Origin of the sequence: Helicobacter mehlei (assembly GCF_003660265.1) — a bacterium.
In the GTDB taxonomy this organism is placed as follows: Bacteria; Campylobacterota; Campylobacteria; order Campylobacterales; family Helicobacteraceae; genus Helicobacter; species Helicobacter mehlei.
The window spans coordinates 1-49,727 of record NZ_QXQP01000011.1 but is presented as its reverse complement, the minus strand read 5'-3'; the positions used below and the strand labels follow the sequence as shown (position 1 = coordinate 49,727).

Sequence of the window (49,727 nt, the reverse complement as noted above, 5' to 3'; positions counted from 1 at the left end):
CCCCTCCCCCTCCCAAACCCAAAAATGAGGATGAGGAATAAAAACCAATCAAGGGGGATTGCCAAAGCTCCCCAGATCAACACAAAGATTATCAAAGGCACGACAAGATAACCAGGAGGGGACAAAAGGCATCTCAGATATAGACTCTGCTATTAGGTCCAACTTAGCGGTGTTTCTTAATGGTTTTTGGGTGCAAACTTCATTATAATGGAGCATTTAAGCCAAAGGTTTTGATTTGTCGGTACCAGAGCTTTATCAAAGCGTTTTGCATTTTTTTATGGACCCCACCCACGCTTTGATCCAGCATATTGGCTTGCAAATGCTCCAAGTGGTCAAGTTCCAACTTCTGGCAAACGCTTTAGTGGTCTTGGCTATGATGATCTGGGCTTACCAAAGGGTGCAACATGCCGATATGTTCAGGTGGCGGACTCTCTTTAGTCTAGCTAGTTTTGCCGGCTTTTTTGTGCTTTTTAATTATGCCATGCAACACCCCCAAGCCTTTTATACGTGGCTAAAAACAACCATCTTTTATGCCTCTGATAGTCTCATGGAATTGGTACAAGAAAGCTTAAAGGCTTCTGGCCAAACACTGGGCTTAGACGCCCAGCAACTTAGCCTAGAGTTTCTCATCAACCAAACTTTCCACACTTTGGTTTGGATTTTATCCGAGATCACCCACCAACAGACTAATGCCAATCCATCTATGCTTTTAATGGGCGCACTCATTTTGTCTCAAGGCGCGCTTTTAACCTTGATTTTGGTCCTTGTCTTGATCGTTTCTATTGAGATTTATCTTTGGCTGGCATTTGGGGCGTTAATGTTGCCCCTCGGCTTTTTTGTTGCCACCAGATCGATGTTATGGCTCTACCTTAAAAAATGCACCGCCTTGAGCCTTTACCAACCCATTGTCTTTTTAGTTGCCTTTTATAATGCCCACGTGGTGCAAACCCTAATCAGCACCATCCCCACGCATTTAGACAATGCCCATGCCCCAATTGGATCATCTGTGATCTTAGTGGTGAGTTCGTTATTGGTGTTATTTCTGGTCTGCAGAGTCCCCCATTTTATCCATTCCCTCTTCCACACACAAGGAACACTCCAAGACATGATCTCTATGGCCACTTTGAGCAAGAGTGCGCTATTGCAGAGTGTAGGGTGTGTGGAGCATACAAGTTTAGTGGATTCTAACAACACAGAAACCCAAGAGAGCCGCCATTGGAGTCAAAAACCCTCTTTTAAGATTCAGACCCTATCAGAACCCAGTATAGACATCAGACAAACACACCAAGGATGAGTATGCCAATAAAAATAGGATATTGTTTGGGGACTCTTGTGCTGGTTTTTGGCCTAGAGGCTTGCACGGGTAAAATACATGAGATGCAAAAAAGTCCCTGTGCATGTGCGCAAAACCTAGTTAGTTTAAAAAAACTATAAGAATTTTGTGCTAGAATGAATCCCTTTAGGTTATTTATGGCTAAATGGGGCTGACTAGGATTTCGACAGAGATTGCGTTGCGTGGGTTGCATGCCAAGTGTCTCTTGTTAAACGACACAAACAATAAGCGTAAATAATCCTAATTACGCTCCTAACTACGCTAAAGTAGCGTAAGGAGCTGGAAGCTTGGCGAATCGACTGGTGTTGGCTGGGCGTTCCATCATTTTTAGCCAGTTGCCTTTAAAAAGTGCCCGTTTTTAAAGTAAGCTTAGGGCTAGGGTTTTTCTTAAGTTCTTGAGGAGTTGGGCTAGAAAGACCAGAAAATCCAAAACTTCTCTAAGCATGTAGATGCCCACGGATGGATGTAGTTTTTGGACTGGGGTTCGATTCCCCACAGCTCCACCATTTTACCAACGATCACAATCTAGAAGGATAAAAAGCGATGAGACTTCAGTATTGCAAACATCTAGTAGGCTCTGTGTTTTGGATCGTGTTGGTTTTTTGGGCTCTTTCCCCTTTGCGCGCCATTGATATCCAAGCACTTTCCAACGAACAAGCCAAGAGTGCGGAATTAGCGACAAAATTGGTTACTGTGAGCCATGCAATGCTAGAAAAGGCGATCGATAGGGGAGCGACCTACCCACAAGTTAAGGAACTCAATGGAATCTACCAAGACTTGCAAACAATCCAAGCACTTCTGTCCGCCAATAATCCTAACCCAAACAACACTCCCAGTAACACTGCTGGTGGCAAGACGGACACCAAGGACAAAATAGAGTCGGTCTTTAAAAAAGCGATCCAAGCCCCTATTGATTTTGATCAAGCTATCCAGCTCACCACCGCCTTGCAAAAACGGATCAAGGATACGCCACAAGGGAGTGTTGATTTTACCCCCATCACGAGTATTTTAACCCAACTAGAAGCCTCGTTACAAACAGCCCTTGATCTCAAATCCCAGTGGTTAAACACCAGAAAAGCTAACTAGTCCATCCAATTGCGCACATCGCCTCTATAGCGCACGGGTGTATTATCCTCCCCCTCGATTTGTTTGACGATCTCTTGGAGTTCTTGGGCTTGGGGGTCATCTTCAGAGTAGCTATAATGCATATGGGCACTAATCACCCCCGGAGTGGCTTCAATCTGTCTATTGGCTCCCAATTCTTCCTGTACGCTCTGCGCTTCAATCAAAGCGATCGCAATCCCCTTTTTTGATCAAAATAGGCACTTCCACATGTGGAATCAGCCTAAGTGCCTCTAAAACATCCTCAAAGTGCTCCAAATCCACTTTGATAATCACGCTAGAAATATTCATCTAAACCTCCATGAAATGGAATGAGTGAAATAGCACTGCTTGGGCACACACCCACACACATGCCACAGCCCACACATGACTCTTGGACATGCGGATCGAACATCCCTCTAAGATGGATCGCATCTATGGGGCATGCATCTTTGCACGCAAAACAAACCACGCGTTGGTAACTCAAACACGCCTGGCGATCCAAATAAGCAAATGCCTCGATTCGATCGCCCCTTGTCTCCTGCAACACACCTCCACACGACTGGCATGCTTGTTGGCAAGCCCGGCAAAAGGTACAACCCGTTTGTTGGGTGTCCAAGTAAGGTATGTGTTGCTCAGGCTTGATCACGATTTTTTCCGGACAAGCAGGTACGCACGCCCCCACACAATCCAAACAAAGAGAAGACTTAGCGTGATCAAAATAGGGCAAGGGGACTGGGGGTATTTTTTGTTTGGAGTTAAAAATCTCTCTAAAGGGTTTTCTTGCTTTCATGCCCATCTCTGTAATCTATCAGCTTGCCAATTTCCATCTCTGCAGTAACCATCTTTAAAATATTTCAAGCCCTACTGGACAATGATCGCTCCCCAAGATGTGTGGGTAAATCAAGGCATCTTTGAGCTGTTCTTGGAGTGTGTGAGAAACTAAAAAATAGTCGATACGCCAGCCGATATTCCTAGCCCTAGCCTCATTCATATAGCTCCACCAAGTGTAAATTCCTTGTTGGTTGGGGTAAAAATGGCGGTAGGTGTCAATCAAGCCCAAGTCTAAAAGCCGGTCGAAAGCATGGCGTTCCTCAGGACTAAAGCCGGCGTTATGGTGGTTGCGCTCTGGGTTTTTTAAATCAATCTCCTTATGGGCGACATTCAAATCCCCACACACCACCACCGCCTTATGCCCCATCAAATCTGCCAAAAATTGCCTAAAAGCCTCCTCCCATTCTAAGCGGTAATCAAGGCGCAACAAGCCCCTTTGGGAGTTGGGCACATACACATTCACCAAATAAAAATCCGCATATTCGCAAGTTACAACCCGCCCTTCTAGATCATGTGTGGCAACACCAATCCCATAAGTGGTGCTAATCGGTGCGTTTTTGCTCAAGGTCAAGACCCCACTATAGCCCTTTTTCTGTGCGCTATTCCAAAAAGAGGTGTAATCTTGAAAGATAAAATTAGCTTGCTCGGGGTGCATCTTGGTTTCTTGCACGCAGAAAATATCCGCCCCGCTCTGTTCCAAAAACTCTCTAAAACCCTTTTGCATGCATGCACGCAAACCATTGACATTCCAAGAAATTAAATACACCATCGCCTCTTGCATTTTGGGATTTATTATAACGATTTTAAGTAAATTTTAGAGACCCTTGTAGTATAATTGGCTCTTGTTTTCAAGGCTTGATAGCTCAGTCGGTAGAGCAGAAGACTGAAAATCTTCGTGTCGGTGGTTCGATTCCGCCTCAAGCCACCATCCTTTTACCTAGTTACTAACAATCCAAGTTGCTTGTTGCATAACCAAAAACCCTTCTCTCATTTTGATTCCACCAAAATACAAGCAAGAACTCCAATGGTGCTGAATCTGGACTTTAGAGGAATAATATAGGGGGAATCAAAGTGGCGGACAGGGAGGGATTCGAACCCTCGGTAACCTTGCAGCTACGCATCCTTAGCAGGGATGTGGTTTCAGCCAACTCACCCACCTGTCCCTTTTGACACACAAAGTACAATTCTAGTCGTTTGCCACTAAGAGAAAGCTTAATATGCTAGAATAAACAGAGAATAAATCATTAAGGATAAACATGTTTAAAACAATCGGCGTAATGGGGGCGATGCGTGAGGAGATCGAACCTTTTTTAGAGATGTTCCCCGCCCACACAACAGAACAAGTCGGGGGGAATACTTTTTATACCATCCCTTTCCAAAATTCCCAAATTATCTTGGCTTACAGCAAGATTGGCAAGGTGCATGCCAGCTTGACAGCGAGTACGATGATTTTGCGCTATGGCATTGAGGCCTTGATTTTTAGTGGCGTGGCTGGTGGGTTAGCACCGCATTTGAATATCAATGACCTGCTTTTGGCTACCCAGCTTTGCCAAGCCGATGTGGATTTGAGCGCATTTGGGCATCCTTTGGGTTTTATCCCCGAGAGTGCGGTATTTATTACCAGCGACCCTACATTAAATGATTTGGCTAGACAGACAGCCCAAAATTTGGGTATCCCACTCCAAGAGGGCGTGATCGCCACTTGCGATCAATTTGTGAGCGATCCGGGGCGCAAACAAGAATGGGCGCAAAACTTTGGCGCGGCGGTGGTGGAAATGGAGGGTGCAGCGGTCGCTTTTGTTTGCCATGCCTTCCATGTCCCCTTTTGTGTCTTAAGGAGCGTGAGCGACAAGGCTAACGGGGAAGCCCCGGGCGATTTTGATCAATTCTTGCACCAAAGCGCACAGATCAGTGCGCAATTTGTCTTTAACATGTTGGGCAGACTTGCTGATTAATGATTTGGCTAGACATCATTGATCCCAAATATGTTTTATTTTTTAAAGAACTCATCCCCCTTTTGCCCGGCGAGATTTTAATCACCACTAGGAGCAGTCCCAATTATCAAGAGACACGCGCGCTTTTAGATCTCTATGGCTTGCCCTATGTGTGCTTTGGTGGGCGGGGGGAGAGCTTGGAGGAAAAATACCACGAGCGTTTAAAACGCAGCCAATGGTTTTTGACTCTTTTTAAAGATCAACGCCCCGATCTCTTGGTGGTGGGCGCAAGTGTGGAAGCCGTGCAAAGTGCTTTTGCCTTGCAAATCCCTATCGCTTATTTTTTAGATACGCCTAGCTTAGGGCTTGATCCTAAAGAGCCTAACCTTGCATCACTAGCACCGACCAAATTAGCCAAACTCAGTGCCCCTTTAGCTGATGTGATCTTTGCCCCCTTTGTTGTGCCCAAGAGTGCCTACCAGCAAGCTGGCGCACACAATGTCCTAACCTATCCCTTTATCGATCCAGTGCTTTGGATCAACACAGAAGAATCGCCCCCCGATTTTAGGCAGGTTTGTGGGCTTAAAACCACCCGCCCGACTATTTTGGTGCGTGAGGAGGAACAAGCCCACTATGTGCGTGTGCGATCTAATCTCATCTATGAAAGTGTGCGGGCACTCAATGCCCTAGATGTGAATATTGCCCTGATTACGCGTTACAATCCTGCCCCACTCCAACAAGCCTTTCAGGGTTTGGAGAATGTTTATGTCTTGGAGCAAAAATTTAGTGCACTGAGTTTGTATGCTCATAGCGATGTGATGGTCGGGGGCGGGGGGACGATGAATTTAGAGAGTTGTTATTTTGGCTTGCCCACCATCTCCACCCGTTCGCTTTGGCTTTATCACGATTGCTATTTGCTCCAACATGGCTTGATGGCGCATGCCAGCACCTCCCTAGAGGTGCTAGATTTTGTCCAGAAAATCCTAGCCCTCTATGGCAAGAATGCGCATGCTAATCGCCTCTCTATCCAAGCCCAAAGACGTAAAAAAGCAAGGGCATTCTTCATCAAGGGCAAACCCAACTTTGATTTCTTTTTTGAGGCAATGGGTAATATGGGCAGTATTGGGGCTGTATTTGGCGGTCTGTAACCACGAAAATAGGTGTATCTTTGAGAAGTTGCTATAGATTTTTTTCATTGCCATTTTATTATTTTTAAAAGTGTAATATTTTAGTCAAGGAATGGGAAATCTAGTCCATAAAGGAGTTTTCATGGATTTATTAGTCCAAAATCTTAAACAAGAACAGGTTTTAGCATTTCAAGAGTTGGCACGCTCCTTGGGGGTAGGTGTTGTGGCACTCCCTCCAAAAAACAAGACGACAGGTAAAGCCCCTAGTTCTTTGCTCATGGATTCTCTCTCCAAAGAACCCGTTGAGGTCAATATGAGTTGCTCTAAGGGTAGCACGCCCCTTGCCCACTTGCACAAAAAAGAGGCTATCAGCTACTACAGGCAGTCTTATTTGTGCAATTCCTACCATAATCCACTCAACACCCATAAAAAGGACCATTGTGCCCCCATCTCAGATGGGGGGAGTGCGCGCCACCCTCATAAAGCTGGGCACCGCCACACTGATGATCCCAATTCAGGCTTTGGGTTTGATATTTAGGGGTTTGGTGTTTTAAGCCAAAGTGCGTTATACTCGCAAGCTTAATCCATTATAAAGGGGTCAAATGGAGTTGCGCTTGGCTAGATCGGATCGCAAGCAGAGCAAGAGCCACACCATTAGCTTAGAGGATTTACACCAAAAATACCTCAAACACAAAGAGCATATCTTTTACTTCGCCCCGAGCAACACCCATAGGGACATGTTGGAGGCGGTCGATTTCTTGGCCCAAAAGGGGTGCAAGGCTTATTTGTCTGAGGTGCAGATTAGCACCGATGACAAGGATTTTATCTACCAGCTCCACGTTATCTAGGGTGCGCATGCCAGAAGTTGCCACTAAAAAGCTTTACATTGAGACGATGGGTTGTGCGATGAACACGCGCGACAGCGAGCATTTGGCTAGCGAGTTGCACAAGGTGGGCTATGTGGGCGTGAATCGGCCCCAAGAGGCAGACTTAATCTTAATCAACACTTGTAGTGTACGTGAAAAGCCCGAACGCAAGTTGTTTTCAGAGATCGGGCATTTTGCCAAGATCAAAAAACCCGGGGCCAAAATTGGCGTGTGTGGGTGCAGTGCGAGCCACATGGGAGCAAAGATTTTAAAAAAAGCCCCGAGTGTGGATTTTGTGCTAGGTGCGCGCCAAACTTCTAAGATCACCCAGATCATCCACCAGCCTAAAGCCGTTGAAGTGGGTTTGGATCACGATGATAGCACCTATGTTTTTGCCACCCCCCAAAAAAGCCAACTCAAGGCACTCATTAATATTTCTGTAGGTTGTGATAAACATTGCACTTATTGCATTGTACCCCACACCAGAGGTAAAGAGATTTCAGTGCCCATGGATTTGATCCTCAAAGAGGCCCAAAGGCGTGTGCAACTGGGTGCTAAAGAGATTATGCTCTTAGGGCAGAATGTGAATAATTATGGCGTGCGCTTTAGCAATGCCCACCCCAAGGTCAATTTTAATCATTTGCTAGACGCTTTGAGTCAAATTGAGGGTTTGGAGCGGATTCGCTTCACATCCCCCCACCCCCTACACATGGATAATGCCTTTTTGGAATGCTTTGCACGCAATCCCAAGGTGTGTAAAAGTATCCATATCCCCTTGCAAAGTGGCTCAAATGCCATTTTAAAAGCGATGAAAAGAGGCTATAGCCGTGAATGGTATTTAGATCGCATCGCAAGATTACAGGCTTTAGTCCCTGATGTGGGGATCAGCACGGATATTATCATAGGCTTTCCCGGGGAGAGCCAAGCTGATTTTGAAGACACACTGGACATTTTAGAACGGGTGCGTTTTGATACACTCTATAGTTTTGTCTATTCCCCCCGCCCGCTGACCCCTGCGGGTAGCTGGGAAAACCAAGTCTCCAAAGAGATTGCCCAACGCAATTTAGAAACCCTGCAAGCCAGACACAAGGAGATTTTAGAGCAAAAAGCCACCCAAGAGATGGGTAAGGTCCATCAGGTCTTGGTGGAAAATACCGCTGAGGGTGTGGCTGAGGGGCGTAGCGATAATGGGCGTTTGTTGCGTTTTGAGGCTTTGGGCGTGCAGTTGGGCGATTTGGTCGCTGTGAAGGTGGTCGATCAACACAAAGGGAGTTTGAGAGGAGCTTTGTGTTTAGGAGCATAGGGCTTGTTAAAGCGGTTTAGAAGTGGGCTTGTGTTGTGGGCTGTGCCCGTGTTGCTCTATTGGATTTTAAGGCTTTTGTTTAAGACTTGCCGTAACCGCTTCCATTTGGCTAGCAGTTTGCAAAACACTTCTTTTATTGCTAGTTTTTGGCATGGTGAGATTGCCATGTTGCCTTTTGCCTACTTGCGTCTTAAAAAAAAGCCCAATTTGTATGTGGTGGCCAGCCAACATTTTGATGGTACGCTGGCTGCTAGACTGTATGCATGTTTTGGGTTTAACGCGATTCGCGGGTCGAGTAAAAAAGGTGGTGTGCGTGTGTTGGTCGAGGGGATTAGGCTTTTGAAGGCGGGCGCAGATGTAGGCTTGACTCCCGATGGCCCTAAAGGTCCTTATCATAGCATTGCTGATGGCGTGGTGGCGTTGGCCCAAAAAAGCGGGGTGGGTGTTGTAGTGTGCCGTGTGATCTTCCAAAATGCCTTTACCTTCAAGACTTGGGATCGCTTCCAACTCCCCAAACCCTTTTCGCAAGTCAATTATTATATGCTAGAGCCCTTTTTTATCCCCAAAGAGATGGAGTTAAGCGAGGCTAAGGCGTTGATCGCACAACGCATGGAGCTTTCTTAATGGGTTTGTGGAGTTTTTTTAGGGGTATCTTTTATGATAGAATCCGTTTTTTTTTCTTCTCCAATGTGTTTATCTGCCTCAATTTGGATCACGAGACCTTGCAAGTCTATATCGAACGACTCAAACGCAAGAAAGTTTTGGATGTAACCAATAAGGCTTATCCGGTTAAAGATGGTTTGATTCCCATCAAAGTCTTAAAGAATGCCCGCGAATATCTCCAACTCTATCCTTTTTGTTATCTGTGTGGCATGTCCAAGAGCACAGATCAGGGCATGTGCAAAAAAGAGGAGCTAGAGAAACATTTAGCAGGCGTGCGTAAAAAAGATGTGCTCTTGTTAGAGGTGGATCAATATTATTTTTTCATTCTAAAACAATCATTCAAGCAGGATTTAGAGCGTTTTAATAGCGTGATGCCCTACATTGACTATATCTTTTCGCCCTTTTTAATACTCTATGCGTGCATTAAGCCTATTTTAGAGGACAATGTAGCCATTTATGGGCTATTGGAACACTCTAGGCTTTGTGTCATGGTGAGTAACCACAAGGAGATTTGTTATAGCAAATGGTATGCCCTAGAGGTTATTAAAGAACATCTAGAGGTACAGGGCAAGGAAAAAGAGGAAGAATATGAAAAAGAAGAGGCGTTGCTCAAGTCTTTTTTGAGTTCCATTGAGGCTAATTTGATGCACATCGATCCCAATTTTCAAGATGGCTCCCAAAAAGAATCCGCAACTCCAGACATGCAAGACCCTAAAAGTTTGGTGGATAGCATGGTGCATGTTGCAGATATTGTCAAATTCTTGCAAGAATCGATGAAAGTTGTCTATGAGCACCACTTGGTTCAGGATTTTATTGAGAAGGTTTGGATTCTCAACACCTATCAAATCTCGCCTAAGATGTTAGAAATTCTCCAAGATGAGCTTATGCTAGACATTGTGCAAATGCCCATCTCTCTTGTCGAGCAGATGAGCATTTTGGCTAAAAAAGAATATTACAATGAAGTTCAGTTATAGCAAACCCACGCCCAAGCACATGATGGATTTACTCACCAAAGTTTGGGTTTTTTACATGTGTTTGTCCTTGTGTCTGATTTGGGGACTAGCCTATTTTTTACGCCACTACACTAAGGCCACCAACCGTGCGACCGATGTTTATCAAATCGAGAGTAATATTTACAACCACCGCGATAAACGCCTCAAGCAAGAAATCTTGCAGGTGGCACAGGCTGTCCAAAATGTTAAGGATAAATCCGCTTACACGATCAATGTCAAAGAATCCATCAAGGGTATTTTGAGCATTATCCCCGATGTGATCACTATCCAATCCATCACCATTGACTATGCTAGTCTCACCATTACGGGCATTGTCCCCTCTAAAGACACCTTTAAAACCACGCTCCAGCAACGCCTCGATGCGATCTTTGAAAATAGCCATACAGAATTTACGCCCCTTAAAAATGGTTGGTTGCACTTTGTTTCGACCAATTCATCTGTGTTGCCCTTTATCGAGCAAAAAGGAGATTGATGGATCAAAGCGATAGCTTGACCTATGAGAGTAAATACCGCAAGGATATTTTATTCCAACGACTCCTCAAAAATTTTATTTTAACTCTCGTTTTTACCTTAGTAACTCTGGTGGGCATCCGTATTTGGCTTTGGCCTAAAATGGAGAATTACCGCACGCAAAACACCGAATCTAGGCAAAAACAAGCGATTTCCAGCTATAAACAAAAGAGCTTTCTTGCTACTTTGCAAGCTTACCGCAATATTAAGCAAAAAAACACCGCTATTCTGCAAGATCCAAGCTACCAAGTGGTATCCGGTGCGCTCAACAAGATTTTAAACCAGTATTTTAGCCATATCACGATTCAAGAACAAGCTAGAAGAGTGGATCCCATCAAGCATGTCATCTATGATAGTTTGGACGTGGGCGTGCATGCCCAATCTCTAAAAGATTTTTATGCTTTTTTAGATCATTTGGTGAATCTTAGCTATACCAAGATTGAGTTACCTGTTAGCATCACCAAACAAGGCAACTATTTTAAAATGGGTTTTGTCATTCACATTGAATATCAAGTGGATCGTCCTTAAGGTAGAACATGGAACAAGGATTTAATTTTAGCTTTGATTCTAAGGCATGCGATTCTTGTGGGGCACGCTGTTGTTTGGGGGCAGAAGGGTATGTTTTTGCTAGTATTGCCGAACTAAAAGCGATCAGTCTTTTTTTAAACATGCCCTTTGAAACTTTTACCCTACGCTATGTCAGACGAGTGGGCAATGCCTATAGCTTATTAGAAAAAAGGGCGTTGCTCTCCTCTGGTTATGCATGTGTATTCTTAGATGAGCCAACCAAACGTTGCGCCATTTACCCCGTGCGCCCCAAGCAGTGCCAAACTTTTCCCTTTTGGGAATGCTTTAAAACTAACCGTGAAAAGCTTCTAGCCCTATGCCCGGGCGTGCGCATGGATTAGTCCAAAAAAGATGGATTTTATGATATAGTCTAGGGATTTTTAAAAAAAACTAAAGAGGTTGGATGAAACAGCAGAGATTTTATCAAAAATGGTGCTTGGCATTGGGGGCAGTGTTTTGTAGCACGGCTTTGATGGCACAAGGCTTAACAGAGGATCAACAAATCCTCATCACTTCAGATGCCTTCCAACGCGGGGATTTTGCCACAGCCAAAAAGGGTTATTTGCGTCTTTACAAAGAAACCAACAATATTCTATATGCCAAAGAGGCAGCCATCTCGGCGGCTAGCTTGGGCGACATCAACACAGCCGTAGAGCTTGCGATGCTCTACAAAAAGGTTACCAAAAACGATAAGGATATTTACATCAATAAAATCCTAGTAGATGGTTATATTAAAACTGGGCAGATTGATAAGGCGATTAGCTTGCTAGAAAAAATCCGCAAAGAAGATAAATCTTTGATGTTGGATAGTGTCTTGGGCTCGCTCTATTTGGGGCAGAAAAATTACAGCAAAGCTTTTGAGATTTTCAACAAGATTTACAACCAAGCCCATGACGAAGATAGCCTAGAAAAACTCATTACAATTTTTTTTGTGCAAAACAGCCAACAAGAGGCGATCGATTTGCTCTCCTCACATTTAGAAAAATACGGCTGTTCGCCCGATTTGTGCCAAAGGAGTTTTAATACACTTATCCAGCTCAATGAGTTACAAGTTGCTAAAAGGGTATTTGGCGAACTCTACGAGAAAGAACCCGTTGTGCGCAATGCCCAGCTTTATATCGGCGTCTTGGTTTTGCTCAAAGAATTTGACAAAGCCCAGCAAATTGCCCAAAGCTACCCCTTCGATCGCCGTTTGCTCCTAGACCTCTACACCGCCCAGAAAAAATTTGCCCTAGCTGCCAAACAAGCGGGCCTGATCTACAACGAACAGAAAGACCCGAAGTTTTTAGCCCTAGAGGCTATTTACACCTATGAGGATTTGAGTGCCAATAACGCCCTCCAAAAATCTGATGTGATCCAAATCACCAAAAAATTAGAACAGGCGATTATGCAACGCAAGCAAGCCTTGATCAAAACCAAGGGCGATTTAGATGGGCAAGATGCCTTCTTTTATAACTTTTTGGGCTATTCCCTCATCGAATACGATTTAGACATTAAAAAAGGCATTGATTATGTCAAGGTGGCTTTAAAAATCGAGCCCGATTCGATTTTCTACATCGACTCGCTGGCATGGGGGTATTACAAGCTGGGTAGTTGCTCTGAAGCCAAAAAACTCTTTTTTAGCATTTCTGAAGAGGAGATCAACTCCCAACCCGAGCTAAAAGCCCATTCTAAATCCATTGCCGCGTGCCAATAAAGACCCTTCAAGCTTACCTAGAGATCAAGGAATCCCTAACCCCCTTTGAACTCTTGGGCAGGAGTTTGGCCTATAACCCATATGTCCCCAGACTCGCATTAGAAGACTTGAAACGCCCTCCCTCTCAAGAGATTGCCCACTCTATTTTATATCTTAATGCTAACTGGGATTTGGAATTTTTATTAGAAAAACTCGAACAAGCAGACAATGCACGTGCTCTTTTGCTGGATTTTACTCCCCTCTACACGCAGGGCATGCCTGCCCTAGAAGTGCTAGACTTACTGGGCTATATACGCCGCTTGAGCCCTAAACCCTTGATTCACAAAGATTATTTTATGAGCCAGTATCAAATCTTAGAGTCCTTGGTACATGGGGCTGATGCGCTCTTACTCAACGCCTCTTTATTGGCAAAAAACCTCAAGGAGATATTAGAGTATAGCGTGCGCTTGGGGTTGCTTGGCATTGTGGAGGTGGCCACCCCTAAAGAACTCAAGACAAGCATTTTAGCCAAAGCCCCAGCCCTCTACTTCCCCCAAAACTTTAAAACCCTCCTAGAACTCACACCCCAAAGACCCCTGATTTTCAAAGACTCAGAAGACCTAGTCCCTAATGCTCAAAACTCCTATGGTGTGGATGCACTGGTGATCAAAACTTCAGAACAGGCTCAAAAATAAGAATAAGGCAGTGGTATTAAGAGATCTAGAGGCTATGATTATTATTTGGCATCGAGTTGGTGCGTTTTAAGGCCTTAAGGTGATCTAGAGTGTACCCGCTATTGAGAATACCTACAAAAACTAGAAGGATGCATGCTTGACTAGCACAATAGGCTCTAGGCACCATCTCTTGTGTCTTTTATGGAAGCACTCATGTTATTCTAACTTCTTGTCAGCACAACATGGGTGTCAGAAATTTTCTTGAGATCATACCCTCTCAATTTATTCAGCACCCCCACCCCGCCGGCTGCAAAGGCAATGGCGACCGCCGAAGTGGTGGCAGGAAACCCAAGCACCGCCACAGCACCCCCAGCAACTACACCACTAGCCGGGGCTACTGTGCCTCCAGTTACCAGCAATGCAGTGACAGCCACACCAATAGCCCCGATCACCACAGCCAAAGCCACCTTGCCACTTGAACCCCACTAATCTCCCCCATCTGTGCCTTTAGGGCTTTGCACCACACCCCTTGTTATTTTCTTTTTTCTAGTTTGGGCGTTTTGTAAAAGGCGGGCGTGGGTGTCTTTAGCCTCACTGGGCCAATCCTTGCCCTGCTCTTGGACATTCCACTCAGGGTAACACCCCATCACTTTTTGGTAATCTAATAGACACGCATTTTCTAAAAATTTATAGCTAAGAGAAGGCTCAGGCACTTCGTGTAGCCCCAATAAGCCTTTAACATGCGCCTTAAAATTATCTTGATAAATCATGTAAAATTCTATCTTTTTGCCCGATAAAATGGTGTGGTAGAGAAAATACCAAATCCCAAAACTGCGGATGCTCGGTCTCCCTTTCACACCCCCATCTCTATAAATTTCCAGGGTGTTTTTAATCCCCCCTTGTGCTTGAGAGCCCCCGATCTTTTTAATCATCCCATCCACAACAATTAAATACACCCGGGCGATATTTTTAGTCAGAATGCTTTGGGGTAGGGGATTGTGGTCTTCATCTTTCAATTCTTTAAGATAATTGAAGTTAAGTTTTGTACTACCGGGCACAAACTCCACATCTGCGATTTTAAAGGCTGTTTTGACTTCTAAAATGCGCATTTTCACTCCTTAATAATTAAAAGTTCATGAGACTTTTTCACATACCCCACATCGCCCCGCTCAAGGCGGTTTTTGCCCATTCTGGTTTCTCCCTGCCCCATCGTGTATTGCCATGCCAATTCAACAATGTTAAAATCTTGATACGCCTCCCGTACAAAGGCGCAATCATTATAACTCAAAATAAAGGGTCCGGGGCGATTTTTAAGCATTTGGGCTAATTGCTCATGGGCAAAACCATTATGGTGTATGGGAAAATTGCGCATGGGATAAATCCCTTTAAACATCTTAGAATCTCCCTCTAAAAAGTAAGGTGGGTCTAAATAGGCAAAGTCATTAGGGTAGGCTAAAAGCACTTCCTTAAAGTCTGCACATTGCACGCTTAAAGTGGGGGCATCAAAGTTTTTTAACTTAGCTAGGGCGTTATAGTAGCGTTTTTCATCGGTATAAATCTTACTCATCCAGCCCAAAAACCCGGGGCCATAACTCAAGTTGAAGTTAAAATAATAATCCCGCGCCAAAGTGAGCGGGTCTAACACGCGCTCTTTTTGATAATGCGCTTTGAGCTCGGTTTTAATGGTGTTATAAGTGTCTTGCGTGGGTTTTAGCGCAAGCAGGGCTTCATAAAGACGCGCTTTATCTTTTAAGAGCACCTGCCAAAAATTCACCAAAATATCAAAAATGTCAAAAGCCAACACCTCTAAGCCCAGTTCTCTAGCACAGGCGATTTCCACACTCCCTCCGCCCATAAAAGGGCTAATAACCCTTGTGAGGCGAGCGGGCATGTGTTCTAAGATAAAGCCCACCGCCAAAGATTTACCCCCGCCATAGCGCAAAGGGCTTTTAGTGTAGCGTTTATAGTGCCGTTTTTGCGATCGCAAATGATCTAAGAAAAGAGATTTTTTGGCTGAATACATAGCAGAAATTCCCCCTCCTTGTCCCCCTCCAAAAAGCAAAGGCAAGGCTACATCATACCGCCCATGCCACCCATACCGCCCATGCCACCCATATCAGGCATAGCCGGAGCTGGTTTGTCTTCTTTAACTTCATGCACAGTGGCCTCAGTGGTTAAGAGCAAGCTAGAGACAGACACCGCGTTTTGCAAAGCGATGCGCGCTACTTTGAGGGGGTCAATAATGCCCGCTTTAAACATGTCCACATATTCGCCATTGCTCGCGTTGAAACCAAAATGGGCTTCTTTGTGCTTTTCTACCTCATTGACCACCACACCGCGATCGTAACCCGCATTGGCCGCGATTTGGGCTAGAGGGGCTTTAATAGCGCGTTTGATGATCTCATAGCCCACTTTTTCATCTTCATGCAATTCCAAATGCACTTTTTGGGCGGCACGAATGAGAGCCGCGCCCCCACCAATCACAATCCCTTCTTCAACCGCAGCTTTGGTGGCAGAAAGCGCGTCATCTACGCGATCTTTCTTTTCTTTCATTTCCACTTCAGAAGCCGCACCCACTTTAATCACCGCCACGCCACCGCTAAGTTTTGCCAAGCGTTCTTGGAGCTTTTCTTTATCGTAGTCGCTGGTGGTGGATTCAATTTGGGTTTTGATTTGGGCGATGCGATCTTTAACGGCATGCGCTTGACCCTTGCCATCCACGATGGTGGTGTTGTCTTTGTCAATCACAATGCGCGCCGCCACGCCTAGATCGCTCACATCGGCGTTTTCTAGGGTTTTGCCTAGCTCTTCAGAGATCACTTGCCCGCCTGTAAGGATTGCGATGTCTTTGAGCATTTCTTTACGGCGATCGCCAAAGCCGGGGGCTTTGACCGCTGCCACATTGAGTACACCCCTAAGTTTATTGACCACTAGAGTTGTGAGCGCTTCGCCCTCAATGTCTTCAGCGATGATCAAAAGGGGTTTGCCCTCTTTCATGGTGCGCTCCAACAAGGGCAAAATGTCTTTCATGCTAGAGATTTTCTTATCGGTGAGCAAAATGTAAGCGTTTTCTAGCTGGGTGGTCATTTTTTCGGCGTTGGTAACAAAGTAGGGAGAAAGATAGCCACGATCAAATTGCATGCCCTCCACCACATCTAGTTCGTCTTCAATTCCCTTAGCTTCTTCAACGGTGATCACGCCGTCTTTGCCCACTTTTTCCATCGCATCGGCGATTAATTTGCCGATTTTTTCATCGGAGTTAGCCGAAATGGTGGCAACTTGGGTGATTTCTTCTTTGCCACCCACTTTTTTGCTAGATTTTTTCAGCTCGGCAATGATGGCTTCGCTGGCTTTATCCATCCCGCGTTTGACTTCAATAGGGTTAGCCCCAGCGGTAATGTTGCGTAGTCCCTCTTTAAAAATGCTGTAAGCTAAAACGGTGGCGGTGGTGGTGCCATCCCCAGCCGCATCGGCGGTTTTGCTCGCCACTTCTTTAACCAGTTGCGCGCCCATGTTGGCTACAGGGCAGGCGAGCTCAATTTCTTTAGCCACGCTCACGCCATCTTTAGTAATGCTAGGCGCGCCATAGCTTTTTTGAATGAGCACATTGCGCCCCCTTGGTCCCATGGTAACCTTAACCGCGTCATTGAGTTGTTTCACGCCTTCAAAAAGTTTATTGCGTGCGTTGTCTGAAAATTTGATCTCTTTAGTTGCCATTGTTTGTCCTTTTTTTGTTGTATGAATGGGAGGGGCGCGCTAAAACGCCCCAAAGTCTAGCTTAGTGGCTATGACAGCAGTCGCCCTCGTGTTTGTGATCGCCTTTTTTATGCCCGTGCTCATGCCCATGGCAGCAAGAATCCACCACGCCTAGCACATCCTCAAGCTCTAAAACCATAAATTCTTTCCCGCCTAGTACGATTTCTGTGCCTTTGTACTTGCCAAACGCCACCACATCGCCCTCTTTAAGGCATTTGCACCCTTCGCTGATTTTGTGGCTGACGGCTTTGACCACGCCCATTTGGGGTTTTTCTTTGGCGTTGTCAGGGATGATAATCCCAGAAGCGGTTTTCTTTTCTTCTTCTAGTCTTTCAACTAGCACTCTTTCGCCTAATGGCTTGAACATATCGTCTCCTTAGTCCTAAAAATTAGCACTTAAAAATTTAAGTGCCAAATAATAACAAAAATTTTTGGATAAGTCAAGAGTTATTCCAATATTAAAATATTTTTTTCAATATATATTAGCCACTTAGACTAAAGATAATTATTGTTAGTTATATAAATATTGATAGAGGGCAGAAAAAGCCAAATACAAGCTCTCTTATGCTAAATACCAAATATGATTAGCGCACAATCCTTAGAGCAACTCAAGCAAGTCATTGACATTGTGGAAGTCGTGCAAGGTTATATCGAGCTCAAGAGAACAGGGATCAACTACCAAGCAATCTGCCCTTTCCACAACGAAAGAACCCCCAGTTTCATTGTCAATCCCCAAAAAAACTCCTTTAGATGTTATGGGTGCTCCAAATCGGGCAATGCAATCACCTTTGTGATGGAGTATGAAAAATTGGATTTTGCGGGGGCGGTGCAGAAGTTAGCCGACAAGTTCCGTGTGCCCTTAGAATATACCCACAAAACCCAGCAAAGCACCCAAGGATGGGATTTGTTGGAACAAATTACGCATTGCTACCAAACCCAACTCGCCACAAACTCAGCCGCTCAAAAGTATTTGGAAAAAAGGGGGGTTAGTCTCTCCAGTGTGCAAGAATTCAGACTAGGGTTTTGCCACCCTAGAGCCCTAGAGAATTTTATTGTTAAATACCGCCTTGATCGTTCCATGCTCGTCCAATTAGGCGTGCTCACCCAATATGAGGGCAAGAGTTATGCCCGCTTTTCCAACCGCTTGATTTTCCCCATCCATAACCCCAATGGCAAGATCGTGGGTTTTGGGGGGCGGATTTTGGATACCGATTCACACGCGGCTAAAGTAGCAAAATACATCAACTCGCCCCAAACCCCCCTTTTCAATAAATCCAAGCTTTTATATGGCTATTTCTTAGCCCGTGAGGCGATCTTAAAACAAAAACAGATTTTGGTAACAGAGGGGTATTTAGATGTGATCTTATTGCACCAAGCGGGGATCAAGCATGCCGTAGCCACTTTGGGGACGGCTTTAACCGAACAACATTTGCCTATTTTAAACCGAGGTATGCCCTCTGTTGTGATGGGTTATGATGGCGATCGTGCTGGTCATAATGCCGCTTTAAAAGCAAGCCAACTGCTAGCCAAAGAACTTAAAAGCGGGGGGGTAGTGGTTTTTGAAAACAATCTGGACCCCGCTGAGATGATTGCTAGTGGGCAAACTGAACGCCTCCAAGAACTTCTAGCCCAGCCAATGAAATTTATTGAGTTTGTGCTTAGAGGCATTAGAGAACGGCATAACCTAAATGATCCCTTGCAAAAAGAGCAAGCCCTCCAAGCCGCCCAAAATTTTTTGCACGATCTCCCCTTAGTGGTGCAAGAGGATTACCAACAAATGACAGCCCATTTACTAGAAATCCCCCAAAGTGGTTTAATTGGGCTTAAAAAACAAAAGCTCCCCACTCCTAGCCCCTCGGGTGAGCGTGCCATTTTAGACCCTTTAGAGGAGGTCTTGATCAAATACATGGCTTTAGATCATGCCTTGATTAAGAATGCCTTAGACTTTGTTAATGTGGAAAGTTTCAAGCATTGCCAAGAGGAGTTTAAGGCGTTGTGTCTAGGGCAATTCGATCAGGTGTGCCTAGTGGCGATCATGCTAGATGATCGCCTACCCATTGAACCCCATGGCTTTAAGGACAATTTAGTTAAATTCATTAAACGCCATTGTGAATGGCAGATAACCCAAATCCACACGCTCTATACCCATTTAGACCTTTCAGAACGCATTGCTATGATGAATGAATGGAAAAAGAAGCGTTATCTATGCGAACAAGGAGAATTAGTCAAAATATGAAAGCCCTAGCTCTTTTTAGTGGTGGGTTAGACAGCCTACTATCCATGTATTTAGTTGCCTCTCAGGGGATCGAAGTTACCGCCCTGCATTTTAATATCGGGTTTGGTGGGAACAAAGATAAATTAGAGTATTTGCAAAATGCCACCCAACAAATTGACGTGGGCTTGCTGGTGTGCGACATCCAAGAGCAATTTTTTAATGAAGTGCTTTTTAAGCCTAAATACGGCTATGGCAAGTATTTTAATCCCTGCATTGATTGCCATGCCAATATGTTCAGGCAGGCTTTTTACAAACTCTTAGAGTTACAGGCAGATTTTGTGATCAGTGGGGAGGTATTAGGGCAACGCCCCAAGAGTCAGCGCAAGGAAGCCCTAGGGCAGGTTAGAAAATTGGTGCGCGCCTTTGGGCAAGAAAGTTGCTTTGATAGCTTGCTGGATCGTCAGGGCAATAACCCCAATAAACCCCAATTTTTAGATCAACTCTTGCTAAGGCCTATGAGTGCCCAACTCTTAGAGCCTAGCTTTATGGAAAAACAGGGTTGGGTGGATCGCACGCGGTTGTGGGATGTGCAGGGGCGTAGCCGTGTGCGGCAACTCTCTAAGGTGCAAGAATTGGGTTTAAAATATTATGAAAAGCCCGGGGGTGGGTGTTTGCTGACAGACTTGAGTGTGAGTGCTAAACTCAAAGACCTCCAAGCCCACCGCCAAAACACCCAACAACAAATGGTGGTGCAGGATAATTTAATCGTCAAGGTGGGGCGCTATCTGGTCGTGGGCAATACCCGCGTGATCGTGGCGCGCAATGAGCTAGAAAATGCCAAATTGCAAGCCCCACACCCTTTGATGGATAAAATCGAATTACTGGATTGCAAGGGACCTTTGGGGCTTGTAGAAAAATGCGCTAGCCTAGAGGAGAAAAAACTAGCCGCCCAAATTGTGTTGAGTTATGCTAAAAGTGAGTGCGCACGCGCTTATGGGGTGCAGGTGGGGGCTGAGGTGTTGCATCTAAACCCTTTGCAAAGAGAAGAGGCACAAAAGTATCTTTTCATGGGTTGAGAGGCTGTATAATAGTGCAATGAGGAGCTAGACATGGAAAAATTTATTGGATTAGGGGTTGTGGGTAATTTTGCCAGACATTTAGAGCAAGCGGGCGAAGCCCATAGCTTTATCAACATGAAACACATTGAAAAAGACGCACCCAAGGGTCTTTTCCCTTTTTACCTGCCCAATGATAGCGGGTATTTGGGGCGTTATTGTATGGATAATGAGTTTGTGATCTTGCCTGATAATGCAAGTTTGCGCGCCCAAGCCGAGCCAGAGATCGCCCTAGAATGTGAAATTATCTATAATGATAAGCACTTGGTGGAGAACATCACACCCCATTATTTTATGGCTTTCAATGATGCTTCGATCCGCAATCTCAAGGCAAAAAAACTCTCTGAGAAAAAGAACTTTTCCAAAGCCTCTAAGGGCATGGGCGAGAAATTGCTGATCGATCGCTTTGTCTATGGCGGGGTGTGCAATGATTATTCGATCGCCTCTTTTTTAACTAGAGATGGGGAAACCCACATTTATGGCGAAAACTCTAAGCTTGTCAAATACGAATACTTCTATGATAAGCTGTTAAGCTGGATTGTGGAGATGTTAAACACCCAAGAAGATACGGGGAGTTTGGAAAATCTCAAGGAAGTGTTTAGGGTGCATGGCTACCCTTCTAAATGCATTATTGCTATTGGTGCTACACCCTACCTGCCCTTTGCCCAAGAAAATTTTTTAAAACAAGATGATTGTATCACTATCATTGCCTACAACCACCGCCGTTATAGCTTTGATAAGATTTTCGACATTGTTGCCTCCAACCAACTCCAGCAAACCCCCCTTAAGAGTGTATCTTTTATCCAACAAAAGGTGGTGGTGGATAAAAATTTGGTTGTTACAACTTGTTAGCTTGCCAAGCCCGTTATGCCAGATAGTCCGGGCACGCCCACACCTCAAGACTTAGAGCTTTTGCTCGCCAAGATTGAGGTTTCTCAAGCCCAATTTGAGCAGGAGATCAATAGCAAGATCGAGAGTTTGGCATTGCAACGCTTGGATTTAAATAGCGTCTTTAGAGTGGAGCGTAAAAACACCGCAATCGCTTACAAATTAATCGCCCTATTAGCCTTTGTGAGTCTGAGCCAAGCCATCGCCCTTGTAATCCTCTTGCCTTTAAAAGAAACCCAGCACCACTTTGTAGATTTTGCCAATCAAGACAAGCATTATGCCATTATCCAGCGTGCCGATGAGAGCATCACCAGCAACCAAGCCCTTGTGCGTTCTTTGGTGGGCACTTATGTGCTCAATCGCGAATCCATTAACCACATTGATGATCAAATCCGTTACGAGGCAGTGCGCTTGCAGAGTAGCCAAAAGGTTTGGGAAGTGTTTGAAAATTTGGTCGCGTCCAAGCATAGCATTTACACCAATGCCAAAATGGATCGCGACATTAAGATTATTAATATCGCCCTGCTCAAAGATAGTAACGCCCAAAATATCGCCAGCGTGCAGATTGTGGCTAGACTCTTTCATGAGGGTAAGCTGACCTATGAAAAACGCTACCACATCACGCTAAGCTATGCCTTTGTAACCCCCAAACTTGATTATGAACCCATGCCCAAAAACCCGACCGGCTTTGAGGTTAATGCTTATAGCATCGTGGAGTTAAACTCACTGAAAAACCCTTAAAAAAGTTTGTAAATAGAAACCAAAATCGAGAGAGCATAGACTCCCAAGAGGCAACGCCGGTGCCACGCATTGGAAACAAGTGGCATTAAACGCACCCCGCCCATCACGCCTAAAATACTGCCAATCCCCACAATAACCCCCCCTTGTAAGTTTGCTGGTCCTAAGAAATCTTGTTGCATTAAGGACAATACCCCACTAAAGGAGGAAAACACCACAAAAAATAGCCCTAAAGGCACGCTTTGCTTAGGGCTTAAACCAAAATAGTAAGAGAGCATGGAAACCATCAACACCCCGCCCCCAATGCCCAAACTAATGGCAAAAATCCCAGTGAGCACGCCAATGCCTATTAAAATCCCTTTATCTTTGGAATTGGGTTCTAGCGTTTTAAAAGAGACTTGAGAGCTAGGCTTGATGAATAAAAAACGCCAAAAAGAATAAATGGTGATGGCGATGAAAATCCCTAAGAGCACCTTGTGGGGCACTACGCTTAAAATGAGTCCACTAAAGCTAGCCCCAATGAGTCCGCCCAGCCCAACATAAATCCCCACCTTCCAATCTAACAAGCCCTTTTTAAAATTGCTCCAACTCCCCACAACAGAGGAACAAGCCATCTGCACGACTGAAATCCCTACTGCCCCATCATAGGAATACCCGGCTAAAAGCAAGGTGGGCACAATCACCATGCCCCCCCCAATGCCAAAAAAGCCTGCCATTACACCTGTCAGTAAGCCTAGTAGCAAAAACAAGCCTAATTGTACCATCTCCATAGCGTAGCCTTTTGACTCCATTATAATGAAGTTGTGCTAAAATCCCCGCCATGATTGATCGCCGGATTTTGACCCACTTTGATTTTCTATTGTTCTTTTTTCTCCTGCCCCTCATGGGTCTCTCTTTCTTTTTAGTCCATGAAGCCAATACGACTTTAAGCCTCAAACAAGGCTTTTATTTCGCAATAGGCTTTATCGTATTTTGGGTTGTGTTTTTGATCCCCTTTAGAAAGTTTGATTACTTGTTCCATTTGCTCTACTGGGGCTGTATTTTTCTGCTCTTGCTTGTTAATTTTATGGGCACTTCCAAACTAGGGGCGCAACGCTGGCTAGTGATCCCGGGCACTTCTTGGACCTTCCAGCCTAGCGAGCCGGTCAAAATCGCAATCTTGTTGCTCTTGGCCCACTTGATCAGCACGCACCCCATCCCCCCGGGGGGCTATGGCTGGAAAGTCTTTGGAAAATTGAGTATTTACATCATTATCCCGGCTGGGCTGATTTTAAAACAACCCGATTTGGGCACGGCCTTAGTGATTTTGATCATGGGTTTTGGTGTGTTGTTTTTGGTGGGTGTGCATCCCAAGGTGTGGATGACGCTGGGCATTGTCTTTGCCATTGCCTCCCCACTCATTTATGGCTCCTTGCACGCCTATCAAAAAAAGCGTATCCACGATTTTATTGCCGAAAAACCTAATTACCATGTCCGCCAATCCATTATTGCCATCGGCTCAGGCGGGCTCTTGGGCAAGTCCCAAGAAGAATCCACCCAAGCTAAATTAAAATTCTTGCCCATTGCCACCAGTGATTTTATCTTTGCCTATTTTGTGGAACGCTTTGGCTTTTTAGGGGCATTTGCGCTTTTAATCTTTTATCTGCTCTTTGTCTTGCATTTTTTCTCCTATTTTATAAGCGATCCCAAAGATCGCTTTTTGCAGACGATCACGGGTGGGATCGCAATTTTGATCTTTATTTATACCAGCGTGAACATTGCCATGACTCTAGGATTAGCCCCTGTGGTGGGCTTGCCCCTGCCTCTTTTAAGTTATGGAGGCAGTAGTTTCATCACTTTTATTATCCTCTTTGCCATTTTTGAAAACTTACTTGCATTTAAATTTGGATTTGGTTATAATCCCCCTTCTTATCGAAAAAAAGGATTCTTAGCTCAGCTGGTTAGAGCATTCGGCTCATAACCGATTGGTCGTAGGTTCAAGTCCTACAGAATCCACCAAGGTCTCCATGCAAGTAGCAGCTAGTATTTTGAGTGCGGATTTTTTAGATTTAAGACGGAGTATTACGCGCGTACATGGGGTAGATTTTTTGCACGTGGATGTAATGGATGGGCATTTTGTGCCTAATCTAACTTTTGGTCCTTGCGTACTCAAAAATCTCCCTAAGTTGCAAATCCCCCTAGATGTCCATTTGATGGTAACCGATCCCCTCTTTGGTATTGCGCTTTATCAGGATTTAAAGCCTGCCTTTTTGAGCGTGCATGCCGAAAGCACGCCTCATCTGCACAAGGTGGTGCATCATATTAAAGATTTAGGGATTAAAGCCGGGGTGAGTCTCAACCCTGCAACCCCCTTAAGCGTATTGGACTATGTGATCCAAGATTTAGATTTAGTCTTGCTCATGAGTGTGAATCCGGGTTTTGGGGGACAGAGCTTTTTACCCCTCACTCTCCAAAAACTTCACGATTTCAAACAACGCTTCCCCCACTATGCCGGGGTGCTGGAAGTCGATGGGGGGATCAACGATCAAAATGCGCGCCTATTGAGCCAAGCTGGGGCTAATTTATTGGTGGTGGGCAGTTTCTTATTTAACCATAACAACCCCGCACAGGCCCTCCAAGTCCTCCAAGCCATTGATGCCTAAAAGTTACCGCGATTCATTGTATTGCTTTGTGGATATTGAAACCACTGGTTCTAAACCAGAGACTTCCAGCATCATAGAAATTGCCGCCTTGCTCTATGCCCCCCACCCACCCCACTAGGCAAGGGGCGGCTGGTAAAAAGTTATGCCAGTTTGGTTTTTTGTGAGGATATCCCGCCCAAGATCAGCGAGCTAACCGGCATTGAACCTGAAGACCTACAAGGCGCGCCCTCTTTAATCCCCGTTTTGCGTGTGTTTAAAGACCTCTTGCAGGATCATATTTTTGTTGCCCACAATGTGGCTTTTGATTTTAATTTTATCCATTGCACCAGCCAGCAAGTCTTGGGCGAGGGGCTTTTTAACCCCCAACTCTGCACCTTGAATCTAAGCCGTCTGTGCATCCCTAGTCCCAAGCATGGCTTAAAGTTTCTCAACACCCACTTGGGGATCAAAATCCCCATTACCCACCGTGCCTATGCTGATGCCCTAATCGCTCTTAAGGTTTTTGAGCATTGCTTGAATGCTTTGCCCGCAGAGATCACCACCACCCAAGACTTACTGGATTACAGCATGGGCAAATTAAACTGAGCAAAATAGGGTTTGGATTGGGCAAGAATAACTCCCCAGCAAGTCCAAAATAACAAATATAAGATAAAATAGGGTAGAATGCACACGGTAAGATTTTAGGTAATTAGGGATCGCTCTTGACAGAACAAAGTTTAGACACGGCTTTAAATCTAGGTGAAATCGAGCTCGTGGATTTTCGGATCTTTGGGTTGCAAAATGGCAAGCCCTACGAGGGGATTTATGGGATCAATGTTTCTAAGGTGCAAGAGATCATCATGATGCCTGAGATTTTCGAGTTCCCCACGCACCTAAAATATGTGGTGGGAGTCTTTGATTTGCGCTCCACGATTATCCCCCTAATCGATCTCTCTACATGGCTGGGGATCACTGTGGATGAACAGCGTATTGAAGAAAAAGTCGTGGTGATCACCGAGTTTAGTAGTGTAAAGATGGGTTTTGTGGTGCATGCAGCCAAGCGCATCCGGCGCATTAGTTGGAGTGATGTTGAATCGGCTACCTTTAGTGCGCATAGCAATGCAAATCAAGACAAGATCACAGGTACAACTAAAATTGAGGGGGATAAAACTCTCTTGATTTTGGATTTGGAGAGCATTTTAAACGACTTTGAGTTTAGTATCCCCCATGTTTCCAAAAAAGACCTCCTAGAAGAACATGCTAAGAAATTTGATGGAATCGCTTTGTTTGTAGATGATAGTCGGGCAGCGCGCAAAATCATTAAACACACTCTCTTAAAACTAGGGTTTCAGGTGGTAGAGGCTGTGGATGGCAAAGATGGTTTGGCTAAACTAGAGATGCTCTATAACCAATACCAAGAGACCTTGAGTAAACATTTAAAACTGATTGTCTCCGATGTAGAGATGCCCAAGATGGATGGCTACCATTTCTTTTCTAAAATCCAAGAAGACCCACGTTTTGCCAATATCCCCGTCCTTTTCAACTCCTCTATTTGTGATGACTACAGCGCACAGAGAGCTTTAGATTTAGGGGTAAAGGGTTATTTGGTGAAATTCGATCCCAACCGCTTTGCTGATGAAATTGCCAAGATTTTAGGATAACCCACAAATTGGAGTATAATACATTAAACGACAGAAAGGGTGTTTAGATGGATGATATGAAGGAGATCATGGAAGACTTCTTGGTAGAAGCCTTCGAAATGAACGAACAGCTTGATCAGGATTTGGTGGAGTTAGAACACAACCCGCAAGATTTAGACTTGCTCAACCGCATTTTTAGGGTCGCCCACACCATCAAGGGTTCTAGTTCGTTCCTCAACTTGGATATTCTGACCCATTTGACCCACAATATGGAAGATGTTTTGAACAAAGCCCGCAAGGGTGAGCTCATCATCACCCCCGATGTAATGGATGTCGTCCTGCGATCGGTGGATATGATGAAAACACTCTTAGTAACTATTCGCGACACCGGATCGGATACCAATTCGGGCATTGATATTACCAATATCGTTAAAGAACTCCAAAGCATCGCCCACGCCACACATAGTGGCGATGAAACTCCCTCTTCAGAGTCTGCTCCAAGCGAGCCTAGCCCGCCCCCTCCTCCCCCCTCAGAGCCTGCACCTCCAGCCCAGTCTGCAACCCAGCCATCCTCTTTGGCTAGTGAGCCAGAGCCTGATTATGCCAACATGAGCACTGAAGAGGTGGAAAAAGAGATTGATCGGTTACTAAAACTCCGCCAAGAGGCTGATAAAAAACGCCGTACCGAACTCAGAAAAGAACAGGGCCAAAAGGCTCTAGAGAACAAACCCCAGCCTCTAAAACCCCAAACCCCCCAAACCCCTAAAACCCCAGAAAAGCCCCAAGCAGGTCCTCAAAGCAAAAAAGATCAAGACAAATCTGTTGCCATTGGGGTCGAACAAACCGTGCGCGTAGATGTGCGTCGCTTGGATCACCTGATGAATCTCATTGGAGAATTGGTGTTAGGCAAAAACCGCTTGATCCGCATTTATGGCGATGTAGAGGAACGCTATGATGGGGAAAAATTCTTAGAGGAATTAAACCAAGTGGTCTCTTCCATCTCAGCAGTTACCACCGATTTACAGCTGGCTGTGATGAAAACAAGAATGCAACCTATTGGCAAGGTGTTTAATAAATTCCCCCGCATGGTGCGCGATTTGAGTCGGGAATTGGGCAAGAGCATTGAATTGGTCATTGATGGAGAAGAGACCGAGCTAGATAAATCCATTGTAGAGGAGATTGGCGATCCGTTGATCCACATTATCCGCAACTCTTGTGATCATGGCATTGAAAAGCCTGAAGATCGCAAGATGTTAGGCAAACCTGAAATGGGGCGTGTGGAGTTGAGTGCTTATAATGAGGGCAATCACATTGTGATTAAGATTACAGACGATGGGGCCGGGCTAGATCCAGAAAAACTCAAAGAAAAGGCGATTGAAAAAGGTGTTATCACCGAGAGGGAAGCTAGCACGATGACAGACAAAGAAGCCCTTAATATCATCTTCAAGCCCGGCTTCTCCACCGCCAAAACCCTAAGCAATGTTTCTGGGCGGGGTGTGGGTATGGATGTGGTAAAAACCAATATTGAAAAACTCAATGGGATCATCGAATTAGAATCAGAAGTGGGCGTTAGGACCACCCAAAAGCTTAAAATCCCCCTAACTCTTGCCATTATCCAAGCCTTGCTGGTGGGTGTGCAAGAGGAATACTATGCCATCCCCCTCTCCTCTGTGCTGGAAACCGTGCGCATTAGCCAAGATGAGATTTATAGCGTAGATGGCAAAAGTGTTTTAAGATTGCGCGATGAAGTGCTGTCCTTAGTGCGCCTAGCGGACATCTTTAAGGTCGATGCGATCTTAGAGGATTCTAAAGAGGTCTATGTGGTGATCATTGGGCTAGCCGATCAAAAAATCGGGGTGATTGTGGATTACTTGATCGGGCAAGAGGAAGTGGTCATCAAATCTTTGGGCTACTATCTCAAAAGCACGAAGGGGATTGCTGGGGCAACCGTGCGTGGGGATGGTAAGATCACCTTGATTGTGGATGTGGGCACGATGATGGAAATGGCTAAAAATGTGAAGGTCAATGTCAATAGCCTCATTGATGAAGCCCAAAACTCCAATATCAAAAACAACCCCAGTGATTATATTGTGCTCGCCATCGATGACAGTAGCACGGATCGCGCCATGATGCGTAAATCCTTAAAGTCTCTAGGCGTTACCGTGATTGAGGCGAGCAATGGCGTGGAGGGCTTGGAGATGGTCAAAAATGCCGACAAAGTTCCCGATGCGGTGTTGGTGGATATTGAAATGCCCAAGATGGATGGGTATGCCTTTGCTAGCGAAGTGCGTAAATACAACAAATTTAAAAACCTGCCTTTGATTGCGGTCACTTCACGAGTAACCAAGACCGATCGCATTAGAGGGGTGGAAAGCGGGATGACCGAATACATCACCAAGCCCTATAGCCCTGAGTATTTGGCCAATGTGGTCAAACGGAGCATTAAGTTAGATTAGAGGAGAAAACATGCAAGATGCAATGGCCCTAAAAGAGCTGTTTGAGAAACAAAAGAAGGGGAACAAAGACGAGAATAGGGCTGATGATAATGAGGAGATTTTACAATTCATCGGTTTTATCATTGGGACGGAGGAATATGCCATCCCCATTCTCAATATTTTAGAGATTGTCAAGCCCATTGGTTATACCCGCGTACCTGAAACCCCTAACTATGTGCTGGGAGTCTTCAATTTGCGGGGTAATGTCTTCCCCCTCATTAGCTTGCGTCTCAAATTTGGTCTGCCCCCTGAGAAACTCAATAAGGATATGCGTTATTTGGTGGTGCGCCACAACGACCAGATTGCGGGGTTTTATATCGACCGCCTCACAGAGGCGATTCGCATCAAACAATCCGACATCGACCCCGTGCCCGAAACCCTATTGGAGAATAACCAACTCATCTTTGGTATTGGGAAGCGGGAGGACAAACTGGTTTCTATTTTGAAAGTTGAGGAAATCTTAAAAAAAGACTTTTAAGAGCCCTTGTTAATCCAAAGGAGGTTCATGTCTGCTTTTTCACGTCTAAGCATTGGCACAAAGATTGTAGTCGGTGTGGGCATTATCGTGGTATTAGGGATTTTGGTCTTGGGGCTTGTGGTGGGAATCCAAGTTAAAAATGTTACTCAAACCAAGACCATTGAAACATTGGAAGACAACGTCAATGAGGGAGGTATGCGCCTGCAGAGAATCATGGACCGCTCATTTGCCCATTTGAGTGGTTTGAGCAAAGATTTAATTAATGCTGGGGGCTTAGTCCCTCCAGAAAAACGCCTCGAATTGATGCAACGCTTTTTGGCCGATTCGATCAATATTACCCTCATTAGCTTGACTCTACCTGGTAATCCGCAAGGCTCATCTGTGATGCACATGGTGGGGGCTTCTTTTGAGATGATGCATCAAGAAGAGATTTATTCCCCCAAGCTCTATGACGGGATATTGCAGACTTCTAGGATTGCCAAGAACGATCCCTACTTCCGCGAAATTGATGGTAAGCCGGTTTTTGGGTTTGATCTAGGGGTGCCCTTAAAACAGCACGGCAAAGTAATCGGAGTCTTGACTGCCTTTTTTAGCATTGATAGCCTCACAGACGCGGTGATGCGCAATAAAAACGATACCTTTTTGCTCAATCAAGATGGGTACTTGCTCATCGCCTATGATAAAAACATTCGGGGCAAGCTTCTAGCAGATGTCAATCCCGACCCCTCAGCTAAAACTTTGGTGCAGGCTATCAAGGCTTTAAAAGCGGGTGTTTTTGATTACTATTCTCTCAGCGAGAAGAAGAACAGTTTGTTAGTGGTGAAGTCCTTTGATATTTTTCAAAAAATTGGTCCCGAGGATTTTAAGTTTAATTGGGCGTTAGCCCGTTTTGTCGGTAAAGACAAGGTATTACAAGCCTCTGTTTATCTCCAAAATCTTGTGTTGAGCATGGGTGTCATCATCATATTGGTCTTGGTGATTGCCATTTATATTTTAGTGCGCTTGTTGGTGCGCAATCGGATTCGCATGGTTTCTGAGACCTTGCTAGGGTTTTTCAAGCTCTTAAACGACCCAAAGGGGCAGCACAATATTCCAATCACAAAGGTATATGCCTTGGATGAAATTGGGGTGATGAAGCAAGCCATCAATGAAAACATTGCCAAAATCCACGAAAATACCAAAGCTGACAACGCAACTATTGATGACATGTTGGGCGTAGTGCGTTCCATTAAAGAGGGCGATTTTACGAAAGAAATCTACGCCACACCTAATAATCCTGATCTCTTGCACCTTAAAGAGCTTTTTAATGAGGTCGCCGTGTATTTACGCCAGCATATCGGATCGCACATGCAGGGTATCAACCAAGCCTTTGAGCGATTCAAGGTTCTGGATTTTAGGCAGGGTATCCCCAACCCTACGGGAAATGTTGAAAAAGCCGTCGACACTTTGAGCAATGGGATTAGGGTGATGTTGCGCACCTCCTCTAATTTTGCCAATGCGCTAAGCCATGAGGCAGAGGGGTTAAAAACTTGTGTGGATAGTTTGATTCAGAGTGCCGATCAACAAAATAAAAGTTTGCACCAGACCTCAAAATCCATTGAGTCCATTGTGGATAGCATTTCTAGCATTAGCCACAAAAGCGAGGATATGATCAAACAAGGGCAGGATATTAGAAACATTGTGGAGATCATCAAGGATATTGCCGATCAAACCAATTTGTTAGCCCTCAATGCCGCCATTGAAGCCGCACGGGCTGGGCAGTATGGGCGCGGGTTTGCGGTGGTGGCTGATGAGGTCAGAAAACTAGCCGAGCGCACCCAAAAATCGTTGGGCGAGATTGAGGCCAACATTAATGTGTTGGTGCAAAGCATTGCGGATACTTCCGAATCGATTAAGATGCAGAGTCAAAGTGTGGAGGGAATCAACCACTCCTTAGAAGCCTTCAAACAAGACACGCAAAATAACTTGAATATCGCCAATACTTCCTTAGAAGTGGGGAATAACATCGATCGCATCTCCAAAGACATTTTAGACGATGCCAACAAGAAGCAGTTTTAATGCAGATTCTTAAAAAAGTCCTGTGGGTGCTTTTTATCCTACCCGTAACGCTAGGTAGCGTGTTGGGCGGGGGGTATCTGTTCATTTTGTGGGTGGGGGCAGACCATGAGATTCGCAAGGTCGTGGATTATAAACCCGAGATCGCCTCTAGGATTGTGGATGCTAAGGGGCGTTTGGTCGCTAATATCTACAACAAAGAGTTCCGCATTTATACCCATTTTTCTGAGATTCCGCCCAAAATGGTCGAAGCTTTGCTAGCGGTCGAGGACACGCTATTTTTTGAGCACCATGGGATCAACCTAGATGCGATCATGCGTGCTTTTTTAAAAAATATCCGCAACCAAAAATACACTGAAGGAGGGAGTACGCTCACCCAACAGCTGGTTAAAAACATGCTTTTAACCCGTGAAAAAACTTTAGGCCGCAAGTTTAAAGAGGTTGTTTTTTCGCTTAAACTAGAACGCACGCTGACCAAAGAGCAAATTTTAGAACGCTACTTCAACCAAACTTTCTTTGGACATGGTTTTTATGGCATCAAAACGGCTAGCTTGGGTTATTTTAAAAAACCTCTATCCGCCCTCACGCTCAAGGAGATCTGCATGTTAGTCGCCCTGCCCCGCGCACCCTCTTTTTATGACCCCACTAGGAGGTTGGATTTTTCTCTAGCAAGGGCTAATAGCATTGTGAAGCGCATGCACGATTTGGGTTGGGTTAGCACGGAGCAAATGCAAACAGCCTTAACCCAAGTGCCCAAAGTCTATGACACCACCTTAACCCAAAATAGCGCACCCTATGTGGTCGATGAGGTGGTGCGCACTCTAAGCCCTTTGAGTGATCTCAAAACCGGAGGCTATACAATCAAACTCTATCTCAATTTGGATTACCAAAAAGCTGCCCAAGAGTCTTTGCGTAATGGTTATGAGCGCATTATTAAGAGACTCAAAGAGGAACAAGAAAATAATACCCTTAATGGTGCGATCGTGGTTACTGACACCCAAACCGGGCATATTGTGGCGATGGTGGGCGGGGTCGATCACCAAAAAAGCCCGTTTAACCGCGCCACGCAAACCAAACGGCAATTTGGGAGTGCGATCAAGCCCTTTATTTACCAAATTGCACTCAACAATGGTTTTTCAAGTGCTTCTTTGATCCCTGATGTGGCGCGTAGCTTTGATACCAGCGTGGGTAAAAAGAAATACTGGCGGCCTAAAAATGATAACCGCAAATACAGCGGGTTCATCACACTCAAAAAGGCTTTGGTGCATTCGGTCAATCTAGCCACAATTAATCTAGCCGAATACATCGGTTTTGATACAATCTATAGAGACTTGGATGCCTATGGTTTTACAGATGTCCCCAAAAATATGTCTATTGTCTTGGGGAGTTTTGGCATGTCGCCTTTGGAGGCTAGCATGCAATACTCGCTTTTTTCTAGCTATGGGAATATTTTAGAACCAACTCTCATTGAAAGTGTAACCGATGCCAATGGCAACCAAAAAATATTAAAAACCACCCCCCCTAAGTCTGTTCTCTCACCCGCCCAAGCGTTTTTGACCATTGCGATTTTAAAAGAAGTGGTGGCAAGGGGAACAGGGCGGCAAGCCCAAGTGAAGGGCATGCAGGTAGCGGGCAAAACTGGGACATCTAATAATTATGTTGATGGCTGGTTTTGTGGTTTTACCCCCAGCTTACAAGCTATTGTGTGGTATGGGCGTGATGATAATAGCAAAATTGGGTATGGCATGACTGGGGGTGTAGTGGCAGCCCCTGTCTTTGCAGATTTCATGAAACAAGCTTTAAGAATTAACCCCTCGCTCAAACGCGCCTTTAGGGTGCCTGAGGGTGTGATCGAGCAACAAATCAATGGTGAGACCTACTACACCACCCAAGGTTCTACCCCCCACCAAGAGATTCGCCAAGAGATCAACGAACCTTTAATGTTTTGATTACACCTTGAAGGTGTCGATCTCAGCACCCACAATTTCAAAGAGGTGATCGAGTGAGGCACGGGTTTTGCGGATTTTTTCAATATCTTCTAGTTTGAGGTGTGCTAGAGTGCTGATCTCCTTGATTTCATCGTTGATATTTTCGCTATCTTTTGCGCTCTCTTGGAGACTTTGGGCACTTGTATGGGCGCGATCGATCACCTCTGAGATGTTCTGTACGCTTTTGTCCATCACTTCTTGCAAGCTGATGGCCAATTCGGCGGTTTTGACCAATTCTTGGGCATTTTCACCCAAGCTATAATTGATCTCATTCACACTTTGCACCATTTCATTGATGGTGGAATTGATGGTCGTCAAGCTATTTTGGGTTTTTTCGGCTAATTTTCTGACCTCATCAGCCACCACTGCAAACCCGCGCCCATGCTCGCCCGCCCGTGCGGCTTCAATGGCAGCATTGAGGGCTAACAAATTGGTTTGGGCAGCAATGTCATCGATAATGGTTAAAACCTCTTTAATGCTATTGGTGCTCTTAGAAGTCTCTTCTAGGCGGTGGGAAAACTCCACGCTTTGCTCGGCGTTGCTTTTAAGGCGCACATTTAAGGCTTTCATTTGCCCATGCACATCTTTTAAGTATTCCTCTGTTTGGTTTAATTGTTTCTCATTTTCACCCGCATCATTGACCCGCGCCAAGACCTTAGAGATGTTCTCCTTACTACGCCCGACCGCATCCTCAACCACCACAATAGCCTGACTGGCTCGCCCATGCACGCTGTCTGTCGCCTCTTTAAGTGTAGAGGCAACCTCAACCCGTCTGGCACTAAAATCTTTAAATTGGCGCATCACGCCTTGCATGTGCTCGATAAAGACATTAATATTGCGTGTAATCTGGGCGATCTCATCCTTGGTCTGTTTGTCTTGACGGCCCCGATATTTAAGGCGTTTGGTCAAATCCCGATTACCAGTGGTGAGATCCGCACTCAAGCGTTGGAGTCTCCCTAAAGGGCGGATCAAATAATAAACCCAAGCGATCGTGATCATCAAGGTTAAAATAAAGTCAGATAGAGATATCCAGAGCATGATGCTGCGCAAGTCAAAAATGCTTTTAAAGGCAACTTCAGTGGGCACATACGCGATCATTTTCCAATTATACCTAGGCACTGTAGTGAAGACCACTAAAAATTCCTTGCCATTATTGACCTCTAAAATCACCCCTTCTTGTTGTTGCAAAATCTGCTGGGCGATGTTCTTAATGGGCGATTTATCCCCTGCGATGCTATCCCCTACAGCCAAATTACTTGAACCCAGCACATAACCTTTCTCATTGGTCAAATCCAAATCCCCCTCATCTGCAAGATGTATCTTCTTGATATAGGATTCAAAAAAATGTAAAGGAATATCTGCCCCAAAAACCCCAACAAAATGCCCATCACGCATTAAAGGCGCGCTATAGGTGATCACCAACTTATTGGTGAAGGCATCGGCATAAACTTCAGAAAGAATGGTCTTCCTTTGGGCTTTGGCTTGCTGGTACCATTCTCTGACCCTAGGATCAAAGCCCTTGGGTACACCTAGTGTGGAATACATTCTCCCATCTTCAAGACCCACAAAGGTTTGCAGAGCGTCTAAATTTTGGCTGATGTATTTGAGTACATGGTTAAGCGCGTTGAGATTGCGATCCACCCCAATGGCTGACACTTGGTCAGCACCCGCATCGAATAACTTACGGGTATCATCATTCCACGCAGCAATCCAACTCGTGTTCGCTTTGGCAATTTGCAATAAGTGTGCTTTGACATTGTGCGTAACAAGATTACGCACAAAGCTTTCCACACGCATCCCAAAAACAATAAAACCCACAGCCAAAACCAACGCCAGCACTAAACCAATTTTTTCTTTGGTGCCCACAAAATCCCCTTATGTTATATCTCCCTCCTTTTGCAAACCCTTAACAAAGAGGTAAATTATACAACAAATGCCATTTTTGGATTGTTAATATCTTGAAAAATTTGAATAATAAAATAAAATAAAGCCCAGCACCCGCCCTATTTGGGCTATTTTAATCACTTTTAGATATAATGGGGGCATTTTTTTTAGCGGGTGTCTATGCGGTGGCTTTTGCGTGGCTTTTTTAGTATTTTTTTCTTAGTTTTACCCCTTGTGGGCACTAAGATCACCCTCGATCCTTTCGGGTATTTGGGCATGATCTACAATCAAGGGTTGCAACGCTCGGCTCATAGCTATGTGGGCTTTGATGCGCGTGTGGGCACGAATTTTTCTTTTAATAATGGTTGGGCATTTGGGATTGGGGCGATTGGGGCATGGAATGTCTATAGCCGCAATAAAAAATTCCAACCCATTGTGAGCATTGGGAATGTCTTAGGGAGTGCAGAGAGCAACATGCGCCCTTATTTGAGCATGGGTGATATTTCAGATGCCTATGTCAAATACGACACCAAGCGGCTTAAATTTGCCATTGGGCGTTTTAACTCCAATTTTGTAGGCTTTGATTGGATTCAGGGCAATATTCAGGGGGCGAGCCTATTTATCCACCGCAATGATTTCCGCTATTGGGGCATTTTTATGGACTCCATGCTCTATAATGGTTATCAGGGTAATGATTTACAAGGTGCGCGAATCGCTACGGGTATCAATGCCCTTGCTTCCTATGATCCCGTTTCTAAGAAAAAATATGTGGGGGGAGAAGTGGTGGCTTTTGGCATGGGCTATGAGCACAAGGGCTTTAGTGTTGCCCCCTTTATCTTGATCGATTCAAAACTCCCTTTACCCACTAGGGGAGTCTTGTTCCAAGTGGGGGGTAAGTTCCAATACCAAGCCAGCTTGCCCAAAGGCTTTAAATCCTTTACTATTCTGCATGGAATTTACCAACATGGCGATACAGATGCGATCGTGGGCAACAATGAAGCCGGCTTGTTTATGATCGATCAGACCTTCTTATACAAAATCTTTAACTTTGGGTTGGGTTTTTACGCTGTCCCTGCCCCTAATAAAAAGGGTTATTTTTGGTCCTTTAATGACAAAACCAAGTTTTATGGGCGGGGAATCAACTCAATTGGTGTGCCCGCTATTTATTTTGCCAACGCCACCATGACAGGCTATGTCTTCGGGGGCATGAAGACTAAGAGGGTGCGCATCGATGCGATGATCGCATGGGGGGATTATCAGGAGTATTCTTTGATGACAAATTATAAAATATGGAATTATAAGGAGATGACTTTGGATGCTGGGATCGGGTATGTCTATTCCTACTCCTCTAAGGCGGTGAGCAATATTGGTAATTCTTCTTTGGTGCTCTTCACCAAGTTTTCCTACTAACCATGATCAGCATTGAAAATTTAAGCAAATTTTACGGGCATCATGTGGCTTTAAATGGCGTGCATTTGCAAATCCCTAACGCACAAACCATCGGATTATTAGGTCCCAATGGTGCGGGCAAAACCACCTTGATTAAAATCCTAACGGGCATGCTTAAAAACTACCAAGGTCAAGTGCGTATTGACAACTACCCCATTGGCATAGAGACCAAAAAGATCACCGCCTACCTGCCCGATCAAGATTGTTACCCCCAAAGCTATAAGGCTTTGCAAATGCTACAACTCTACAAGGACTTTTTTAGCGACTTTGATCACCAAAAAGCCTTAGAACTATTGGATCGCTTCCAAATCCCCTTAAAACAGCCCTTTAAAGCACTCTCTAAGGGCACAAAAGAAAAACTCCAACTCCTGCTCACCCTCTCTAGAAGGGCTAGACTCTTTATCTTTGATGAGCCCTTAGGCGGAGTTGATCCCATCGCACGGCAAGAAATCTTAGACTTGATCATCGCTGAGTGCCAAGATAACGCCACGATCTTACTCTCCACCCATTTGGTTTTAGATGTGCAAGATCACTTGGATTGGGCGATTTTTATTAAACAAGGCAAGATCATCGCCTTTGATCGTGTAGCGACTCTTAAAGGCGAATATGGAAGCTTGGAGCGTGCCTATAAGGAGTATTTGAAATGATCCAAATTTTTAAACATGACTTTTTGGAAAGTTATATCCCCATTGTGGGCATGAATATCTTTTTGGTGATCTGCTGGGTTTTTCTAGCCAACATGCAACAAGGGCATGATCCCATCATTTTTTTACTCCAAAATTTTTTGCTCTTTTTGGGGAGCTTGGTATTGGTGGTGTTTATTTTCATGGCGACCCTGCGTTCCACCCAACAAAAGCTATTTGGCAAGGAGGGCTATTTGACCTTTAGCCTACCTTTGGGAGTGGATCGTATTTTATTACCCAAAATCGCCATCAATCTTTTTTGGGTGATCCTAAGCCTCACATGCATTCCCGTTGCCTTTTGGCTCTCCTATGTTTTGCACGTACCAAATTCCAAACATGGGCTTTGGTTATCCATTGATGACAAGAAGATGTTTATCACCAGTATTTTGTTATCCTTGCTTTTTTACATACTCTTATACCTCAAGTTTTTATTAACCCTAAGCCTCCTACACACGGGCAAATTCAAACGCTTCCCCAAACTGACCGGTTTGGTGATCTTTATTGGGCTTAGTCTCGTGCTAGAAATCCCCTCTAAAATCTTGCAACACTATCTGTTGAGCCATTCCTCACATTTTGTCTTGCCCGATGGCTACATGGCTTTTTATTATAATTTTTATAGCCCCTTTAGCTCCACCACCATTAAAGCGATCTTTTTAGGCACGGAGTTTTTAAAAATCTTGGGGCTTTACTGGGCGATTCGTTGGCTGATTGTCAATAAATTAGAATTAGAATAAGAGAAAGGATTTTCCATGAAATCTCTAACCATATTGTTCTCCCTTGTTTTTGTGGGGGTTTTGCACGCCCAAAGTGGTTATTGCAGTTCAGATTGCATGGGCACGCCCGATGAGCGCCTAGCCCCTATGGAATTCCATTTTAGCCTTGTCCATTCTGTGGAACACTACCTCAAACACCCCAAATCCAGAAAACGCATGCTCCAAAGATGCCATGAGGCTTTCACTTCCACAAACAAGATCAATTACATCAGCGACTCTTTTAAGCAAGATTGCGACAACGCCAACCAAGCCCAAGAGATGGCACACTCTAAGGCACAAGGTTAGGGTTAGTCTCTTAAAAACTCTCTTTTTGCGCCCAAAGGTAGGGCGTGGGTGCATGATTTGTTAAGTGTTTTTTAAGACAAATGAGATTAGCATCTCCCCTAAAGAAGGGACAATGCTACCCCTTTTTAGGGGGGCTTTGTTTTGCCCAAACATAAAGGAATTGCATGCATACCTGTGGCAGTTTAACTATCGAGAACTTGACTATCGAGAACTTGACGATTAAGAATTTATCCATCAATGGTTTAAAAGACTTGGGCTTTAAAGTTGAGGGGGGGGGTAGATCACTACTCTAAATCTTATCCACCTGCACACCACAACCCCGCTCAAGAGTCTTCTTACAAAGCCACATCAGAATATGATCACCTTCAAAGAGAGCTCGCCAGCACCAACAAATACTCTGAAAATCTCCAAAACCAGCTAAAAAGCGTACTTGAATGGGCAGTTTCTCTATGCCCACATCTTGGCTTAACACCCCCTGACCCGCAACTAACACCCACAAAACAAATTGAAAGCCTTGTAGCGCAAAAACCCCACTCCGAACAACAAGAGGGCTTGAGCGGACTTGAAAGAGAGTTATATCGCCTCGCGTCGGATTTAGAACTAAACCTAGAGGACATGGACATGGGCAAGGATAAAAAGGACAAACTCACCCCCAAAGAGCTTGGGAAAGTGGTTATCGAAATACAAAAAGCAGTTAAAACACTGCAACAACAGGTCAAAAGGCTAGAAAAAGAGCTTGGAGATACTGAGGGTTTGAAGGCAAAATACACAAAACTAGAGACGGAGCTAGGAGAAAAGAACGCAACAATAAAGGATTTGCAGGAAAACAAAATACTGGGCTTACAGGGCGAACTGGAAGATAAAAAGCAAAAAGTAACGGACTTAGACGAGAAATTAAAAGTCGAGGAGAAAGAAGTAGAGAACTTGGGCAGGAAATTGGAGGATTTGGGGCAGGAAAAAGACCAACTAGAGCGAACGGCACTACAAAAAGAAAAAGAGCTAGGTGAGCAAATAACAAATTTAGAGACCCAAATGGCTACACTCAAAGGCTTTGAGCCTTACCAAGAGCTTTTAAAACTTGCCCAAGAACACCCTAATTTGGGGCTTGTGGCAAATACGCCCGGGGATTTGCTCAGCGAGATTTATAAAGCCCCTAAAAATCTGATGAAAAAGGTAGCCGAGAACACTCTCAAGTCCATTAAAGAGAAAACAGCGGATGCGCCAATTTGGAGTAACTATTTTGAACGTCTCTTTGCGATTTTGCAAGATTTGCTTGGTTTGCAAAGACTAGCGATTAAAGAGGGCGATGGATACAACCCCGCAAAATGCGAGATATTGGGCAAGGGCAATAAGCAGGGCAAGGTTTGTAAGGTTATCTTTCAAGGCTACCAAATAGGTGGTAGCACCGTGGCATATAGCTTAGTTGAAACGCAGTGATCGCGGGCGTTTTAGCGCGTGTGCGGGCGTTTTTATGTGCGCATTTGTGTGCAAAAGTTCCAACCCCCATTAAGAAAGGAAAAAGCATGGAAGAACAAAGAGACAAAACCAGCATTGAAGAATTAACCCTTGCTGAAAGACACCCTTTAGCCAAAAAACTACGGGATTTAGAGAAAAAGGGCAATGAGAAAGCCAAAGAGATTTTAGCCGATGTCCAAAGGAAATTAGATGGTTTTGAGGGCAAGATTGCAACTCTCCCTGCCAAAGACCAAGAGCGTTTGTTGGCAGTGGCTAGACGCGTGCGTTATCTCAAGCCCGATGATTCTTGTGTGCGATCCCCGCAATTTTTGGAATACCTGCAGGAATTATCTGTTTTGGTTTCTAGCAACCAAAAGCCCTTTATTCCGGCACGCTGGATTAGAGAGTTTGAAGCATTGTTGCAAGATAGCCAATTACATATTAAAATGGAGGATTTACGCCCTTGGTTGCTCAAGATTGACCATGTAGCCATTGGCATTGAACCCTATGTGCAAACCCTGCTAGATGATCTTAACGAGGGGCATTGGGACCTCTACCCTAGGGAAGATGGGTTCAAGGGTAAGAAGTTGTGTTTTAAATTTGATGCGCGTTTGAATGTCAGAACCCCTAAGGGAGATATTAAACCCGGAGAGGTCGCCATTGACTTTGGCACTAAACACACCATTGCAGCTTACTTAGAAGATGGCAACCCCACCTTGCTCTCCATTGGCGCAGAACAAAATCTAGGGAATTTGGGTGATCGGGAGTTTGAAAACCCCACCATTATCGAGTTTAGACACCACCAAAAGTTTTTAGAGGACTATGGTGCACTTGAACACCGCCCCTTTACAGAACTTGCCGATCTGGGGGTTTCCCACGGGGCTTTTGAAGAGTTTAAAAAGGCCAAGGGGAATGACTATTACCGCTTTTTTTACAAACTCAAGCAATGGGCAGGCGCGGCAGATCACAATATCCGTTTCAACGATGAACAAGGGTATGAAGTGAGCTTGAAGGGTTTTATGGATTGTGATTTTAATAATCCGGTGGAATTTTACGCCTATCTGTTAGGACGCTACATCAACAACATGAATAGGGGGGTGTATTTAAAATACTTCCTCTCTTACCCGGTCAAGTACGAGGAGGAACAGGCATTAAAAATCCGCGAGAGTTTTGAAAAGGGTTTGAGAAAATCTCTTCCTGCTGGCTTGGATGAAAATCAATTGCAGGTGCGTTTGACCCTGAGCGAACCGGCTGCCTATGCGATCAGCGCGTTGCAAGAATTTGGGTTTTATGACAAAGTGGATCAAAAGGGCATTTACTATGGGATTTTTGACTTTGGGGGCGGGACAACCGATTTTGATTTTGGGATTTTTAAAGAGAGCGGTGATCCCAACCATGAATTTGATCTCCACCCCTTTACAACCCATGATGGTATGCGTTGGCTAGGGGGCGAGAATTTATTAGAACTTCTAGCCTATGAACTCTACATTCAAGAGGATCACCTAGAGCAGATGCGCGGACACAAAATCCCCTTTGTAGCCCCCAATTACGACCCGGCGCGTTTCAACATTGCCCCCTTAGGCGATCTCATCACTCTAGCTCCCCGTGAGGGTAGGCGCAATTTACAAGATTTGGTAAGCCTGTTGCGTCCCTTTGTAGAAAACTTGAGTGCGGAAGATTTGCAAAAAGAGGATCAAGAGCTACAAGAACAAGAAACGAGCAAAATAGAACCAGTCATCACTTTAAAAGATGCGCTTGGTGAGGATAGGGACATTAACCTAGCCATCAACTATCCCCATCTGCTTGCCATTCTAAGAAGAGAGATTGAGGATGGGGTGGAAAACTTCTTCACAAGCTTGCGACTCTTGGATGAGAAACTAGAGGGCATGACAAAATTGCACATTTTCTTAGGGGGGAATGCGAGCCGCTCCCCCTTGCTCAAATCTATTTTCTTAGAGCACATTGAAAAGGTAAAAGAAAAGTACCAAGCCTATAAAAACACCCAACTTAGCAAACGCGGGGAAGAGATGCCGGATATGGATTTTGAACTCTGGCCCCCTCTGGGTACGCCTGAGGCAGATGAAATCATCAAAAAAGAAAACCCCATGCACCCCATACATGGTGGAGCGATCCATTCTTCACACCGCGTAACCTGTAAAACGGGGGTGGTCTTTGGGCTTTTGGAGGGGCGTGAGCGCAACAAAGGGGGTATTCGGATTGTGCGGGAGGAAACAGCCCCTGTCTTTAAATACCACATCGGCTTTGAACGCAGAAGGCGTTTTGAGCCCAAATTGCACCGCGATCGAATCAAGATCGGGGAGTGGGTGGAGTTGGATCATTTGGGCTCTTATCAAGAGGTGGAATTCCGCTACACGGATAAGGCGAGTGCCTTTGCTGAGGGGAGAAATCTCCCAGCCAGCCAAACAACAAGATGTGTAGTGAGTTTGGATCGCCCCTACCCAGACCATGTGCTTAAAATTTGCGCTCAGGATATGAGCACGCTTAAAATCGGCGTTTTCAACAATAAGGGCGAATTGGTTTGGGCAGAGAAAATCATCCGCCTAGATGCCAATAAAGCGACTCATCTCAATTAATAAAGGAGTGGCATGCGTTATACCTATGTTTTTGTGCTGACTAGTAATTGCGTGTGCGTACTCCAACATAAAGATGGAGAAGTTAGAGCATCCAATTTAGCCAACAAGGCACGCTTTGAGGACATCTCTGAGAGTTTTTGGGAGGACTTCCAGCGGGTCTTTAACATCGATCCCAAAGGGCATAAAGACTATGCCTTTGTGTGGCTCAATAAAGCCCACAAGCATAGTATCGTGCTAAATACCCCTGATTTTAAAGATCGCTTAGAGGATAGCATTTGGAATCATGCACGCATGGCAGATGTGCGTGACGTCCTTGAGAGGGATTGTTCCATGCGTTTTAATTTTGAGGATTTTGCAGGCTGTCAGTTATATCCTCTGCCCTCTGCAACCCTCTTATTCACCAATGCCAATTTGGAACACCCACAGGAAACATCCTTTGAGGATGAAAGACCCTCAACGGGTTTTTATGGTTATAGCAAGGATAGCCTCAAACCCCATCAAGAAGCTATCTATGGAGAAAAAACCCAAAAGCGTACACCTGTAGAGCGCACCCTCTCTACTAAAGCCTCCCTTAAGGGGGATGACAAACCTAGTGTAGATGAGGAGAATGTGTAAAGTGGTGTGGTTGGGCGGGATTTAAGAAAATTTAAAACAAGGAGTTTTGATGTCAGTAGCACGAGCCGATTCAGATGAAATTGAGGGTTTTGCCAATCATTTACAGCAATTCTTAGACGATCTCAACGACATGGTCAATAGTCTTAATGGGCATTTTCGCTCTTTAGGAGATACTTGGGGCGATAAAAAATATTTGGAGTTTGAGGAAGTCTTGCGGGATTTAGAGTCGTTTCTAAAACGCTTTGATACCGATGCGACCGAGCAAGTCGCATGGCTTAGACGCAAGGTTGAGGAACTTAGGACTTATGGAGGCATCTGATGCCTGTTAATGTCGATACGGAGCAACTACGCCAAGTCATTACGCAGTTGCGCCTTTTTAGAGATGCGTTGCAACAAAGAACACGCGACTTTTTGCAAGAATTGCAGGAGTATTACGAAGCGATCTGTGAGGAGTACCGCAACACCAAGAAGTTTCTAGAAGAGGCTAGAGTGGGGCTAGCGGATGCTAGAAAAACTGAAGAGTATCGCGAATATTTGCTTATGCTTGCATGGCTAACCCCGGAACCTTGGACTATGGTAGCTGTAGCCACAGCCACAGCTGCCCTGACCATAGCCACTAATAAACGCAAACAATGGGAAGAAAAGGTCGCTCTGCTTGAGCAGGCTTTAGAGATTTACAGCGAGCAGATTAAACGCATTGAGAGTCAGCTCTTAGAGGAAGCCTACCAACAAAGCAAGGGCTTATTGCTGGACTATGATGAGGAACATAACCAACTCTGCCGGCGTTCCAATGAGGCGGCTAGCATTATCGAGCAAGCATACAACATTCCCCCACCACAATTCCAAAAATTACAAGAATTATCCGCACAACTAGAAGCTTTGCAAGAACAGCTCAGACCCAATGCCAGAGAGCAACAAATCCAAGAGGCAAACACCAAATACCAAGAGCTCTTAGAGGGACAAAAAGAGGACTTTAACACAAACCCCCAAAATGATTTTGACATCCCCTTCAGTGAGTTTAATTTGCCTATTTTTCCGGGAGTGTTTTCCACCACCATAGACTTAGAACATTTAAATGAGGAAAAATCTATGTTACACTTCCGCGCGATCAAGGCTTTGCAAAAAGCCCTAGAAGAACGCACCTCTTTGCAAAATCTGTTTGATGATGAAGAAAAAGCGCAGATTAACAAGGGCATCACCCCTAAGGGTTATCTCTGGCATTTTGATGGCAACCCACCACTAGGCACCATGCAACTTGTGCGTGAAGAAATTTTACTCAAAGTCCCCACAGCAAAGGTTATCCCCTATGGCAACAAATGGCAACACAACTCAAGGTTTAAGTTGGGATTTTGCGATCCCTTTACAAGAGGAGGGATTGCAAGCCGCACAAGATTTTAGCAAGCAAGAATTTAGCCCCACATTCATTGACTTTTTAAGGCGTAACAACAATGCGATTCCCCCTAAACGCAGTTTCTCCATTGGCAATAAAAACTATAGCTTTAAAAATGTGCTGGACTTCAACACAGAGGGTAAATGCCTCTTTGTGTTTTTCATGGAGAGTCTCAAAGAGCATTTGGGGCAGAGTGAAATTGTCTTTGGGAGCGATGGGTATGGGGGTTATTATCTCTTGGATACCAGCAACCAACAGGTCTTATTCCTAGACACAGACACCTACACCAAAACGCCCTTATTGGCTTGGGACATGTTTATGAAAAAATTAGAGGGCTAAGGACACGCATGCATTATGATGGGAGCACACAGACTTTACAAGGGCTAGAGGAGCAATTTTTAGAGGCGATGGATGACGATTTGGGGGCCAAGTTAAGTGTAGAGGTCTTTTACCCCATGTGTAGTCTCACCAACCGCTTAGAAAACCTAGAATACGAGATCAACAACACTAAGCAGATGATTGAAAACCGCTTAGATGAGGCTAGAGGTTTGATCAAACAAGCCCAAAATATCAACCCTTAGGAGAACGCATGGATCGTAGCTTAAAAAATTTAGATGATATTCTCAAAAGTGTGCGTTTTGAGAATGCGCCCGCATCTTTGATTCAAGAAAGCTTAGACAATATGCAATCACAAATCAAGCAGGTGTGCGCGATTCAACCCCAATTGGTGGGGAGTTGCATGTTAATCACAGCAAAGAATATCCGGATTTTCTAGCCCTAGGACTCTATGAAGTGCGTGATGGGCATACCCCTGAGAGTTTTGAGCCCTTTTATGCCCCTAAAACCTATACTTTTCCTCCACCCGCTCTCTTTGGAAATAGCCCAAATACGCCTAGATTTATGCGCGAGGCATTGATGCGCCTGATCTCAACAATCCCCCTCACGCATTTAGAAGTGGTCTTGGTAGATGCGCTCAGTCTTGGGGGTATTTTTGCGCTGGCTAGAAGATTGCTTAAAAAAGACAATGACTTTATCTACAAGCAGAAGATTCTCACAGAGAGCGATGAGATCAACGAGGCTTTAAAGAGTCTTTATAATTACTTGAAAGTGAATTTACAAGAAAAACTAGCCAACTACAGAGATTTTATGCACTTTAACCGCAATAACCCGGATATTTTAGAAGTGCGTGCGTTATTTTTAAGTGGGGTGGATGCGCTGGATGGGGAGAGCTTGTATTATTTGCAAAAAATTGTGCGCTTTGGACCGGCTAATGGGGTGTTGAGCTTTATTCATAGTGAGAGTGAGGGCGAGGCTTCTGCTGGACTTAAAGCCTTAATGGGATATTTAGAAAATTATGGGCAAGACTTTGAAGCTGTGGCTGACTTAGAGCATGTCGATTTAAATGTGGTGCATGATTTTAGCGTGTCTCAAGAGCATTTAAACGCTTTTGCGCACGAAGTGGAACAATATTATAGCGAACGCAAGCAAGTTAAGCGCGAAATTGATACCTTGCAAAGACCTAAGGAGTTTTGGAGCAAGCAAAGCACCTTTATTGTGAGCGTGCCCATTGGTTGGAATAGCGATCACAAAGAAGTTTTATTTGAGATTGGGGGGGATCAAACCCAGCACCACACTTTAGTATGTGGGCGTAGTGGGAGCGGAAAATCCAACTTTTTAAATGTGTTGATCCAAAATCTAGCCTTTTACTACTCCCCAGATGAATTACGCTTATTCTTGCTAGATTATAAAGAGGGCGTAGAATTTAATGCCTATGCCAACCCGACCTTAGAACATGCTGAATTGGTGAGTGTGCAGGCTTCTGTATCCTTTGGGATCGAGTTTCTAGCATCGCTCAATAATGAGATGGTTGCGCGATCGGAGAAATTTAAGGAGTGTGGAGTCAAAGACTTTAAGGGCTACCGCCACAATGCCAAGCAATCTATGTCCAGAATAGTGGTGGTGATTGATGAGTTTCAAGAACTCTTTTTGAACATGAAAGAGGGCGATTCTGTATCGGACTTGTTGAGCAGGTTGCTCAAAAAAGGGCGTAGTTATGGGATTCACTTCATCTTTTCTACCCAAACCATGCGTGGAACTAATATCCCACAGAGCATGAAAGCCCAGATTGGCAATCGTGTGGCTTTGGCAATGGATGCAGAGGATAGCATGTCAGTTTAAGAGATGATATGGCTTGCCACCTTAAGGGCAACCCAGAGGGCATTTACAACAACAATGGCGGACATCCTATTTGCCATGTATCTATGACTATCCCCTATGCAACTAATGAGAAACTCCCTGCCCTTATTCAAGAAACCATCAAAGCCGCCCAAGAGAGAGGCACAAAGCCTGTAGAGCACGAGCTTTACAATGGCGAACTCCCAGTTACGATGCCTACAAGTTTGCAAGTGCAGGGTGCGGCTTTACAGCTAGGCGTGGATGCGGGTTATAAGGGGAAAGACTTTATTTTGCGCTTTGAGGATGCCCCACAATCCCATTTGCTCATGGTGAGCCATGATCTAGCCACCCAAATTGCTTGGCTTCAGATTATTGGCAAAAATTTACAAGTAACTGGCAAACAACTTTACTACTACAACGCTAGCAAACAGATCGCTAGCCATGCCTCTGTGTTGCAACCCTTTGGGATTGTAGTTACCCACACCAACGCCCAGCTTTTTGCGGAGAATCTAGCACCGGGTAGCTTTATTCTCATCGACTCTTTAGATGAGGCAACAGATTTACATCGTAGCAGGGGCGGTTCTCTAGGTATGTGGCAGGCATTTTTAGAGAAGTCCATGGATAATGAACAGCACTTCATTGTCTTTGCCAGCAATCTTAAAAATGTTATGGGTAATCATGATCTCAAGCCTATGTTAGATCATTTCCGCTACCGCATTGTCTTTAAGAGCAACAAAGAGAATTTAGAAAAAGCTAGTCCTAGGGAGACCAAAGCTGAACTAAGCCCTATAAACGCGCGTTTTATAGATAAGACAGCCGATCAATGGAGGGATTTTAGACCCTATAGTCTCGATCAAAAATCCTAGCACCTCCATAGGTTGAAACCCTAAGGGTCAGGGTTTTAAGCACGGGTGCTTACAGTACGCAAACTCCCTTGAGAATAAGGCACGGGGTTTTTGAGCTCTAAACGGCACTGGACTAGGCATTTTAGCAAGCTTTTTACCAAGCTCTTATCATGGGCAACCCCTAGAATTTTGACCCGCACTCCGCTGACCTCTTGTAGGCTGATAGGTCTTTCATGCACGCCTTTATTGCGTTTAAAGGTAAAATCTTGCAAGACTTGTGGGAGCTCTCCTAAGCCAAAATCAGCCACAAAGGGGGGTAATTTGGAGCGTAAATTTTGGATTTGAGAGAGGGTTAAAATTTTACTATGGGCATGTAGACTGGGCTTTTGACCCTTTTTGCCAAACAAACCACTTAGAAGATACGATCGGTTCATCGATTCATAACGCAACTCTAGGATCGTCGGATCGACATGGCTTAAAAACGCCACGATGTCTTTTGTAAGAAGATATATCTCTTGCTCTAGGATTTTAGAATAACGCACCATCACCGCACTAAAATCATAAAGTGGGTCTTGCCTGTTGTCTTGGTATTCCATTTCAGCATAGATGATATTATCTAGGCTCAAATGGTGGAGTTTGTAGGCATGTTCGCCAAAACTCAAATTGATCAAATGCTCTTTGATGGTTAAAAAACGCTTGCTTTTAAAGACATAGTGATAAAACTTCTGCGGACTTTCAAAATAATTCCGCTCCTCCTTCATCTCGATACGCAAGGGGTAATCGTAGTCATTGCCATAGATTCGAAAAGTGTGGTTGCCATAATCGGGAGTGATAAAATTGGACAAGTGGCAATCGCGAATGGTGGCAAAATCATTGCGCTCTATTTCTTGTATATCTGTGATCATAAACCACGCCTCCACATCATATTTCCCATCTTTGTAATACTTTGGGGCTTTGCTTTGACCCAAGTTGTGTTGCACCGCCTCCACCTTGGCCACAAATAAGTTGGCAAAATCAGTTAAAAAAAGTTGTAAAAAATTGTCCGGGTTGGTGGTTTGATAAATACGCTCCAAACTCTCAGGGAATTTGTGTTCTTTGTCTTTAGTTTTAGGGCGGATTTTGCCAAAGGCGACTTTGCCCTCCTTTTTGAGAGTCTCCAAGTGCGCTTCAATCACATCAGTTTTATAAAAGGGGTTGTAAAGAACAAGTAAATTTTGCATCACCAAACCCCTTTAAAAAGGCGATCAAACACACTGGGTGGCCCCTTTGCATCTCTTTGTTGCACTTAGGGCAGGTGTTGCCTATTTGGGCCAAATCTGCCCCACTCAGGCAATCGCTCTTAAAGGACACCACCTTAGAATACCCACAAGAACAGATGAATTTAACCGGTTTGGGGGCTATAGGCATCAAAACTCCTTGACATCTTGCATGATTATAACGAGAATGGCAATCAAACCCTTTGAAGGGGTTTTTAAACTATTCCTTGATGGTGTAGGCGATGGGGATTCGCAAACGCACCCGTTGTTTGGGGGTGGGGAAAGACCTAGATGCCTCTTTAACCGCATTCAAGGCAGCATGGTTGAGAATATCAGAACCTGAGCTTTTGGAAATCTTAATGTCTGTGGTGGTGCCATCGGTGTTTAAAATAAATTCCACCAACACCTCTCCCTCAATTCCGCGCATCATAGCCATTCTAGGGTATTTATTTTTAGCTGAGATTGCCATCTGAATCTTCATCAAAAACTCATTACTCACGCCTTGGTTGTAGGCTAGCTGGTTAGCTTGTGCGCCTTCAGTGGTTTTATTGGATTCTTCTTGTCTTTTATTCTCTTTAGGCTCTTGCTTGGGTTTAACTTGCTTGTGTGCGCTCTCTTGCTGGCTCTCCTCCTTGGGTTTAGGCTCGGGTTTGGGTGTTGGTTCGGGTTTGGGCTCAGGTTTAGGTTCCGGTTTAGGCTCGGGTTTGGGTGTTGGTTCGGGTTTGGGCTCGTAG

54 protein-coding genes, 3 tRNA genes, 1 other RNA gene and 2 pseudogenes are annotated in these 49,727 nt (G+C 44.7%); 45 read left to right on the top strand and 15 right to left on the bottom strand.

The window, feature by feature from the left end:
* Positions 1 to 235: 235 nt before the first annotated feature.
* From EAO36_RS05000 to EAO36_RS04990, 3 genes are all read left to right on the top strand, one after another.
* The gene (locus EAO36_RS05000; protein ID WP_235852219.1) at positions 236 to 1,294 is read left to right on the top strand and encodes a type IV secretion system protein; all 1,059 of its coding nucleotides are present in this window, start codon (positions 236 to 238) and stop codon (positions 1,292 to 1,294) included.
* A 186-nt stretch (positions 1,295 to 1,480) separates the two neighbouring features.
* Positions 1,481 to 1,839, top strand: a transfer-messenger RNA (tmRNA) gene (gene ssrA / locus EAO36_RS04995).
* Between the two features lie 37 nt (positions 1,840 to 1,876).
* Complete coding sequence (locus EAO36_RS04990) at positions 1,877 to 2,419, top strand: hypothetical protein (RefSeq protein ID WP_120948002.1); 543 nt, start codon at positions 1,877 to 1,879, stop codon at positions 2,417 to 2,419.
* Here EAO36_RS04990 and EAO36_RS08945 read toward each other — a convergent pair.
* Genes EAO36_RS08945 through EAO36_RS04975 form a run of 4 tightly spaced genes read right to left on the bottom strand, consistent with a single transcriptional unit; the run spans position 2,416 to position 4,034 of the window.
* Positions 2,416 to 2,622 (bottom strand): chaperone NapD, encoded by a 207-nt coding sequence (locus EAO36_RS08945; RefSeq protein WP_235852220.1) that lies wholly within the window; start codon positions 2,620 to 2,622, stop codon positions 2,416 to 2,418. The genes EAO36_RS04990 and EAO36_RS08945 overlap by 4 nt on opposite strands.
* Positions 2,615 to 2,746 (bottom strand): chaperone NapD, encoded by a 132-nt coding sequence (locus EAO36_RS08940; RefSeq protein ID WP_235852221.1) that lies wholly within the window; start codon positions 2,744 to 2,746, stop codon positions 2,615 to 2,617. Before EAO36_RS08940 ends, EAO36_RS08945 begins: the two co-directional genes overlap by 8 nt.
* A complete protein-coding gene (locus tag EAO36_RS04980) occupies positions 2,733 to 3,227 on the bottom strand; it encodes a 4Fe-4S binding protein (protein WP_120948059.1) in 495 nt (164 codons plus the stop codon). The genes EAO36_RS08940 and EAO36_RS04980 overlap by 14 nt, the downstream gene beginning before the upstream one ends.
* Before the next feature lie 54 nt (positions 3,228 to 3,281).
* A complete protein-coding gene (locus tag EAO36_RS04975) occupies positions 3,282 to 4,034 on the bottom strand; it encodes an exodeoxyribonuclease III (protein ID WP_120948060.1) in 753 nt (250 codons plus the stop codon).
* A gap of 86 nt (positions 4,035 to 4,120) precedes the next feature.
* On the opposite strand from EAO36_RS04975, the gene EAO36_RS04970 reads away from it, so the two are divergent.
* Positions 4,121 to 4,196 (top strand) — tRNA-Phe (locus EAO36_RS04970).
* Between the two features lie 144 nt (positions 4,197 to 4,340).
* On the opposite strand, the gene EAO36_RS04965 is transcribed toward EAO36_RS04970, so the two are convergent.
* Positions 4,341 to 4,431, bottom strand: a tRNA-Ser gene (locus EAO36_RS04965).
* 93 nt (positions 4,432 to 4,524) lie between these two features.
* On the opposite strand from EAO36_RS04965, the gene EAO36_RS04960 reads away from it, so the two are divergent.
* The 12 genes from EAO36_RS04960 (at position 4,525) to EAO36_RS04905 (ending at position 13,621) form a co-directional block, all read left to right on the top strand.
* Entirely contained in the window at positions 4,525 to 5,223 is a 699-nt protein-coding gene (locus EAO36_RS04960) for a 5'-methylthioadenosine/adenosylhomocysteine nucleosidase (RefSeq protein WP_120948003.1), read from the top strand.
* Positions 5,223 to 6,350, top strand: coding sequence for a DUF354 domain-containing protein (locus EAO36_RS04955; protein ID WP_120948004.1), 1,128 nt, complete (start codon positions 5,223 to 5,225; stop codon positions 6,348 to 6,350). Before EAO36_RS04960 ends, EAO36_RS04955 begins: the two co-directional genes overlap by 1 nt.
* A 121-nt stretch (positions 6,351 to 6,471) precedes the next feature.
* Complete coding sequence (locus EAO36_RS04950) at positions 6,472 to 6,867, top strand: hypothetical protein (RefSeq protein WP_120948005.1); 396 nt, start codon at positions 6,472 to 6,474, stop codon at positions 6,865 to 6,867.
* Positions 6,868 to 6,931: 64 nt separating this feature from the next.
* Positions 6,932 to 7,177, top strand: a complete 246-nt coding sequence (locus EAO36_RS04945) for an HP0268 family nuclease (protein WP_120948006.1) — start codon at positions 6,932 to 6,934, stop codon at positions 7,175 to 7,177.
* A 7-nt stretch (positions 7,178 to 7,184) separates the two neighbouring features.
* A complete protein-coding gene (gene miaB, locus EAO36_RS04940; protein WP_120955782.1) occupies positions 7,185 to 8,498 on the top strand; it encodes a tRNA (N6-isopentenyl adenosine(37)-C2)-methylthiotransferase MiaB in 1,314 nt (437 codons plus the stop codon).
* Positions 8,499 to 8,501: 3 nt separating this feature from the next.
* Positions 8,502 to 9,122 carry a lysophospholipid acyltransferase family protein gene (locus EAO36_RS04935; RefSeq protein ID WP_120948008.1) on the top strand — a complete coding sequence of 207 codons (621 nt, stop codon included), beginning with the start codon at positions 8,502 to 8,504 and terminating at the stop codon, positions 9,120 to 9,122.
* The gene (locus EAO36_RS04930; protein ID WP_120955781.1) at positions 9,122 to 10,135 is read left to right on the top strand and encodes a hypothetical protein; all 1,014 of its coding nucleotides are present in this window, start codon (positions 9,122 to 9,124) and stop codon (positions 10,133 to 10,135) included. Before EAO36_RS04935 ends, EAO36_RS04930 begins: the two co-directional genes overlap by 1 nt.
* Entirely contained in the window at positions 10,119 to 10,646 is a 528-nt protein-coding gene (locus tag EAO36_RS04925; protein ID WP_120948009.1) for a hypothetical protein, read from the top strand. Before EAO36_RS04930 ends, EAO36_RS04925 begins: the two co-directional genes overlap by 17 nt.
* A complete protein-coding gene (locus tag EAO36_RS04920; protein ID WP_120948010.1) occupies positions 10,646 to 11,212 on the top strand; it encodes a hypothetical protein in 567 nt (188 codons plus the stop codon). Before EAO36_RS04925 ends, EAO36_RS04920 begins: the two co-directional genes overlap by 1 nt.
* Before the next feature lie 8 nt (positions 11,213 to 11,220).
* A complete protein-coding gene (locus EAO36_RS04915) occupies positions 11,221 to 11,592 on the top strand; it encodes a YkgJ family cysteine cluster protein (protein WP_120948011.1) in 372 nt (123 codons plus the stop codon).
* Between the two features lie 131 nt (positions 11,593 to 11,723).
* On the top strand, positions 11,724 to 12,947 hold the full coding sequence (locus EAO36_RS04910) for a tetratricopeptide repeat protein (protein WP_407925311.1): 1,224 nt from the start codon (positions 11,724 to 11,726) through the stop codon (positions 12,945 to 12,947).
* On the top strand, positions 12,938 to 13,621 hold the full coding sequence (locus EAO36_RS04905; RefSeq protein WP_120948013.1) for a beta/alpha barrel domain-containing protein: 684 nt from the start codon (positions 12,938 to 12,940) through the stop codon (positions 13,619 to 13,621). The genes EAO36_RS04910 and EAO36_RS04905 overlap by 10 nt, the downstream gene beginning before the upstream one ends.
* Before the next feature lie 200 nt (positions 13,622 to 13,821).
* Here EAO36_RS04905 and EAO36_RS04900 read toward each other — a convergent pair whose 3' ends face one another.
* From EAO36_RS04900 to groES, 5 genes are all read right to left on the bottom strand, one after another.
* A complete protein-coding gene (locus tag EAO36_RS04900; RefSeq protein ID WP_120948014.1) occupies positions 13,822 to 14,067 on the bottom strand; it encodes a hypothetical protein in 246 nt (81 codons plus the stop codon).
* Positions 14,068 to 14,085: 18 nt separating this feature from the next.
* The gene (locus tag EAO36_RS04895; RefSeq protein ID WP_120955779.1) at positions 14,086 to 14,709 is read right to left on the bottom strand and encodes a GIY-YIG nuclease family protein; all 624 of its coding nucleotides are present in this window, start codon (positions 14,707 to 14,709) and stop codon (positions 14,086 to 14,088) included.
* Between the two features lie 2 nt (positions 14,710 to 14,711).
* Positions 14,712 to 15,623, bottom strand: coding sequence for a DNA adenine methylase (locus tag EAO36_RS04890; RefSeq protein WP_120948016.1), 912 nt, complete (start codon positions 15,621 to 15,623; stop codon positions 14,712 to 14,714).
* Positions 15,624 to 15,670: 47 nt separating this feature from the next.
* Complete coding sequence (groL, locus tag EAO36_RS04885; protein WP_104751599.1) at positions 15,671 to 17,317, bottom strand: chaperonin GroEL; 1,647 nt, start codon at positions 17,315 to 17,317, stop codon at positions 15,671 to 15,673.
* A 61-nt stretch (positions 17,318 to 17,378) separates the two neighbouring features.
* Positions 17,379 to 17,723: a co-chaperone GroES gene (gene groES / locus EAO36_RS04880; protein WP_053941367.1), complete on the bottom strand. Its 345-nt coding sequence runs from the start codon at positions 17,721 to 17,723 to the stop codon at positions 17,379 to 17,381.
* 213 nt (positions 17,724 to 17,936) lie between these two features.
* Here groES and dnaG point away from each other — a divergent pair, with 213 nt between their 5' ends.
* From dnaG to EAO36_RS04860, 4 genes are read left to right on the top strand one after another with little or no spacing between them, the layout of a single operon-like run.
* On the top strand, positions 17,937 to 19,592 hold the full coding sequence (gene dnaG, locus EAO36_RS04875) for a DNA primase (RefSeq protein ID WP_120955778.1): 1,656 nt from the start codon (positions 17,937 to 17,939) through the stop codon (positions 19,590 to 19,592).
* Positions 19,589 to 20,647, top strand: a complete 1,059-nt coding sequence (locus tag EAO36_RS04870) for a 7-cyano-7-deazaguanine synthase (RefSeq protein ID WP_120948017.1) — start codon at positions 19,589 to 19,591, stop codon at positions 20,645 to 20,647. Before dnaG ends, EAO36_RS04870 begins: the two co-directional genes overlap by 4 nt.
* A gap of 33 nt (positions 20,648 to 20,680) precedes the next feature.
* Complete coding sequence (locus EAO36_RS04865; protein WP_120948018.1) at positions 20,681 to 21,538, top strand: DUF5718 family protein; 858 nt, start codon at positions 20,681 to 20,683, stop codon at positions 21,536 to 21,538.
* A gap of 15 nt (positions 21,539 to 21,553) precedes the next feature.
* Positions 21,554 to 22,315 carry a VirB8 family type IV secretion system protein gene (locus EAO36_RS04860; RefSeq protein ID WP_120948019.1) on the top strand — a complete coding sequence of 254 codons (762 nt, stop codon included), beginning with the start codon at positions 21,554 to 21,556 and terminating at the stop codon, positions 22,313 to 22,315.
* On the opposite strand, the gene EAO36_RS04855 is transcribed toward EAO36_RS04860, so the two are convergent.
* Complete coding sequence (locus EAO36_RS04855; protein ID WP_120955777.1) at positions 22,312 to 23,082, bottom strand: sulfite exporter TauE/SafE family protein; 771 nt, start codon at positions 23,080 to 23,082, stop codon at positions 22,312 to 22,314. The two genes, EAO36_RS04860 and EAO36_RS04855, sit on opposite strands and share 4 nt — an antisense overlap.
* Positions 23,083 to 23,132: 50 nt before the next feature.
* Here EAO36_RS04855 and EAO36_RS04850 point away from each other — a divergent pair, with 50 nt between their 5' ends.
* From EAO36_RS04850 to EAO36_RS04810, 11 genes and pseudogenes are all read left to right on the top strand, one after another.
* Positions 23,133 to 24,272, top strand: a complete 1,140-nt coding sequence (locus tag EAO36_RS04850; protein ID WP_120948061.1) for an FtsW/RodA/SpoVE family cell cycle protein — start codon at positions 23,133 to 23,135, stop codon at positions 24,270 to 24,272.
* Positions 24,234 to 24,310: transfer RNA gene (locus EAO36_RS04845), tRNA-Ile, on the top strand. The genes EAO36_RS04850 and EAO36_RS04845 overlap by 39 nt, the downstream gene beginning before the upstream one ends.
* An 8-nt stretch (positions 24,311 to 24,318) precedes the next feature.
* Positions 24,319 to 24,954, top strand: a complete 636-nt coding sequence (gene rpe / locus EAO36_RS04840; protein ID WP_120948021.1) for a ribulose-phosphate 3-epimerase — start codon at positions 24,319 to 24,321, stop codon at positions 24,952 to 24,954.
* Positions 24,947 to 25,072, top strand: a complete 126-nt coding sequence (locus tag EAO36_RS08935) for a hypothetical protein (protein WP_268877267.1) — start codon at positions 24,947 to 24,949, stop codon at positions 25,070 to 25,072. The genes rpe and EAO36_RS08935 overlap by 8 nt, the downstream gene beginning before the upstream one ends.
* 32 nt (positions 25,073 to 25,104) lie before the next feature.
* On the top strand, positions 25,105 to 25,539 hold the full coding sequence (locus tag EAO36_RS04835; protein WP_235852377.1) for an exonuclease domain-containing protein: 435 nt from the start codon (positions 25,105 to 25,107) through the stop codon (positions 25,537 to 25,539).
* A gap of 116 nt (positions 25,540 to 25,655) precedes the next feature.
* Positions 25,656 to 26,142: pseudogene (locus EAO36_RS09040) on the top strand (chemotaxis protein CheW); the annotation flags it as partial.
* 65 nt (positions 26,143 to 26,207) lie between these two features.
* A pseudogene (locus EAO36_RS09035) lies at positions 26,208 to 26,594 on the top strand (response regulator); the annotation flags it as partial.
* 47 nt (positions 26,595 to 26,641) lie between these two features.
* On the top strand, positions 26,642 to 29,029 hold the full coding sequence (locus tag EAO36_RS04825; RefSeq protein WP_120948024.1) for a hybrid sensor histidine kinase/response regulator: 2,388 nt from the start codon (positions 26,642 to 26,644) through the stop codon (positions 29,027 to 29,029).
* Between the two features lie 10 nt (positions 29,030 to 29,039).
* The gene (locus EAO36_RS04820) at positions 29,040 to 29,546 is read left to right on the top strand and encodes a chemotaxis protein CheW (RefSeq protein ID WP_328588044.1); all 507 of its coding nucleotides are present in this window, start codon (positions 29,040 to 29,042) and stop codon (positions 29,544 to 29,546) included.
* 27 nt (positions 29,547 to 29,573) lie between these two features.
* Entirely contained in the window at positions 29,574 to 31,604 is a 2,031-nt protein-coding gene (locus EAO36_RS04815) for a methyl-accepting chemotaxis protein (protein WP_120948025.1), read from the top strand.
* 5 nt (positions 31,605 to 31,609) lie between these two features.
* A complete protein-coding gene (locus tag EAO36_RS04810) occupies positions 31,610 to 33,550 on the top strand; it encodes a transglycosylase domain-containing protein (protein WP_120948062.1) in 1,941 nt (646 codons plus the stop codon).
* Here EAO36_RS04810 and EAO36_RS04805 read toward each other — a convergent pair whose 3' ends face one another.
* Positions 33,551 to 35,455, bottom strand: a complete 1,905-nt coding sequence (locus tag EAO36_RS04805; RefSeq protein ID WP_120955776.1) for a methyl-accepting chemotaxis protein — start codon at positions 35,453 to 35,455, stop codon at positions 33,551 to 33,553.
* Between the two features lie 198 nt (positions 35,456 to 35,653).
* Between EAO36_RS04805 and EAO36_RS04800 the strand changes: the two genes are divergently transcribed.
* From EAO36_RS04800 to EAO36_RS08715, 14 genes are all read left to right on the top strand, one after another.
* The gene (locus EAO36_RS04800; protein ID WP_120948027.1) at positions 35,654 to 36,883 is read left to right on the top strand and encodes a hypothetical protein; all 1,230 of its coding nucleotides are present in this window, start codon (positions 35,654 to 35,656) and stop codon (positions 36,881 to 36,883) included.
* Positions 36,884 to 36,885: 2 nt separating this feature from the next.
* Entirely contained in the window at positions 36,886 to 37,569 is a 684-nt protein-coding gene (locus EAO36_RS04795; RefSeq protein WP_120948028.1) for an ABC transporter ATP-binding protein, read from the top strand.
* On the top strand, positions 37,566 to 38,339 hold the full coding sequence (locus tag EAO36_RS04790; RefSeq protein ID WP_120948029.1) for a hypothetical protein: 774 nt from the start codon (positions 37,566 to 37,568) through the stop codon (positions 38,337 to 38,339). Before EAO36_RS04795 ends, EAO36_RS04790 begins: the two co-directional genes overlap by 4 nt.
* Positions 38,340 to 38,354: 15 nt before the next feature.
* A complete protein-coding gene (locus EAO36_RS04785) occupies positions 38,355 to 38,663 on the top strand; it encodes an EexN family lipoprotein (protein ID WP_120948030.1) in 309 nt (102 codons plus the stop codon).
* A 264-nt stretch (positions 38,664 to 38,927) separates the two neighbouring features.
* Positions 38,928 to 40,100 carry a hypothetical protein gene (locus EAO36_RS04780; RefSeq protein ID WP_120955775.1) on the top strand — a complete coding sequence of 391 codons (1,173 nt, stop codon included), beginning with the start codon at positions 38,928 to 38,930 and terminating at the stop codon, positions 40,098 to 40,100.
* A gap of 86 nt (positions 40,101 to 40,186) precedes the next feature.
* Positions 40,187 to 42,712: an acetate and sugar kinases/Hsc70/actin family protein gene (locus EAO36_RS04775; protein ID WP_120955774.1), complete on the top strand. Its 2,526-nt coding sequence runs from the start codon at positions 40,187 to 40,189 to the stop codon at positions 42,710 to 42,712.
* A 12-nt stretch (positions 42,713 to 42,724) separates the two neighbouring features.
* Positions 42,725 to 43,327 (top strand): hypothetical protein, encoded by a 603-nt coding sequence (locus tag EAO36_RS04770; protein WP_120948034.1) that lies wholly within the window; start codon positions 42,725 to 42,727, stop codon positions 43,325 to 43,327.
* A gap of 49 nt (positions 43,328 to 43,376) precedes the next feature.
* Positions 43,377 to 43,646: a WXG100 family type VII secretion target gene (locus tag EAO36_RS04765; RefSeq protein ID WP_120948035.1), complete on the top strand. Its 270-nt coding sequence runs from the start codon at positions 43,377 to 43,379 to the stop codon at positions 43,644 to 43,646.
* Positions 43,646 to 44,725 (top strand): HNH endonuclease, encoded by a 1,080-nt coding sequence (locus tag EAO36_RS04760; RefSeq protein ID WP_235852376.1) that lies wholly within the window; start codon positions 43,646 to 43,648, stop codon positions 44,723 to 44,725. Before EAO36_RS04765 ends, EAO36_RS04760 begins: the two co-directional genes overlap by 1 nt.
* Positions 44,634 to 45,056: an SMI1/KNR4 family protein gene (locus tag EAO36_RS04755; RefSeq protein ID WP_120955773.1), complete on the top strand. Its 423-nt coding sequence runs from the start codon at positions 44,634 to 44,636 to the stop codon at positions 45,054 to 45,056. The genes EAO36_RS04760 and EAO36_RS04755 overlap by 92 nt, the downstream gene beginning before the upstream one ends.
* Before the next feature lie 8 nt (positions 45,057 to 45,064).
* Positions 45,065 to 45,298 (top strand): hypothetical protein, encoded by a 234-nt coding sequence (locus EAO36_RS04750; RefSeq protein WP_120948038.1) that lies wholly within the window; start codon positions 45,065 to 45,067, stop codon positions 45,296 to 45,298.
* Positions 45,299 to 45,306: 8 nt separating this feature from the next.
* The gene (locus tag EAO36_RS08725) at positions 45,307 to 45,492 is read left to right on the top strand and encodes a hypothetical protein (RefSeq protein ID WP_235852374.1); all 186 of its coding nucleotides are present in this window, start codon (positions 45,307 to 45,309) and stop codon (positions 45,490 to 45,492) included.
* Positions 45,453 to 46,895: an FtsK/SpoIIIE domain-containing protein gene (locus EAO36_RS08720; protein ID WP_235852373.1), complete on the top strand. Its 1,443-nt coding sequence runs from the start codon at positions 45,453 to 45,455 to the stop codon at positions 46,893 to 46,895. The genes EAO36_RS08725 and EAO36_RS08720 overlap by 40 nt, the downstream gene beginning before the upstream one ends.
* Positions 46,896 to 46,903: 8 nt before the next feature.
* Complete coding sequence (locus tag EAO36_RS08715) at positions 46,904 to 47,758, top strand: hypothetical protein (protein ID WP_235852372.1); 855 nt, start codon at positions 46,904 to 46,906, stop codon at positions 47,756 to 47,758.
* 35 nt (positions 47,759 to 47,793) lie between these two features.
* Here the strand turns inward: EAO36_RS08715 and EAO36_RS04740 are convergent, their stop codons facing one another.
* The 3 genes from EAO36_RS04740 to EAO36_RS04730 form a co-directional block, all read right to left on the bottom strand.
* Positions 47,794 to 48,957: an HP0729 family protein gene (locus EAO36_RS04740; RefSeq protein WP_120948039.1), complete on the bottom strand. Its 1,164-nt coding sequence runs from the start codon at positions 48,955 to 48,957 to the stop codon at positions 47,794 to 47,796.
* Positions 48,920 to 49,144, bottom strand: coding sequence for a hypothetical protein (locus tag EAO36_RS04735; RefSeq protein WP_235852371.1), 225 nt, complete (start codon positions 49,142 to 49,144; stop codon positions 48,920 to 48,922). Before EAO36_RS04735 ends, EAO36_RS04740 begins: the two co-directional genes overlap by 38 nt.
* 69 nt (positions 49,145 to 49,213) lie before the next feature.
* A partial coding sequence (locus EAO36_RS04730) for an energy transducer TonB (RefSeq protein WP_162983265.1) occupies positions 49,214 to 49,727 on the bottom strand: 514 nt, incomplete at its 5' end.

Bases quoted from the DNA above. Each gene is read 5' to 3' on its own strand.
- EAO36_RS04990 (WP_120948002.1), top strand. From the start codon at position 1,877: ATGAGACTTCAGTATTGCAAACATCTAGTAGGCTCTGTGTTTTGGATC.
- EAO36_RS08940 (WP_235852221.1), bottom strand. From the start codon at position 2,746: ATGAATATTTCTAGCGTGATTATCAAAGTGGATTTGGAGCACTTTGAG.
- EAO36_RS04980 (WP_120948059.1), bottom strand. From the start codon at position 3,227: ATGAAAGCAAGAAAACCCTTTAGAGAGATTTTTAACTCCAAACAAAAA.
- EAO36_RS04960 (WP_120948003.1), top strand. From the start codon at position 4,525: ATGTTTAAAACAATCGGCGTAATGGGGGCGATGCGTGAGGAGATCGAA.
- EAO36_RS04955 (WP_120948004.1), top strand. From the start codon at position 5,223: ATGATTTGGCTAGACATCATTGATCCCAAATATGTTTTATTTTTTAAA.
- EAO36_RS04950 (WP_120948005.1), top strand. From the start codon at position 6,472: ATGGATTTATTAGTCCAAAATCTTAAACAAGAACAGGTTTTAGCATTT.
- EAO36_RS04945 (WP_120948006.1), top strand. From the start codon at position 6,932: ATGGAGTTGCGCTTGGCTAGATCGGATCGCAAGCAGAGCAAGAGCCAC.
- miaB (WP_120955782.1), top strand. From the start codon at position 7,185: ATGCCAGAAGTTGCCACTAAAAAGCTTTACATTGAGACGATGGGTTGT.
- EAO36_RS04930 (WP_120955781.1), top strand. From the start codon at position 9,122: ATGGGTTTGTGGAGTTTTTTTAGGGGTATCTTTTATGATAGAATCCGT.
- EAO36_RS04925 (WP_120948009.1), top strand. From the start codon at position 10,119: ATGAAGTTCAGTTATAGCAAACCCACGCCCAAGCACATGATGGATTTA.
- EAO36_RS04920 (WP_120948010.1), top strand. From the start codon at position 10,646: ATGGATCAAAGCGATAGCTTGACCTATGAGAGTAAATACCGCAAGGAT.
- EAO36_RS04915 (WP_120948011.1), top strand. From the start codon at position 11,221: ATGGAACAAGGATTTAATTTTAGCTTTGATTCTAAGGCATGCGATTCT.
- EAO36_RS04910 (WP_407925311.1), top strand. From the start codon at position 11,724: ATGGCACAAGGCTTAACAGAGGATCAACAAATCCTCATCACTTCAGAT.
- EAO36_RS04895 (WP_120955779.1), bottom strand. From the start codon at position 14,709: ATGCGCATTTTAGAAGTCAAAACAGCCTTTAAAATCGCAGATGTGGAG.
- EAO36_RS04890 (WP_120948016.1), bottom strand. From the start codon at position 15,623: ATGTATTCAGCCAAAAAATCTCTTTTCTTAGATCATTTGCGATCGCAA.
- groL (WP_104751599.1), bottom strand. From the start codon at position 17,317: ATGGCAACTAAAGAGATCAAATTTTCAGACAACGCACGCAATAAACTT.
- groES (WP_053941367.1), bottom strand. From the start codon at position 17,723: ATGTTCAAGCCATTAGGCGAAAGAGTGCTAGTTGAAAGACTAGAAGAA.
- dnaG (WP_120955778.1), top strand. From the start codon at position 17,937: ATGATTAGCGCACAATCCTTAGAGCAACTCAAGCAAGTCATTGACATT.
- EAO36_RS04870 (WP_120948017.1), top strand. From the start codon at position 19,589: ATGAAAGCCCTAGCTCTTTTTAGTGGTGGGTTAGACAGCCTACTATCC.
- EAO36_RS04865 (WP_120948018.1), top strand. From the start codon at position 20,681: ATGGAAAAATTTATTGGATTAGGGGTTGTGGGTAATTTTGCCAGACAT.
- EAO36_RS04860 (WP_120948019.1), top strand. From the start codon at position 21,554: ATGCCAGATAGTCCGGGCACGCCCACACCTCAAGACTTAGAGCTTTTG.
- EAO36_RS04855 (WP_120955777.1), bottom strand. From the start codon at position 23,082: ATGGAGATGGTACAATTAGGCTTGTTTTTGCTACTAGGCTTACTGACA.
- EAO36_RS04850 (WP_120948061.1), top strand. From the start codon at position 23,133: ATGATTGATCGCCGGATTTTGACCCACTTTGATTTTCTATTGTTCTTT.
- rpe (WP_120948021.1), top strand. From the start codon at position 24,319: ATGCAAGTAGCAGCTAGTATTTTGAGTGCGGATTTTTTAGATTTAAGA.
- EAO36_RS08935 (WP_268877267.1), top strand. From the start codon at position 24,947: ATGCCTAAAAGTTACCGCGATTCATTGTATTGCTTTGTGGATATTGAA.
- EAO36_RS04825 (WP_120948024.1), top strand. From the start codon at position 26,642: ATGGATGATATGAAGGAGATCATGGAAGACTTCTTGGTAGAAGCCTTC.
- EAO36_RS04820 (WP_328588044.1), top strand. From the start codon at position 29,040: ATGCAAGATGCAATGGCCCTAAAAGAGCTGTTTGAGAAACAAAAGAAG.
- EAO36_RS04815 (WP_120948025.1), top strand. From the start codon at position 29,574: ATGTCTGCTTTTTCACGTCTAAGCATTGGCACAAAGATTGTAGTCGGT.
- EAO36_RS04800 (WP_120948027.1), top strand. From the start codon at position 35,654: ATGCGGTGGCTTTTGCGTGGCTTTTTTAGTATTTTTTTCTTAGTTTTA.
- EAO36_RS04795 (WP_120948028.1), top strand. From the start codon at position 36,886: ATGATCAGCATTGAAAATTTAAGCAAATTTTACGGGCATCATGTGGCT.
- EAO36_RS04790 (WP_120948029.1), top strand. From the start codon at position 37,566: ATGATCCAAATTTTTAAACATGACTTTTTGGAAAGTTATATCCCCATT.
- EAO36_RS04785 (WP_120948030.1), top strand. From the start codon at position 38,355: ATGAAATCTCTAACCATATTGTTCTCCCTTGTTTTTGTGGGGGTTTTG.
- EAO36_RS04775 (WP_120955774.1), top strand. From the start codon at position 40,187: ATGGAAGAACAAAGAGACAAAACCAGCATTGAAGAATTAACCCTTGCT.
- EAO36_RS04770 (WP_120948034.1), top strand. From the start codon at position 42,725: ATGCGTTATACCTATGTTTTTGTGCTGACTAGTAATTGCGTGTGCGTA.
- EAO36_RS04765 (WP_120948035.1), top strand. From the start codon at position 43,377: ATGTCAGTAGCACGAGCCGATTCAGATGAAATTGAGGGTTTTGCCAAT.
- EAO36_RS04760 (WP_235852376.1), top strand. From the start codon at position 43,646: ATGCCTGTTAATGTCGATACGGAGCAACTACGCCAAGTCATTACGCAG.
- EAO36_RS04755 (WP_120955773.1), top strand. From the start codon at position 44,634: ATGGCAACAAATGGCAACACAACTCAAGGTTTAAGTTGGGATTTTGCG.
- EAO36_RS04750 (WP_120948038.1), top strand. From the start codon at position 45,065: ATGCATTATGATGGGAGCACACAGACTTTACAAGGGCTAGAGGAGCAA.
- EAO36_RS08725 (WP_235852374.1), top strand. From the start codon at position 45,307: ATGGATCGTAGCTTAAAAAATTTAGATGATATTCTCAAAAGTGTGCGT.
- EAO36_RS08715 (WP_235852372.1), top strand. From the start codon at position 46,904: ATGGCTTGCCACCTTAAGGGCAACCCAGAGGGCATTTACAACAACAAT.
- EAO36_RS04740 (WP_120948039.1), bottom strand. From the start codon at position 48,957: ATGCAAAATTTACTTGTTCTTTACAACCCCTTTTATAAAACTGATGTG.
- EAO36_RS04735 (WP_235852371.1), bottom strand. From the start codon at position 49,144: ATGCCTATAGCCCCCAAACCGGTTAAATTCATCTGTTCTTGTGGGTAT.